Annotated in this window: 51 protein-coding genes and 1 tRNA gene (1 of these 52 cut by a window edge); 33 read left to right on the forward strand and 19 right to left on the reverse strand. The window is 63.9% G+C overall.

Annotation, left to right across the window (positions count from 1 at the left end; all coding sequences use genetic code 11):
• Window positions 1-15 precede the first annotated feature (15 nt).
• Together AB5Y81_RS20880 and AB5Y81_RS20885 are read left to right on the forward strand one after the other, a co-directional pair.
• Window positions 16-92, forward strand: a tRNA-Asp gene (locus tag AB5Y81_RS20880).
• Between the two features lie 344 nt (window positions 93-436).
• The gene (locus tag AB5Y81_RS20885; RefSeq protein WP_279484851.1) at window positions 437-937 is read left to right on the forward strand and encodes an NUDIX domain-containing protein; all 501 of its coding nucleotides are present in this window, start codon (window positions 437-439) and stop codon (window positions 935-937) included.
• Between the two features lie 29 nt (window positions 938-966).
• On the opposite strand, the gene AB5Y81_RS20890 is transcribed toward AB5Y81_RS20885, so the two are convergent.
• Complete coding sequence (locus tag AB5Y81_RS20890) at window positions 967-2,250, reverse strand: ATP-binding protein (RefSeq protein WP_279484850.1); 1,284 nt, start codon at window positions 2,248-2,250, stop codon at window positions 967-969.
• On the reverse strand, window positions 2,247-2,927 hold the full coding sequence (locus AB5Y81_RS20895; protein WP_017782370.1) for a response regulator transcription factor: 681 nt from the start codon (window positions 2,925-2,927) through the stop codon (window positions 2,247-2,249). Before AB5Y81_RS20895 ends, AB5Y81_RS20890 begins: the two co-directional genes overlap by 4 nt.
• Window positions 2,928-3,088: 161 nt before the next feature.
• On the opposite strand from AB5Y81_RS20895, the gene AB5Y81_RS20900 reads away from it, so the two are divergent.
• Together AB5Y81_RS20900 and AB5Y81_RS20905 are read left to right on the forward strand one after the other, a co-directional pair.
• Window positions 3,089-4,249, forward strand: a complete 1,161-nt coding sequence (locus tag AB5Y81_RS20900; RefSeq protein WP_201881440.1) for an efflux RND transporter periplasmic adaptor subunit — start codon at window positions 3,089-3,091, stop codon at window positions 4,247-4,249.
• Between the two features lie 2 nt (window positions 4,250-4,251).
• A complete protein-coding gene (locus AB5Y81_RS20905; RefSeq protein WP_368146811.1) occupies window positions 4,252-6,198 on the forward strand; it encodes a MacB family efflux pump subunit in 1,947 nt (648 codons plus the stop codon).
• A gap of 307 nt (window positions 6,199-6,505) precedes the next feature.
• Here AB5Y81_RS20905 and AB5Y81_RS20910 read toward each other — a convergent pair whose 3' ends face one another.
• From AB5Y81_RS20910 to AB5Y81_RS20930, 5 genes are all read right to left on the reverse strand, one after another.
• Window positions 6,506-7,342 (reverse strand): transporter substrate-binding domain-containing protein, encoded by an 837-nt coding sequence (locus tag AB5Y81_RS20910; RefSeq protein WP_279484848.1) that lies wholly within the window; start codon window positions 7,340-7,342, stop codon window positions 6,506-6,508.
• The gene (locus AB5Y81_RS20915; RefSeq protein WP_279484847.1) at window positions 7,339-8,100 is read right to left on the reverse strand and encodes an amino acid ABC transporter ATP-binding protein; all 762 of its coding nucleotides are present in this window, start codon (window positions 8,098-8,100) and stop codon (window positions 7,339-7,341) included. The genes AB5Y81_RS20910 and AB5Y81_RS20915 overlap by 4 nt, the downstream gene beginning before the upstream one ends.
• Window positions 8,097-8,759, reverse strand: coding sequence for an amino acid ABC transporter permease (locus tag AB5Y81_RS20920; RefSeq protein WP_244366403.1), 663 nt, complete (start codon window positions 8,757-8,759; stop codon window positions 8,097-8,099). The genes AB5Y81_RS20915 and AB5Y81_RS20920 overlap by 4 nt, the downstream gene beginning before the upstream one ends.
• A gap of 186 nt (window positions 8,760-8,945) precedes the next feature.
• Window positions 8,946-9,611, reverse strand: coding sequence for an amino acid ABC transporter permease (locus AB5Y81_RS20925; protein ID WP_368146813.1), 666 nt, complete (start codon window positions 9,609-9,611; stop codon window positions 8,946-8,948).
• Window positions 9,608-10,819: a threonine synthase gene (locus AB5Y81_RS20930; protein ID WP_279484846.1), complete on the reverse strand. Its 1,212-nt coding sequence runs from the start codon at window positions 10,817-10,819 to the stop codon at window positions 9,608-9,610. The genes AB5Y81_RS20925 and AB5Y81_RS20930 overlap by 4 nt, the downstream gene beginning before the upstream one ends.
• Window positions 10,820-11,053: 234 nt before the next feature.
• Here AB5Y81_RS20930 and AB5Y81_RS20935 point away from each other — a divergent pair, with 234 nt between their 5' ends.
• The 4 genes from AB5Y81_RS20935 (at window position 11,054) to AB5Y81_RS20950 (ending at window position 17,026) form a co-directional block, all read left to right on the forward strand.
• On the forward strand, window positions 11,054-13,201 hold the full coding sequence (locus tag AB5Y81_RS20935; protein WP_279484845.1) for a prolyl oligopeptidase family protein: 2,148 nt from the start codon (window positions 11,054-11,056) through the stop codon (window positions 13,199-13,201).
• 189 nt (window positions 13,202-13,390) lie between these two features.
• Entirely contained in the window at window positions 13,391-15,547 is a 2,157-nt protein-coding gene (locus AB5Y81_RS20940; RefSeq protein WP_279484844.1) for an AsmA family protein, read from the forward strand.
• 152 nt (window positions 15,548-15,699) lie between these two features.
• Window positions 15,700-16,236: a GNAT family N-acetyltransferase gene (locus tag AB5Y81_RS20945; RefSeq protein ID WP_279484843.1), complete on the forward strand. Its 537-nt coding sequence runs from the start codon at window positions 15,700-15,702 to the stop codon at window positions 16,234-16,236.
• Window positions 16,237-16,291: 55 nt separating this feature from the next.
• Window positions 16,292-17,026: an SDR family oxidoreductase gene (locus tag AB5Y81_RS20950; RefSeq protein WP_279484842.1), complete on the forward strand. Its 735-nt coding sequence runs from the start codon at window positions 16,292-16,294 to the stop codon at window positions 17,024-17,026.
• A 50-nt stretch (window positions 17,027-17,076) separates the two neighbouring features.
• Here the strand turns inward: AB5Y81_RS20950 and glnE are convergent, their stop codons facing one another.
• The 3 genes from glnE to AB5Y81_RS20965 form a co-directional block, all read right to left on the reverse strand.
• Window positions 17,077-19,950, reverse strand: coding sequence for a bifunctional [glutamate--ammonia ligase]-adenylyl-L-tyrosine phosphorylase/[glutamate--ammonia-ligase] adenylyltransferase (gene glnE / locus AB5Y81_RS20955; protein WP_279484841.1), 2,874 nt, complete (start codon window positions 19,948-19,950; stop codon window positions 17,077-17,079).
• 130 nt (window positions 19,951-20,080) lie between these two features.
• The gene (locus AB5Y81_RS20960; RefSeq protein ID WP_017779337.1) at window positions 20,081-20,521 is read right to left on the reverse strand and encodes a GNAT family N-acetyltransferase; all 441 of its coding nucleotides are present in this window, start codon (window positions 20,519-20,521) and stop codon (window positions 20,081-20,083) included.
• Window positions 20,522-20,598: 77 nt separating this feature from the next.
• Window positions 20,599-21,849: a methyl-accepting chemotaxis protein gene (locus AB5Y81_RS20965; RefSeq protein ID WP_279484840.1), complete on the reverse strand. Its 1,251-nt coding sequence runs from the start codon at window positions 21,847-21,849 to the stop codon at window positions 20,599-20,601.
• 31 nt (window positions 21,850-21,880) lie between these two features.
• Between AB5Y81_RS20965 and AB5Y81_RS20970 the strand changes: the two genes are divergently transcribed.
• From AB5Y81_RS20970 to AB5Y81_RS21020, 11 genes are all read left to right on the forward strand, one after another.
• On the forward strand, window positions 21,881-22,702 hold the full coding sequence (locus AB5Y81_RS20970; protein WP_017764773.1) for a potassium channel family protein: 822 nt from the start codon (window positions 21,881-21,883) through the stop codon (window positions 22,700-22,702).
• Between the two features lie 152 nt (window positions 22,703-22,854).
• Window positions 22,855-23,460, forward strand: coding sequence for a TIGR04211 family SH3 domain-containing protein (locus AB5Y81_RS20975; RefSeq protein WP_005309324.1), 606 nt, complete (start codon window positions 22,855-22,857; stop codon window positions 23,458-23,460).
• Window positions 23,461-23,729: 269 nt separating this feature from the next.
• Window positions 23,730-26,894, forward strand: a complete 3,165-nt coding sequence (gene putA, locus AB5Y81_RS20980; RefSeq protein ID WP_201885367.1) for a bifunctional proline dehydrogenase/L-glutamate gamma-semialdehyde dehydrogenase PutA — start codon at window positions 23,730-23,732, stop codon at window positions 26,892-26,894.
• A gap of 200 nt (window positions 26,895-27,094) precedes the next feature.
• Complete coding sequence (nudC, locus tag AB5Y81_RS20985) at window positions 27,095-27,874, forward strand: NAD(+) diphosphatase (protein ID WP_017764771.1); 780 nt, start codon at window positions 27,095-27,097, stop codon at window positions 27,872-27,874.
• A 156-nt stretch (window positions 27,875-28,030) separates the two neighbouring features.
• Window positions 28,031-29,098, forward strand: coding sequence for a uroporphyrinogen decarboxylase (gene hemE / locus AB5Y81_RS20990; RefSeq protein WP_010635049.1), 1,068 nt, complete (start codon window positions 28,031-28,033; stop codon window positions 29,096-29,098).
• A gap of 181 nt (window positions 29,099-29,279) precedes the next feature.
• The gene (locus AB5Y81_RS20995; protein ID WP_279484839.1) at window positions 29,280-30,209 is read left to right on the forward strand and encodes an ROK family protein; all 930 of its coding nucleotides are present in this window, start codon (window positions 29,280-29,282) and stop codon (window positions 30,207-30,209) included.
• A 49-nt stretch (window positions 30,210-30,258) separates the two neighbouring features.
• On the forward strand, window positions 30,259-31,269 hold the full coding sequence (gene epd / locus AB5Y81_RS21000) for an erythrose-4-phosphate dehydrogenase (RefSeq protein ID WP_279484838.1): 1,011 nt from the start codon (window positions 30,259-30,261) through the stop codon (window positions 31,267-31,269).
• A 62-nt stretch (window positions 31,270-31,331) separates the two neighbouring features.
• Complete coding sequence (locus AB5Y81_RS21005) at window positions 31,332-32,495, forward strand: phosphoglycerate kinase (RefSeq protein WP_005309339.1); 1,164 nt, start codon at window positions 31,332-31,334, stop codon at window positions 32,493-32,495.
• A gap of 115 nt (window positions 32,496-32,610) precedes the next feature.
• Window positions 32,611-33,690 (forward strand): class II fructose-bisphosphate aldolase, encoded by a 1,080-nt coding sequence (gene fbaA, locus AB5Y81_RS21010; protein WP_005309342.1) that lies wholly within the window; start codon window positions 32,611-32,613, stop codon window positions 33,688-33,690.
• A gap of 159 nt (window positions 33,691-33,849) precedes the next feature.
• Window positions 33,850-35,151 carry an FAD-binding oxidoreductase gene (locus AB5Y81_RS21015; protein ID WP_213344383.1) on the forward strand — a complete coding sequence of 434 codons (1,302 nt, stop codon included), beginning with the start codon at window positions 33,850-33,852 and terminating at the stop codon, window positions 35,149-35,151.
• Between the two features lie 230 nt (window positions 35,152-35,381).
• A complete protein-coding gene (locus tag AB5Y81_RS21020; RefSeq protein ID WP_241032855.1) occupies window positions 35,382-35,921 on the forward strand; it encodes a hypothetical protein in 540 nt (179 codons plus the stop codon).
• 30 nt (window positions 35,922-35,951) lie between these two features.
• Here the strand turns inward: AB5Y81_RS21020 and AB5Y81_RS21025 are convergent, their stop codons facing one another.
• The 4 genes from AB5Y81_RS21025 to cutA all read right to left on the reverse strand — a co-directional run bounded on the left by AB5Y81_RS21025 (window position 35,952) and on the right by cutA (window position 39,071).
• Window positions 35,952-36,365, reverse strand: a complete 414-nt coding sequence (locus AB5Y81_RS21025) for a hypothetical protein (protein ID WP_005309347.1) — start codon at window positions 36,363-36,365, stop codon at window positions 35,952-35,954.
• Between the two features lie 78 nt (window positions 36,366-36,443).
• Window positions 36,444-36,977 carry an N-acetyltransferase gene (locus AB5Y81_RS21030; protein ID WP_216973876.1) on the reverse strand — a complete coding sequence of 178 codons (534 nt, stop codon included), beginning with the start codon at window positions 36,975-36,977 and terminating at the stop codon, window positions 36,444-36,446.
• Entirely contained in the window at window positions 36,967-38,757 is a 1,791-nt protein-coding gene (locus AB5Y81_RS21035; RefSeq protein ID WP_216973877.1) for a protein-disulfide reductase DsbD, read from the reverse strand. Before AB5Y81_RS21035 ends, AB5Y81_RS21030 begins: the two co-directional genes overlap by 11 nt.
• Window positions 38,754-39,071 carry a divalent-cation tolerance protein CutA gene (gene cutA / locus AB5Y81_RS21040; protein WP_043147305.1) on the reverse strand — a complete coding sequence of 106 codons (318 nt, stop codon included), beginning with the start codon at window positions 39,069-39,071 and terminating at the stop codon, window positions 38,754-38,756. The genes AB5Y81_RS21035 and cutA overlap by 4 nt, the downstream gene beginning before the upstream one ends.
• Window positions 39,072-39,264: 193 nt before the next feature.
• Between cutA and AB5Y81_RS21045 the strand changes: the two genes are divergently transcribed.
• Window positions 39,265-39,603: a hypothetical protein gene (locus AB5Y81_RS21045; protein WP_019839856.1), complete on the forward strand. Its 339-nt coding sequence runs from the start codon at window positions 39,265-39,267 to the stop codon at window positions 39,601-39,603.
• Between the two features lie 95 nt (window positions 39,604-39,698).
• Here the strand turns inward: AB5Y81_RS21045 and AB5Y81_RS21050 are convergent, their stop codons facing one another.
• The gene (locus tag AB5Y81_RS21050; protein ID WP_216973878.1) at window positions 39,699-40,136 is read right to left on the reverse strand and encodes a PACE efflux transporter; all 438 of its coding nucleotides are present in this window, start codon (window positions 40,134-40,136) and stop codon (window positions 39,699-39,701) included.
• A 124-nt stretch (window positions 40,137-40,260) separates the two neighbouring features.
• On the opposite strand from AB5Y81_RS21050, the gene AB5Y81_RS21055 reads away from it, so the two are divergent.
• Window positions 40,261-41,139: a LysR family transcriptional regulator gene (locus tag AB5Y81_RS21055; RefSeq protein ID WP_279484837.1), complete on the forward strand. Its 879-nt coding sequence runs from the start codon at window positions 40,261-40,263 to the stop codon at window positions 41,137-41,139.
• 18 nt (window positions 41,140-41,157) lie between these two features.
• Here AB5Y81_RS21055 and ygfZ read toward each other — a convergent pair whose 3' ends face one another.
• Window positions 41,158-42,063 (reverse strand): tRNA-modifying protein YgfZ, encoded by a 906-nt coding sequence (gene ygfZ / locus AB5Y81_RS21060; RefSeq protein WP_216973879.1) that lies wholly within the window; start codon window positions 42,061-42,063, stop codon window positions 41,158-41,160.
• Between the two features lie 113 nt (window positions 42,064-42,176).
• Here ygfZ and AB5Y81_RS21065 point away from each other — a divergent pair, with 113 nt between their 5' ends.
• Together AB5Y81_RS21065 and AB5Y81_RS21070 are read left to right on the forward strand one after the other, a co-directional pair.
• Window positions 42,177-42,446, forward strand: coding sequence for a succinate dehydrogenase assembly factor 2 (locus tag AB5Y81_RS21065; protein ID WP_005309363.1), 270 nt, complete (start codon window positions 42,177-42,179; stop codon window positions 42,444-42,446).
• Window positions 42,447-42,465: 19 nt separating this feature from the next.
• Window positions 42,466-42,843 (forward strand): protein YgfX, encoded by a 378-nt coding sequence (locus tag AB5Y81_RS21070; protein WP_279484836.1) that lies wholly within the window; start codon window positions 42,466-42,468, stop codon window positions 42,841-42,843.
• A gap of 423 nt (window positions 42,844-43,266) precedes the next feature.
• On the opposite strand, the gene nadB is transcribed toward AB5Y81_RS21070, so the two are convergent.
• Window positions 43,267-44,874 (reverse strand): L-aspartate oxidase, encoded by a 1,608-nt coding sequence (nadB, locus tag AB5Y81_RS21075; protein ID WP_017786464.1) that lies wholly within the window; start codon window positions 44,872-44,874, stop codon window positions 43,267-43,269.
• Between the two features lie 182 nt (window positions 44,875-45,056).
• Here nadB and rpoE point away from each other — a divergent pair, with 182 nt between their 5' ends.
• From rpoE to pdxJ, 10 genes are all read left to right on the forward strand, one after another.
• Window positions 45,057-45,638: an RNA polymerase sigma factor RpoE gene (gene rpoE / locus AB5Y81_RS21080; RefSeq protein ID WP_005309371.1), complete on the forward strand. Its 582-nt coding sequence runs from the start codon at window positions 45,057-45,059 to the stop codon at window positions 45,636-45,638.
• 22 nt (window positions 45,639-45,660) lie between these two features.
• Window positions 45,661-46,260 (forward strand): RseA family anti-sigma factor, encoded by a 600-nt coding sequence (locus tag AB5Y81_RS21085; RefSeq protein ID WP_041203163.1) that lies wholly within the window; start codon window positions 45,661-45,663, stop codon window positions 46,258-46,260.
• Window positions 46,261-46,278: 18 nt separating this feature from the next.
• Complete coding sequence (locus tag AB5Y81_RS21090; RefSeq protein WP_010635033.1) at window positions 46,279-47,259, forward strand: MucB/RseB C-terminal domain-containing protein; 981 nt, start codon at window positions 46,279-46,281, stop codon at window positions 47,257-47,259.
• A gap of 93 nt (window positions 47,260-47,352) precedes the next feature.
• Window positions 47,353-47,814 carry a SoxR reducing system RseC family protein gene (locus tag AB5Y81_RS21095; RefSeq protein ID WP_005309378.1) on the forward strand — a complete coding sequence of 154 codons (462 nt, stop codon included), beginning with the start codon at window positions 47,353-47,355 and terminating at the stop codon, window positions 47,812-47,814.
• 118 nt (window positions 47,815-47,932) lie between these two features.
• Window positions 47,933-49,726, forward strand: coding sequence for a translation elongation factor 4 (gene lepA, locus AB5Y81_RS21100; RefSeq protein ID WP_005309379.1), 1,794 nt, complete (start codon window positions 47,933-47,935; stop codon window positions 49,724-49,726).
• Window positions 49,727-49,729: 3 nt separating this feature from the next.
• Entirely contained in the window at window positions 49,730-50,653 is a 924-nt protein-coding gene (lepB, locus tag AB5Y81_RS21105; RefSeq protein ID WP_005309381.1) for a signal peptidase I, read from the forward strand.
• The gene (gene rnc, locus AB5Y81_RS21110) at window positions 50,654-51,325 is read left to right on the forward strand and encodes a ribonuclease III (protein WP_005309383.1); all 672 of its coding nucleotides are present in this window, start codon (window positions 50,654-50,656) and stop codon (window positions 51,323-51,325) included. It begins immediately after the preceding gene.
• Complete coding sequence (gene era / locus AB5Y81_RS21115) at window positions 51,322-52,221, forward strand: GTPase Era (protein WP_005309385.1); 900 nt, start codon at window positions 51,322-51,324, stop codon at window positions 52,219-52,221. Before rnc ends, era begins: the two co-directional genes overlap by 4 nt.
• The gene (gene recO, locus AB5Y81_RS21120) at window positions 52,222-52,929 is read left to right on the forward strand and encodes a DNA repair protein RecO (protein ID WP_010635031.1); all 708 of its coding nucleotides are present in this window, start codon (window positions 52,222-52,224) and stop codon (window positions 52,927-52,929) included.
• Window positions 52,930-53,091: 162 nt separating this feature from the next.
• On the forward strand, window positions 53,092-53,829 hold the full coding sequence (gene pdxJ, locus AB5Y81_RS21125; RefSeq protein ID WP_017779321.1) for a pyridoxine 5'-phosphate synthase: 738 nt from the start codon (window positions 53,092-53,094) through the stop codon (window positions 53,827-53,829).
• Window positions 53,830-53,948: 119 nt separating this feature from the next.
• Here the strand turns inward: pdxJ and AB5Y81_RS21130 are convergent, their stop codons facing one another.
• Window positions 53,949-54,803 carry a tagatose bisphosphate family class II aldolase gene (locus AB5Y81_RS21130; RefSeq protein WP_279484835.1) on the reverse strand — a complete coding sequence of 285 codons (855 nt, stop codon included), beginning with the start codon at window positions 54,801-54,803 and terminating at the stop codon, window positions 53,949-53,951.
• A protein-coding gene (gene nagA / locus AB5Y81_RS21135) for an N-acetylglucosamine-6-phosphate deacetylase (protein WP_279484834.1) crosses the window boundary here: on the reverse strand, window positions 54,794-55,828 show its 3' portion. The gene runs 165 nt beyond the window's last position; the window shows 1,035 of its 1,200 coding nt (coding positions 166-1,200); its start codon lies beyond the right edge, outside the window — the gene reads right to left on this strand; it ends in the stop codon at window positions 54,794-54,796. The genes AB5Y81_RS21130 and nagA overlap by 10 nt, the downstream gene beginning before the upstream one ends.

Consider the following 55,828-nt stretch of genomic DNA (forward strand, 5'->3'; position numbering starts at 1 on the left):
AAGCTAACCGAATGCGGAGCGGTAGTTCAGTCGGTTAGAATACCGGCCTGTCACGCCGGGGGTCGCGGGTTCGAGTCCCGTCCGCTCCGCCACTAAATTGAAAGGCCTTCCCTGACGGGAAGGCCTTTTTGCTATCTGGCTTTTGCAAACGGGATGAGGAAACAAGAGACAACCGCCAGGGCTGCGACTTGCCACTGGCAACTCGGTCCCTGTCTGTTGTCCCTTGTGCTTGAGCCGGACTCTGTCCGTTCCGCCACTACTTAAGAAGCCCAGTCGACAGACTGGGCTTCTTTTCGTTTGCTTCCCGCTGTATTACCTCTTCTCCCTCTTTTATATCCCGCTGATTTATCACGTTATGGGGGTTGTGCCTCAAGGCTTTCCATCATGGATGGGGTTCGGCATACAATGCGCCTTTGGTGTCAGATGAGAGTCTCCTATGTTTTGTCCCCGTTGTGGTTCCGGAACGCTGCAACAGCGCAGCGAGAAAGAGTTTGCCTGTGGCTGTGGTTTTCACTATTTCCAGAATGTGGCGTCGGCCATGATGGTGGCACTGTGTTGGCAGGACGAGCTGCTGGTCGCGGTACGGGCTCGGGATCCAGGCCGGGGCTTGCTGGATCTGCCGGGCGGCTTCGTCGATCCCGGCGAATCGCTGGAGGAAGCCTTGGTGAGGGAGCTCAAGGAGGAGCTGGGGCTGGATCTGGCGGGAGAGACGCCGCGCTACCTGGGCTCCTATGCCAACGTCTATCCCTATGACGATGTGGTTTATCATACCTGCGATACCGTGTTCTTGCTGGAGTTGGCGCACAAGCCTTTGGTGGTGGCGGCCGATGATGTGGCAGCCTGCGAGTGGCGCAAGCTGGCCGGCCTTGCCCCTGCCGAGTTTGCCTTTCGCTCTACCGGCGCCGCCATCAGTCAATTGCAGCGGCTGCGGGGCTAACCAGCAGCAGTGATGACTGGGCGGAGCAGCTAGCCCGGCAGGTGGAGGGTGACGATCAGGCCGCCCTCTTCGCCGTTTCTGGCCTCGACCTGCCCGCCCTGTGCCTGGATGGCCTTGCGGGTGATGGCAAGGCCCAGCCCATAGCCCTTGCCTGCGGCGGGGGAGCCGATCCGCACGAAGGGATCGAAGATGCTGGAGAGCTTGCTCTCATCCACCCCCATCCCCTGATCCGCCACCTCGATGACGAACTCGCTGCCCTGGTGCATCAGGGTCAGGTGGATGCACTGGCCCGCCTGCGAGAAGCGCAGGGCATTGCGCAGCACATTGTCGAGAGCCCGGCGGATCAACTCAGCCTGTCCGCAGACCGTGTACTCCCGGGTCTCATCTACCCAGGTTTTGATCTCGACGCCCATGTGCTGCGCCTCGTAGCGGGCATCGCTCACCACGGCGTCGACCAGCCCCTGCAGATCGTAATACTCCTCGCCGTCCCGCTCGCCATGGCCGGCACGGGTGAGGGTCAGCAGTTCGCCGATCATCTTGTCCATGCGCTGGGTCTCGAGCTGGATCCGCTCGAGGGAACCCTCGATCCTGGCCGGATCCTGCTGGGCAAGACCGATGGCCAGTTGCAACCTGGCAAGGGGGGAGCGAAGCTCATGGGAGACGTCGTGCAGCAGCTGATCGCGGCTCTCCACCAGCAGTTGCAGCCGTTCGGCCATGGCATCGAAGTCGCGGGCCGCATCGCTGATCTCGTCGTGGCGCCGCCGCATGGCGGGGTAGAGGCGCACTGCCAGATCTCCCTGGGCGAGGCGTGCGAACCCCTGTCGGAAGCGGTTCATGGGACGGGTCAGGTGCCAGGCGAGCAGGGCACTGAAGAAGAGGCCGCCAAGCCCGCCGATCCACCACATGGGGGGCGGCATGTTGAGCCAGTTGCGATGGGGCTGGGGCGGGGCCAGCAACTGCTGCAGGCCGGCGCCGTCATAGTCAAGCCGATAGCGCTGGCCATCGGCCCCCAGCAGGATGCGGCCGCCCAGCGTCGTGGCTGGCTCTGTTGTGATCGGTTCAAGCTGCAGCAGCCTTCGCTCCTGAGCCGGCCAGCTGGCCTGCAGGGCTGCGACTGCAGCCGGTCCCTGTCGCTGCAGCAGGCTGGCGGCCGCCTCCAGCTGGCGTTCGGCCAGCTGGTTGGCCATGCGCTGCTCCGGCGGCCCTTCGTGGCGATAGAGGCTGAACGCCACCCACAGCAGCTGGCTCATCATGATGATGGTGAACCAGAAGCCGAACAGGATCTTCCAGAACAGGCGCCCCTTGAGGATCATGCCAGCCGGTATCCTATGCTGCGCACCGTCTCGATGCCGATGGCGTCCCCCGCCAGGGCCTGCAGCTTCTGGCGGATATTGCAGATGTGCACGTCGACGCTGCGATCATAGGGCTCGCGTGGGCGGCCGAGCCCGTGCAGGGAGAGCTCATCCTTGCTGACCACCCGCTCCGGCGATCGCAGCAGCAGCTCCAGCAGGTTGAACTCGGTGGCGGTCAGCTCCAGCGGCTGCGTTTGCCAGTGGCACTGACGGGTGGCGGGGGAGAGCACCAGCTCGCCAAGGCGCAGGCCCTGCTCTTTGCCCGGATGGGCGGGGGCTGGCTCGACCCGGCGCAGCACGGCCCTCAGCCTGGCCACCAGCTCCCTCGGGTAGCAGGGTTTGGGCACATAGTCATCGGCCCCCATCTCGAGCCCGATCACCCGATCGATATTGTCCCCCTTGGCGGTGAGCATGATGACGGGGATCCGGCTGTCGCGACGGATCTGGCGCAGCACCTCGCTGCCGTTCAGGTCAGGCAGCATGATGTCGAGCACCACGGCGGCATAGTTGCCGGAGAGGGCGTGCTGCACGCCGCTCTTGCCGGTCAGCACATGGGTGGTGGCAAAGCCTTCGCCGCCCAGGTATTCGCTCAGCATGGTGCCAAGCTCCAGATCATCGTCCACCAGCAGGATCTTCATCGCTCTTCTCCGTCTCGGGTTGGCGCCATTTTCCCGTGTCCGTCTCCGCCTGGCAGCTGCTTTTACGCAATCCTTACACTGCCCTGCAAGAGGCTTAACCGGACATTGGAGTAGATTGCCCGGGTCTGTTTCATCCTCTGTTTTAGCCAAGGATATCCGCGATGACCCCTGTCCGTCTTCTCGTTGTTCGCCTGCTGCTGCCCGCCCTGCTGCTGTTCGGCGCCGGCTGGCTGTGGCTGCCTTCCACGGCGGCGCCGGCAGCCGCCTATATCACGGCTTCGGTCGAGCGGCGGGATCTGGAGCAGAGCGTGCTGGCCGACGGCACCCTGCAGGCCCAGAAGCTGGTGAGTGTGGGGGCCCAGGTATCGGGGCAGATCAAGGCGCTGCATGTGGCACTGGGGGACGAGGTGAAGCAGGGCGATCTGCTGGTCGAGATCGACGATCTCACCCAGCAGAACGCCCTCAAAGATGCCGAAGCCGCCCTCGACAACGTGCAGGCCCAGCTGGCCTCGCGCCGGGCAACTCTGCGCAACAACCAGCTGGTCTTCGAGCGTCAGCGCAAGGTGCTGGCTCGGGGATTGGGCAGTCAGGCCGACTACGACAGCGCGGAGGCGACCCTGACGGCCACCCGTGCCGACATCCGGGCGTTGACGGCGCAGGCGGTGCAGGCCCGCATCGCGGTCGATACCGCCAAAGTGAATCTGGGCTACACCCGCATCGTCTCCCCCATGGCGGGCACCATAGTGGCGATCCCGGTGGAGCAGGGGCAGACGGTCAACGCGGTGCAGAGTACCCCGACCATGGTCAAGGTGGCGCGGCTCGACACCATGACGGTGGAGGCGCAGATCTCGGAGGCGGACGTGATCAGGGTGAAGACAGGACTGCCCAGCTATTTCACCGTGCTGGGAGCGCCCGAGCGGCGCTACCAGGCCAGCCTGCGCGCCATCGAGCCCGCCCCCGACACCATCAACGACGACACGACCAGCAGCAGTTCGACCAGCACGGCCGTCTACTACAACGGCCTGTTCGAGGTGGAAAATCCGCAGCGGGCCCTGCGCATCGGCATGACGGCCCAGGTGCACATTGTGCTGGCGACCGAACGCAACGCCCTGGTGATCCCGGCCATCGCCCTGAGCGAGGGGCGGGTACAGGTGGTGGATGAGGGCGGTCGCCCGCAATGGCGGCAGGTGAAGGTCGGCCTCAACAACAAGGTGGATGCCCAGATCCTGGACGGGCTGGCGGAGGGGGAGGCCGTGGTGGTGAGCCAGTTGACGGCCCAGCACCAGCAGAGCGGGCGGATGGGTCCGCCCATGGGGATGTGATGATGAGAGAACCACTGCTGCAACTGAGCGGTATCCGCCGCCATTTTGGCGACGGGGAGCGGCGCGTCGAGGTGCTCAAGGGCATCGACCTGACCATAGCGCGGGGCGAGATGGTGGCCATCGTCGGCGCCTCCGGCTCCGGCAAGTCAACCCTGCTCAATATTCTGGGCTGCCTCGATCAGCCGAGCGAGGGTGACTACCGGGTGGCCGGACGGGAGACGAGCCGGCTGGCGGCCGATGCGCTGGCGACCCTGCGCCGCGAGCACTTCGGCTTCATCTTTCAGCGCTACCACCTGCTGGGGGATCTCAGTGCCCGCGACAACGTGGCGCTGCCCGCCCTTTATGCCGGGTTGGCCGGCGATGCGCGCAAGGCGCGGGCCGAGAGCCTGCTGCAGCGGCTCGGGCTCGGCAGCCGGCTCGACTACAAGCCGAGCCAGCTCTCCGGCGGCCAGCAGCAGCGGGTCAGCATTGCCCGCGCCCTCATCAACGGCGGTCAGGTGATCCTGGCGGACGAGCCGACCGGCGCCCTCGACAGCCAGAGCGGGGCCGAGGTGCTCGGCATATTGAATGGGCTGCACCGCGAGGGGCATACGCTGGTGATCGTGACCCACGACATGGCGATCGCCGAGCAGGCCGAGCGGATCATCGAGCTGAAAGATGGCGAGGTGGTGGCCGATCGTCGTCATGAGCCGGCACAGCCGCTTCCCGCGCACATTGGGTCCCGGGTCGGCGAAGGGGCGCGTGGCGGTCTGGCCGGGCGGCTCGGCGCCGCCTTCAAGATGGCGCTGCTGGCCATGCAGGCCCAGCGCATGCGCACCTTCCTCACCATGCTCGGCATCATCATCGGCATCGCCGCCGTGGTGTCTGTGGTGGCGCTCGGGCGCGGATCCCAGCAGCAGGTGCTGGCCAACATCAATGCCATGGGCACCAGCACCCTGGAGATCTTCCCCGGCAGCGGCTTTGGCGATCGGCGGGCCGAGGCGGTCCAGACCCTCAGGGTGGAGGATGCCGAGGCCCTCGCCGGGCTTGGTTATGTGCACAGCGTGACCCCCAGCCTGGCCACCAGCGTCACCCTGCGCCGGGGCAGTCAGGCGGTACTGGGTTCGGTGAACGGGGTGGGGGAGCAGTTCTTCCAGGTGCGCGGCTATCGACTGTTGCAAGGCATGCTGTTCGATGCCACCAGCGTGGCCGACATGGCGCAGGAGGTAGTGATCGACGAGAACAGCCTGGCGCGCCTGTTTGCCGCGGGGGAGTCGCCGCTCGGTCAGGTGATCCTGCTGGGTAGCCTGCCGTGCCGGGTGATCGGGGTGGTGGCCCGCAACCAGAGCGGCTTTGGCAGCGACGAGAACCTCAACGTCTGGATCCCCCACACCACGGCCATGACGCGGATGCTGGGCCAGAGCTACCTGCGCAGCATCAGCGTGCGGGTGCAGGATGAGGTGGCGCTGGCCGCCGCCGAGGATGGCATCAGCCGCCTGCTGCGTGAACGGCACGGCGCTCAGGATTTCTTCGTGCTCAACACCGACAGCATCCGTCAGGCGATCACCAGCACCAATGCCACCCTGACTCTCTTGATCGCCATGATTGCGCTCATCTCCCTGGTGGTGGGCGGCATCGGGGTGATGAACATCATGCTGGTGTCGGTGAGCGAGCGCACCCGCGAGATCGGCGTGCGGATGGCGGTGGGGGCCAGAACCGGCGACATACTACAGCAGTTCTTGATCGAGGCGGTGCTGGTCTGCCTGCTGGGCGGGGCGGCGGGGGTGCTGCTCTCCCTGCTGGTCGGCGTCTTGTTCGAGCACTTCAGCAGCCAGTTTACCCTGAGCTACTCCCTGGACGCCGTGCTGATGGCCTTCTTCTGCTCGAGCCTCATCGGCGTGCTGTTCGGCTTCTTCCCAGCGCGGCGGGCGGCGCGGATGGACCCCATCCACGCCCTGGAGCGGGAGTAGGCACTCTCTTCGGCGCCCGCTGCGCCACCCCATTCGCCGGCGTTGCCGAGGGCTCATCCCGCCTAGGCGGCGCGGCGAATTGGCCGGACGGCATCCCGTGCCAGTCCGGCAGCCTGAACCGTGTCATCGACGTGACACAGCCTGCTCTGCGCGGGTTTTCAACCGGGCCCCTGGCCCGGTTCTTTTTCCCATGCGAAAAAAAGGCGCCACCCGAGGGGGACGCCTGAAAGGTCAAACCTTGCGGTTTGCGGACCAACGGAACCAAGATTTCACACACATCACACTCTCAGCACTTCTCTCGGCAGGCTCAACCCTGCCACTTGCCTCCTTCCACTATCACGTCGTTCGGGTCGGTATCGGCGCTTAAGTGATCGCGCACATACTGGTCGTAGAGCTTCAGCAGGAACTTCTCTTCCCCCAGCTTGGCGAGACGGTCGTTGACCCAGTCACGCAGCTCGATATTGCCCTTCTTCACCGCCGGCGCTATGGGGGCTTCCGAGCCCAGCTTCTCGGGCAGCACCCGATAGCCCGGGTTCTCCTTGGCCCAGCTGAAGAGCACCAGGTTGTCCTGGGCATAGGCGTCGCCACGGCCCTGGGCCAGCGCCTGCAGGGATTCGGTGTTCTTCTCGAACTTGAGTACCTTCCAGTCCGGGTGGTTGCGGGTCAGCCAGATGTCGGCCGTGGTGCCGGTGGTGACGATCAGGGTCTTGCTGGCCAGATCATCCAGTTGCTTGGCCGGGCTCCCTTGTGGCACCAGCACCTGTACCGCCACTCGCAGGTTCGGGTTGGTGAAGTCCACCACCTGCCGCCGCTCCGGGGTCACCGTCATGTTGGCGAGGATGAGATCCACCTTGTCGCTCTGCAGGAAGGGGATGCGGCTGGCGGGCTCCACCGCCACGAACTCGACCTTGTTCTCGTCCCCCAGCAGATCCTTGGCGAAACGGCGACCGAGGTCGGTGTCAAAGCCGACGTAGTTGCCCTTCTCGTCCACGTAGCCAAAGGGGGGCTTGTCGGTGAAGACACCGACGATGAGCTTGTCACGCGCCTTGATCTTGTCGAGGGAACCGTCCGCCGCCTGGGCGGCGCCGCTGGCGAGACCCAGTCCCAACAGGGCACTGAACAGAACCGAGGTGATTTTTTTCATGCTGACTCCTTTCGTTTGATGACATTTGTATAAGAAAACTTGGCGAGGAACTGGTGGGCACGCTGGCTGCGCGGGTTCTCGAAAAATTGATGGGGGGCTGCCTGCTCCAGGATGTGGCCGCCGTCCATGAAGACGATGCGATCCGCCACCGCCTGGGCGAAGGCCAGCTCGTGGGTGACGATGAGCAGGGTCATGCCACTGCCGGCGAGATCGCGGATCACCTCCAGCACCTCCTGCACCATCTCGGGATCCAGCGCAGCGGTCACCTCGTCAAACAGCATCACCTGGGGGTTCATACACAGAGCCCGCACGATGGCGATGCGCTGCTGCTGGCCGCCGGAGAGCTGGCGCGGATAGTCGTGGCGCCGCTCCCACAGGCCGATGCGGGTCAGCAGCTGTTCCGCCTGCAGCAGGGCCTCCTGCCGCTCCCGCTTCTGCACCTGCAGGGGGCCGAGCAGCACGTTCTCCAGCACCGTCAGGTTGGGGAAGAGGTGATAGCTCTGGAACACCATGCCGATGCGCTGGCGCAGTCGCTGCCAGTCAGTGCTGGCATCCAGCCGCTCTCCATCGAAGCGAATGTCGCCCCCCTGAATGGGTTCGAGCCCGTTCAGGGTGCGCAGCAAGGTGCTCTTGCCGCAGCCGCTCGGCCCCAGGATGACGATCACTTCTCCGGCGTTCACCGTGAGGCTGACCTCGTCCAGTACCCGGTGTTGGCCGAATTGTTTGCTGACAGCATTGAGCTCAAGCAGAGGTGTCATACCGCATTACCCCATTGTTGCTCCAGCCGGCGCGAGGCGAGCGAGAGCGGATAGCAGACCAGAAAAAAGAACAGGAACAGCAGACCGTAGATAAGCAGCGAGCCATAGGTGCGCTCGATGATCTGCTGGCCCACCTTGATCACCTCCACCACCCCGATCAGCACCGCCAGCGAGCTGGTCTTGATGATGCGGGTGTAGATGTTGATGGTCGGCGGCGTCAGCCGTTGCAGCGCCTGGGGCAGCAGCACGTGGCGATAGAGCTGCCAGCGGGAGAGCCCGAGCGCCAGGCCGGCCTCCTGCTGGCCGCGGGCGAGGGAGTTGAGGCCACCGCGCACCACTTCGCCCACCTCGCTGGCGCCCCAGAGGGCGAGCACCAGCACGGCGCACCAGAAGGCCGGAATATCGAGGCCAAAGAAGATCGGCAGCCCGAAGAAGAAGAGGTAGAGCCAGACCAGCACGGGCACCACCCGAAACAGCTCCAGATAGACTCGCAACACTACCCGCGTCAGCCTTCCCCCCTGCTGGGCCAGCACGCCGTAACCGACCCCGCCCAGGGTGGCGAACAGGATGGCGAGCAGCGAGATGGCGAGGGTCTGACCCGCGCCCACCGCCAGCAGCGGCAGCGCCTGTGTCAGCTGCTCAGTGACCGGACTGGCCATATTGATCCCTCCTTTCCTGTGCCTTGGTGACGAGTGACGGTGGCAGCAGGAAGGTAAGTGCCCACATCGGGATCCTCGCCTGCATCAGCGATTCAGTGACCGAACTGACCATATTGATCCCTCCTTTCCTGCGCTTCGGTGACGAGTGATAGCGGTAGCAGAACGATCGATACCTGCATCAGTTGCTCAATGACCGAACTGACCATGTTGCAGCCTCCTTTCAACGATGCGCAGAGCGAGGGAGAGCGGCAGAAAGATCAGCACGCACATCAAGGTCAGCACCGCCAGCATCTCGTAGGTCTTGTAGTAGAGGGCGATGTAGTTCCTGGTGGTGTAGAGCAGCTCGGGCACCGCCACCGCCGAGGCCACCGTGGTCTCTTTCAAGAGGAAGATGAAGTTGGCAAACAGCGCCGGCAGGCTGGCGAGCCAGGCCTGGGGCAGCTGCACGTGGCGCAGCAGCTGCCAGCGGGAGAGGCCGATGGCTCGCCCCGCCTCCAGCTGGCTGGGGGGGGTTGCCTGAACGCCTGCCCGCAACGCCTCGGTCAGGTAGCCGCCGCCGAGGAAGGTCATGGCGATCACCGCCGTGGCAAAGCCCGACAGCGACAGGCCGAGCGCCGGCAGCCCGAAGTAGAGAAAGAACAGCTGGATCAGCAGCGGCGTATTGCGGGCCAGCTCCACATAGGCGCGGATCACCCCGTTCAGCCAGGGCTTGTGCAGGCTTTGCAGCGTCACATTGAGCAGCGCCACGGCGAGCGAGGTGAGGATCACGATGGCGCCGAGCTGCAGGGTGACCCAGACCGATTGGCCGAACGCCGGCAGGGTGGTGAGAACAAAAGACCAGTCGAAGCTCATGCCGGGATCCTCCCGTCGCGGCGCAGCCGCTGGGGCACGACTGTGATGGCGTCCGGGTACTTGATGCCGGCACCGGTGTTGAGCACCACCACCCGCTCGCCCCCCTGGATCCAGCCCGCTTCCCGCAGCTGGCGGGCGGCGGCGAAGGCGGCCGCCCCTTCCGGGCAGACGAAGCAGCCCTCCTGGGAGGCGAGCTGACGCAGCTCGCGCTGGATGGCGCCATCTTCCACCGCGACGGCGCAGCCCTCGGTGCGATAGAGGGCGTCCAGCACCAGAAAATCCCCCAGCGCCTTGGGCACGTTGATGCCGAACGCCAGGGTCTGGGAGTCGGGCCAGAAGCGCGATTCGCGCTCCCCCTGCTGCCAGGCCTGGACGATGGGGGCGCAGCCGCTCGCCTGCACCGCCACCAGGCGCGGCAGCGGTCCCTGCACCCAGCCCAGCTCCTGCAACTCCCGCAGCGCCTTGTAGATGCCGATGAGGCCGACTCCGCCACCGGTGGGGTAGAGGATCACGTCCGGCAGGGTCCAGCCGAGCTGCTCGGCGATTTCAAACCCCATGGTCTTCTTGCCCTCGATGCGATAGGGCTCCTTGAGGGTGGAGGCATCGAACAGCCCCTGCTCGGCCACCGCCTCGGCCACTTGGCGACCGGCGTCGCTGATGAGGCCGTCCACCAGATAGAGGCGGGCACCGGCCAGGGCGCTCTCCAGTCTTGTGATGGCGGGGGCCGCCTGCGGCTGGACTATGGTGCTGCGCAAGCCGGCGCGGGCGCCGTAGAGTGCCCAGGCCGCACCGGCGTTGCCGTTGGTGGGCATGGCGAAGTGGGTGACGCCAAGTTCGCGGGCGCGGGAGACGCCGACCGCGGCGCCGCGGGCCTTGAAGGAGCCGGTGGGGGTGAGGCTCTCATCCTTCATCCAGAGATCCGGAATGCCGACCTGCTTGCCGAGACGCGGCAGCGGCAACAGCGGGGTGAAGCCTTCCCCCAGGGTGACCACCTGGGCAGGGTCGCGTACCGGCAGCAGCTCGTGGTAACGCCACAGGCTGGCGGGGCGCCCCAGCAGGGCGGCCGGATGCCAGGCCTGCTTCAGGGCCTCGAGGTCGTAGCTGGCCAGCAAGGGGGCGCCGACCGGGCTCAGCTGCTGGGGCTGATCGGCATCCACAATCTCGCCGGTCTTGCTGCAACGCAGATGTGATAGGTAGCTGTACGGCATGCTTTATCCTGAATGAGTCGAGATGGTCAGTCGCTTATTCCATCCTGTGACCCAAGTGCCGGATAACAAACAAAATAAACTGGCAAACCTAAGCAAAAAAATTCATATGACTCCGATTTCTCCGGGTTGTGGCGGTTTCCCGCTCATGTCGCCTGGTCACCCGCTGGGGGGTTGGGCCGTCCGGCACTCTTTGCTAACCTGCCCGCTTCACTGAAACCGCAGGGAGCCGCATCGATGCGAGCCATTGTCAGCCTGCTGGCCCTGTCACTGCTCTGTGCGTGCAGCGGCCAGCCAACCCAAGAGGATGCCATGTCAGGGAAAACGCGCCTTCACTACCCCGTCACCCGCCAGGGTGAGCAGGTGGATCACTACTTCGGTCAGGCCGTGGCCGACCCCTATCGCTGGCTGGAGGATGATCGCAGCCCCGAGACCGAGGCCTGGGTCAAGGCCCAGAACGCCGTGACCCAGGGTTATCTGGCACAGATCCCGTATCGCGCCGCCATCAAGGAGAAGCTGGCCGCCTTCTGGAACTACGCCAAGGAGGGGGCGCCGTTTCGCGAGGGGCGCTACCACTACTTCTTCAAGAACGACGGCCTGCAGAACCAGAACGTGCTGTGGCGCCAGCAGGAGGGCAAGCCGGCGGAGGTGTTCCTCGATCCCAATACCCTCAGCCCCGACGGCACCACGGCGCTGGATCAGCTGAGCTTCTCCCGCGATGGCCGCATCCTGGCCTACTCCTTGTCGCTGGCCGGCAGCGACTGGCGCGAGATCCACCTGATGGACGTGGAGAGCAAGCAGCCGCTGGAGACCCCCCTCAAGGACGTGAAATTCAGCGGCATCAGCTGGCTCGGCAACGAGGGCTTCTTCTACTCGAGCTACGACAAGCCCGATGGCAGCGAGCTGTCGGCCAGGACCGATCAGCACAAGGTCTATTTCCACCGGCTCGGCACGGCGCAGGAGGATGACCGGCTGGTGTTTGGCGCCATCCCGGCCCAGCACCACCGCTACGTGGGGGCGACCGTCACCGAGGATGACCGCTTCCTGCTCATCTCGGCGGCGAACTCCACCTCCGGCAACCGCCTCTATGTGAAGGATCTGAGCCAGGAGAACGCGCCGCTGCTGACAGTGCAGGGAGAGCTGGACGCGGACGTGAGCCTGGTGGACAACAAGGGCAGCACGCTTTATCTGCTGACCAACCGGGACGCCCCCAACCGCCGGCTGGTGACGGTGGATGCCGCCAACCCGGGCCCGAGCCACTGGCGGGATCTCATCCCCGAGCGTCAGCAGGTGCTGACGGTGCACAGCGGCAGCGGCTATCTGTTTGCCGAGTACATGGTGGATGCCACCGCCCGGGTCGAGCAGTTCGACTACGAGGGCAAGCGAGTGCGCGAGGTGACGCTGCCCGGCCTTGGCAGCGTCAGCGGCTTCAACGGCAAGCACGATGATCCCGCCCTCTACTTCGGCTTCGAGAACTATGCCCAGCCGCCCACTCTCTACCGGTTCGAGCCCAAGAGCGGCGCCATCAGCCTCTATCGCGCCTCGGCGGCGCCGTTCAAGCCAGAGGATTACGTCTCCGAGCAGCGCTTCTACCAGAGCAAGGACGGCACCCGGGTGCCGCTCATCATCAGCTACCGCAAGGGGCTGAAACTCGATGGCAGCAACCCGACCATCCTCTACGGCTACGGCGGTTTCGACGTGAGCCTGACCCCGAGCTTCAGCGTGTCGGTGGCCAACTGGCTGGATCTGGGGGGCGTCTATGCGGTGGCCAACCTGCGCGGGGGGGGCGAGTACGGCCAGGCCTGGCACCTGGCGGGCACCAGGATGAACAAGCAGAACGTGTTCGACGACTTCATCGCGGCGGCGGAGTATCTCAAGGCCGAGGGCTACACCCGCACCGATCGGCTGGCGATCCGCGGTGGCTCCAACGGCGGTCTGCTGGTGGGGGCGGTAATGACCCAGCGGCCGGATCTGATGCGGGTTGCCCTGCCGGCGGTGGGGGTGCTCGACATGCTGCGCTACCACACCTTCACCGCCGGGGCGGGCTGGGCCTATGACTACGGCACCAGTGCCGACAGCGAGGCGATGTTCGACTACCTGAAGGGCTACTCGCCGCTGCACAACGTCCGACCCGGGGTCAGCTACCCCTCGACTATGGTGACCACGGCGGATCACGACGATCGGGTGGTGCCGGCCCACTCCTTCAAGTTTGCCGCCACCCTGCAGGCCGACAATGCCGGCCCCCATCCCCAGCTCATCCGCATCGAGACCAATGCCGGGCACGGGGCGGGTACGCCGGTGGCCAAGCTGATTGAGCAGAGTGCGGACATCTATGCCTTCACCCTGTACGAGATGGGCTACCGGGAGCTGCCGCGTCAACCTTGATCCGGGCGAGAGGGGCACCAGCCATCCACTATCATCAGGGCCCTGCGGGGCCCTTTTTATTGCCGCGCGTTTGAACGCCGACCTGCGACCATCCCTGTCTCGCCGGTGGCCCGTTTTGGCAGACGGGCCCCATCTGTTATCCCCCCGGTGGTATAGTCAGTCACAAGATCCGCATTCAAGGAGTCCATCGTGAAGAAGATCATCTACATCCTGCTGGGGTTGGCGCTGGCGGCCGTGGTGGCCATCACCGCCCTGGTGTCCCTCATCGACCCCAATCAGTTCAAGCCTCAGCTGGTGGAGCAGGTGCGCAAGAGCACCGGCCGCGAGCTGGTGATGGAGGGGGCGATCGGCTGGCGCTTCTGGCCAAGCCTCGGCCTCTCTCTCGAGAAGGTGGCGCTGCGCAACCCCGCAGGCTTTGCCGAGCCCGACCTGGTGCGCTTCGAGCGCGGGGAGGCCTCGGTGGGCCTGCTGCCGCTGCTCTCCCACCGGCTTGAGATAGGCAAGGTAACCCTGAGTGGTGCCCACCTGTTTATCCAGACCAAGGCTGACGGCAGCTCCAACCTGAGCGATCTCATCAAGACGGCCAAACAGGGGGCGGATGCCTCGCCGACGGGCGAGAGTCAGCCGGCTGCCCCGGCCGCCAGTGACAAGCAGCCCTGGCAGATCAGCCTGCAAGGGGTGGAGCTGCAACAGGCCAGCGCCCTGCTGCAGGATGATCGCAACGGCACAGTATCTCGCCTCGAACAGCTGGACCTGAACCTGGGCCAGCTGGTGGTGGATCAGTGGGTGCCGGTGACCCTGGCCGCCAAGGGGGCCCAGGGGGAGCTGGCATTTGATCTCAAGGGGCAGGCCCAGCTCAAGCTGGCTCAGGATGAGAGCCGCAGCGAACTCAAGGATCTCAGCCTGGAGGGGAGCCTGAAGGATCCTGTGCAGCGGCTCGACGCCTTCTCCCTCAAGGCCGACCGGCTGGCGCTGGGGGAGTGGAGCAGCCTCACGCTCAACTTGCAGGGTGCCCAGGGAGCGGCGGACAAGCCGACCCTGGCCGGCACCCTGGAGGGAACTCTCAAGGCGCGGCTTGATGATAACCGGCAACTGCTGGAGGTGTCGGATGCCGTGCTGGCCGCCAAACTCACTGGTGATGCCCTGCCACGCCCGCAACTGCAGGTGAAGCTGGCGGGCTTTGCCCGCGCCGAGCTCGACAAGCAGAGCGTGACCCTGACCAACCTGGTGATGGGGGTGGATGACGCCCTGCTGAGCGGCAACGGCAGCGTGCAGCTGGGCGCCGTGCCCAGGGGGGAATTCGACCTCAAGGGGGAGAAGCTGGATCTTGACGGCTGGCTCGGTCAGCCGGCCAAGACCGCACCCGCCGCGGCCAGTTCGGGCGCTGCAGCCCCGGCCGGGACGACGGCGCAGGCCGCCGCACCCGCCGCCAAGGCGCTCTCCACGGCCGAACCGGATCTGACCGCCCTCAAGTCGGTGGATCTGGCCGGCCGGTTGCAGCTGGGCAGTGTGCGGTTGAAGGGACTGGATCTGAGCGCCGTCGACCTGCAGCTCGCCCTGACCGGTGGCCAGCTCACCCTCAAGCAGTTCAGCGCCGGCGTGGCCGGTGGCAAGGTGACCGCCAGCGGCGTGCTCGATGCGCGGCAAAAGCCGGCTCGCTATCAGGCCCACAAGCAGGTACAGGGGGTCGATGTGCGGCCGCTGCTGCAGACCCTGGCCCAGACCGATCTGCTGGAGGGCAAGGGGGATCTCGAGGTCGAGGTGCAGGGGGCCGGCCTCTCCGAACTGGCGCTGCGCAGCCGGATGCAGGGCAAGGTGAACCTCAAGCTGAGCGATGGCGCCCTGCACGGCATCAACCTGGCGGAGATGATCCGCGAGGCGCGGGCCACCCTGACCGGCAAGGGGGCGGATCAGATGAAGGAGGCGCGCAAGACTGACTTCAGCGCCCTCACCGCCAGCTTCCGGATTGCTGACGGGGTTGCCCAGAGCGACGACATCCAGCTGTTCGCCCCCGCCCTGCGGGTGAAGGGGCAGGGCCAGACCGCTCTGGTGCCGGAGACCCTCGACTTCCTGTTCCTCACCTCAGTGGTGGAGAGCAGCAAGGGGCAGGGGGGCAAGGATGTGGACGAGCTCAAGGACATCACCATACCTGTGCGTATCGGCGGCCACTGGCAGGCGCCGAGTTACCGGCTCGATGTGAAAGCACTGCTCAGCAACAACAAGCTGCTGGAGGAGAAGGCCCGCAAGGAGGCCGAGCGCGGTCTCAAGAAGCTGCTGGGTGACAAGGCCGACAACGAAGGGGTGAAGGGGGTGGCCGATCAGCTGCTCAAGGGCCTGTTCAAATAGCCTAGCCCTGTTGTTTTATCGCCATGCAGAGCCCGCCCCGTGCGGGCTCTGTGCGTTTTGGCCGGGAGGCGGGGACGCGCCGGTAGTGAAAGAGAGGGGTGTTTGGGCCGGACAAAGATGGTATCACTGTGGTTTTACCAAGGAGCAGATGAATGAGTCGAAGTGAAATCGCAGGAGAGATATCCCATCCGGACTGGCCACTGGTCTGGCAGATCTACGGCAGCAGCTTTCCCCGCTACGAACAGCGCCTGCCGCAGCATCAGCAACGCAAGATGGGAGACTCCCGCTTTCACTGTCAGCTCTTTTATCAGGGCGAGCAGCTGCTCGGCTTTATTTTCTGGTGGGACTGCGGTGAGCAGATCTACATCGAGCATCTGGCCATCAACCCGGCCCTGCGCGGCCAGAACCACGGCTCACGCCTGCTTGCCGCCTTCTGCGAGACGGCGGGATGCCCGGTCATCCTGGAGATAGATCCGCCAGAGGACGAGATTTCCCTTCGCCGGCTGCGCTTCTACCAGTCGCTGGGCTTTTGCCTGAGCGATCATGACCACGTGCACCCGCCCTATCAGCCAGATTGCGAGGGACATGCGCTGCGGGTGCTGAGCTATCCGGCCCCGCTCGACAAGGAGGATTATCTGCGTTTCAACAAGGTGCTGGTGGAGACTGTGATGGATCACGGCCCGGCCTGACACGGCTGCCATCCATCTCGCAGTGCCACCGTGCGCGACATGACCAGGAGGGTCCATGAACAAACGAGTGCTGATCACCGGCGGCGGCAGAGGCATTGGCGCCGCCACCGCCCGCCATCTGGCGGGGCAGGGCTATCATCTGTGCCTCAACTATCGTCATGACAAGGCCAGTGCCGAGGCGCTGGTGGCCGAGATCCTGGCCCACCATCCGGTCAGCTGCATCGCGGTGCAGGCGGATGTCGGGGTGGAGGCCGAGGTGGTGCGTCTGTTCGAGGAGATGGACGCGCGGCTTGGCCCCATCACCCATCTGGTCAACAACGCCGGCAGGTTGCAGCCGCAGATGCGGGTGCTGGAGATGAGCGCCGAGCGCATCAACCATACCCTGACCACCAATGTCACCAGCTGCTTTCTCTGCTGCCGCGAGGCGGTGCGCCGGATGACGGCGGGGGGCGCCATCGTCAATGTCTCCTCGGCCGCCGCCCGGTTGGGGTCGGCGGGGGAGTACGTGGACTATGCCGCCGCCAAGGGGGCCGTCGACGTGCTGACCAGGGGGTTGTCGCTGGAGGTGGCGGCCCAGGGGATCCGGGTCAACGGGGTGCGTCCGGGTTTCATCTACACCGACATGCACGCCGACGGCGGCGAACCTGGTCGGGTTGATCGGGTGAAGGGGCAGATCCCGCTGCAACGGGGCGGTCAGCCGGCCGAAGTGGCCGCCGCCATCGCCTGGCTGCTCTCTGACGAGGCTTCCTACGTCACCGGCACCTTTATCGACGTGGCCGGCGGGCGCTGACCCTGACCCGAGAGTGAATGCAACAAGGGGCGCCTCGGCGCCCCTTTTGTTTACTCCCCCAGCAGCTGTTGCCAGACCGCCAGCACATGGCCTCGTTCGGTTAGCAACTGGTCGTCTCCCACCTTGCGGGAGACCTCCGAGAGGTTGAGGCGATGGCCGAGGTTGCGGATCTCCAGATAGGCGTGCTTGAGCCCCTCCGCCTGCTCCAAGGTGAGCACTCCCGCCAGCACGCACTCGTCGAAGATGCGCACGTTATCGGACCAGCGAGTGAGGGCATCGGGTTCGCCGCAGGCGTGGGCCAGCACCAGATACTGGGCGATAAACTCGATGTCCACCATGCCGCCGGGGGACTGCTTGAGGTCGAACTCGTCGGCGCCCGCTTTCAGCAGGTGGTCCCGCATCTTGTGGCGCATCTCGCGCACCTCGCGGGCCAGGGTCGACAGCTCCCGCTCCTTGGCCAGCACGGCGCGGCGAATGCGGGCAAACTCGGCGATCACCGCCTCATCGCCATAGATGGGACGGGCCCGCACCAGCGCCTGATGCTCCCAGGTCCAGGCCTCGTTTTGTTGATACAGCTCGTAGGCTGACAGCGACGAGACCAGCAGGCCCGAATCGCCGGAGGGGCGCAGCCGCATGTCGATCTCGTAGAGGATGCCGGACGGGGTGCGGGTGCTGAACAGGTGCAGGATCCGCTGGGCCAGGCGCAGGTAGAACTGGCGGCTGTCGATGGGCTTGCGACCATCTGTGTAGCTGTTGGGGTCGCCACCGTGCAGGAACACCAGGTCGAGATCCGAGCCGTAGCCCAGCTCGATGCCACCCAGCTTGCCGTAGGCCACCACCGCAAAGCCGCGCTGGCCGCTCACCGCCACCTCGGGCGGCACCCCGTAGCGTTCGCTCATCTGGGCCCAGGCCTGATTGACCACCTCTTCGGTGATCGCCTCCGCCAGCCAGGTGAGGTGGTCGCTCACCTTCATCAGCGGCAGGGCGCCGGCGATGTCGGCCGCCACGATACGCAGTAGCTGCACCTGCTTGAACTGGCGCAGCGCCTCCATCTGCTGCTCCACGTCCTCTTCGGAGATGCGCAGCAGGAACTGGCGCAGCTGGGGCTTGTACTGATCGAGCGGGGTGGGGTGGTAGAGGTGCTGGGGATCGAGCAGCTCGTCCAGCAAAATCGGGTAGCGGGCCAGCTGCTCGCTCACCAGGTGGCTGGCGTCACACAGTCGCACCAGCTGGCGCAGGGCGCCCGGGTTTTCCGCCAGCAGCTGCAGATAGGCGCTGCGGGTGAAGATGCGGGTCAGCAGTTCGCACACCCGCTCGAACAGACGGGCGGGTTGCTCGCTGGCGACCACCAGCCGCAGCAGCTCCGGCATCAGCCAGTCCAGCGCGATGCGCCCCTGCGGGCCGACCTGACGGCGCTTGTACTCCTCCTTGAAGCGGAGCAGGGCGGCGCAGAGCGAGGCGGGCTCGGCCACCCCTTGGGCGGCCAGCAGTTGCTCCAGCTCGGCGGCGTCGAGCTCGGTGCGCCACAGATCGAGCCAGAGCTGCTCCAGATGGGCGGGTGCTTCCTTTTCTTCCCCCACCACGGCGGCGAACTCCTGATGGACGGCCGCCATCTCCTCATCCAGATGGGCCATGAAGGCACCCCAGTCCGTAAAGCCGAGGGCGGTGACGAGCCGCTGGCGATCCCGCTCCTCGGTGGGCAGGGTCTGGGTCTGCTGATCGCCGATCTCCTGCAAGATGTTCTCGACCCGGCGCAGGAAGCGATAGGCCGTCAGCAGGCGGTCGCAGTGGTCGGCTTCGAGGGCGCCGCACTGGGCGATGGCGGCCAGCGCCTCGGGCAGGTGACGTACCCGCAGCGCAGGTTCACGACCGCCGCGAATAAGCTGCAGCGCCTGGGCGATAAACTCCACCTCGCGAATGCCGCCAGCCCCCAGCTTGATGTTGCCCTCCAGCCCCTTGCGGCGCACCTCGGCGGCGATCATCGCCTTCATCTGGCGCAGGCCGTCGATGACGCCGAAGTCGATATAGCGGCGAAACACGAAGGGGCGCAGCATCTCGGCCAGCTCGACCGCGTGTTCGCTCTGGGGCCCCAGTACCCGCGCCTTGACCATGGCGTAGCGCTCCCAGTTGCGGCCGTGGTGCTGGTAGTAATCCTCCATGGCGGCAAAGGAGATGGCGAGCGGACCCGCGTCGCCAAAGGGGCGTAAGCGCATATCAACCCGAAACACCTGGCCGTCGACCGTGCTCTGGTGCAGGGCGTTGATGATGCGTTGGCCCAGCTTGATGAAGAATTGCTGGTTGGCGAGCTCGCGCCGCCCACCGACCGTGTAGCCGTTCTCGGGGAAGGTGAAGATAAGGTCGATGTCGGAGGAGAAGTTGAGCTCGCCGCCCCCCAGCTTGCCCATGCCGAGAATGAGCAGCGGCTGCGGGTTGCCGTTGCCATCCATCGGGGTGCCCAGCTCGTTGCACTGCTTGGCGTAGAGCCAGTCGCGGGCGGAGCAGATGAGCGCATCCGCCAGCCTGGTGAGGTGGATAAAGCTCTCTTCCACCTCGGCATGACCCAGCAGTTCGCGCCAGGCGATCACCAGCATGCGGCTGCGGCGGAACTGGCGCAGGATGCGCTTGAGCGCCTCCTCGTCGTCCACCTCGGCCAGCAGGGCGGCCAGATCGCGTTGGTAGGCAGGCCAGCGCTCGGCCTGATCCAGATCTCCTGAGGCGAGCAGTTCGGTCAGCAACTCCGGCTGTTTGAAGAGGGAATCGGCGACGAAATCGGAGAGGCCGAGCAGGGTCAGCAGAGTCTGGCGCACCGGCTCGGGTTGCGTGCCGTAGTTGGGGGCCAGTTCAGTCAGCCGTTGCCAGTGGCGCTGGGCCAGCTCCTGCAGCAGGGGGGAGAAGGCGGAGAAAGAGGGAGAGTGCTGGGCCACGGTTGCCGTCCTTGTGATTAACGAAACTGCCGGATAAAAAGCTGGCTGCCAATCTAGCACTGTCGGGCCCCCGCGTCACAGCGCAGGGGCGAGAAGCATGATCCGGCGGGAATTATCGGCAGCCGACCATTCAGGTGCGCTGGTAGATATCGGGGTGGTAGATCTCCATCAGGCTGCCGGGGCTGGCGGGCGGCACGAAGCCGAAACCGGCGTAGAGGCCGTGGGCATCGGAGGTGGCGAGGGAGAGGCGACGCAATCCCTGCAGTTCGGGATGGTCGAGTATGGCTGCCACCAGTGCCTTGCTGTAGCCGCGGCCGCGATACTCGGGCAGCACGAACACATCGGCCAGATAGCCGAAGGTGGCGCGGTCTGTGATGACCCGGGCGAAGGCGACCTGCTGGCCGCCGAGGTAGCCGCCAAAGCAGAGCGAATGGTTGATGGCCCGCTGCAGGGTGGCAAGGGGAATGCCACGGCACCAGTAGGCCTCTTCAGACAAGAAGCGGTGGATCAGCGGCAGGTCGAGCCGCCCCTGGTCGGCGCTGATTTCAAGCGCAAGTTCTGTGGTCTGCATCCTGGCTCCTTGCCGCGATGGAAAAAGAAAGGCCCCTCGTGGGGGCCTTCCAGTCTAACCAGATTGTTGCGTGAAAGTCAGGCCAGCTTGAAGGCCTGAATATGAGTATCCAGGGTCTGGCTGTGGCGCTCCACCAGTTCGGAAGCCTCCTGCAGCTCGCGCAGCACCACGACGGAGCCCTCCACCACCTGCTTGACCTGCTCCAGGTTGCCGCTCATCTCCTCGGCCACCGAGCTCTGCTGCTCGGAGGCGGTGGCGATCTGGCGGTTCATGTCGGCTACCCCCTGTACCCGTTGCACTATGGTGGCGAGCTGGTCGCCGGCCTGGGTCACCTGCTCCACCCCCTTGTCGGCCTGCTGCACGCTCTGGGCCATCAGCTCGGCCGCCTGGCGGGCGTTGCCCTGCAACTGTTCGATCATCTTCTGGATCTCGACGGTGGCGGCCTGAGCCCGGTTGGCCAGCTCCCGCACCTCGGAGGCGACCACCGCAAAACCACGGCCCGCCTCACCGGCGCGGGCGGCTTCGATGGCGGCGTTGAGCGCCAGCAGGTTGGTCTGCTCCGAGATGCCGCGAATGGTGTCGACCACTGAGCCTATCTGATCGACCCCCTGTTCCACCTGGTTGACCACGGTGGAGGATCGTTGAATGTTGCCGGAGAGGGTGTCGATGGTGTTGACGGTGGCGGCCACGCAGCGGCTCCCCTCTTCCGCCAGCTGGCTGGTTTCGGCGGTGGCGTGGGAGGCCTGCTCCGCATGGGCGGCCACCTCGCGGATGGCGCCCACCATCTGGCTCATGGCGCTGGCCAGCTGCTCAATCTGGGTGAACTCCTCGCTGATGGCCTCGTTGGCCTCCTCCATGCAGAGGGTTACCTGGGAGGCGATGTCGTTGAGCTCCTTGCAGGCGACGCGCTGGGTGCCGAACACCTCCTTGAGGTTCTCCTGGGAGTGGGCCACCGCCTTGGCGATGTCGCCGAATTCGTCACGGGACTTGAGCAGCACCCGGTGGCTCAGATCCTTGCGGGCGAAGCGTTCCAGCAGGCCCACCAGATAGTGCACCTGCTTGACCATCAGGCGCGAGCCGGTCAGCAGCAGTACCACGAAGACCAGCCCCATGATGGCGGTCTCCATCAGCCCGGTCCAGAGCAGGCTGTTGGCGATGGTGTCTGCCTTGTCGGGGGCGATCCCTTCGCTGAGCAAGGTGGTTTCCAGATTGCTGGCGTCGAACCAGAGCTTGATCAGCAGCAGCACAGTACTGAACACCATGAGCAGTACCACTTTGGGTACCAGCCGGATATTGCTCATTCGCTTCTCCAGCGGGTTTAACTGCATAATATTTCTCCTTTTAATGACCGGTTTTCCTTTGTCCTCAGGACTATCGGCATTATCTTCCTTTTTATTAATTCGCACCGTGCCTAAAGTGGGAAAATGTATGCGCCATCACTTAACTCATCTACGCGCCATGGATCTGTTGATGGCGTTTCTGTCGGTGATCTCGGTTGTGCTGGTCACGGCCCGCTGGTGGGGTCATCAAACCCTGGCCCCCCAGACCCTGCAGCTCTTCTATGACGTCGACAGCCTGATCTGCTACTTCTTCCTCGGTCACTTCGCCTATGGCTGGATCCGAGCCCCCGACCGGATGGCCTTCTTCAAGGCCAACTGGTTCTATCTGCCGGGCAGTCTGCCCATGGTGGAGCAGTTGCGCTGGGCCCGGCTCATCCAGTTGTGGCGGATCTACCAGCTGCTGCGGGATCAGCCGGATCTGCTGGCCATGTTTCGCCGCGAGCGCAACGAGACCACCCTCTCCGGCATCCTGTTTCTGTTCTTCCTGCTGCTGGGGGTGGGCTCAGGGGTGATGTACTGGGTCGAGTCGGGCCAGCCCGGCAGCCAGATCCAGACTCCCTACGATGCCTTCTGGTGGACGCTGGTGACCCTCTCCACCGTGGGGTACGGCGATCTGGTGCCCAAGACGGAGGAGGGGCGCTTCGTCGCCAGCCTGCTGATCCTGTTCGGGGTCGGTCTGTTCGGTGCCATCAGCGGTTTCATGGCCAGCCTGTTCCTGCAGCCGGGACGGGGGGATGTGGAGCTGGAGAAGTGGCGCCATCACCAGAGCGCACAACAGGATCTGCTGCTGCAGGAGCTGCGTGCCCTGCGGGCCGAAGTGAAGGCACTGAAACAGAAATAGGCAGCGGCGTCCGGAATGGTCGCGTCGCGATAGAGACAAGTTGCGAGCCACCTCTCAGCTCGGGGGGGAGCCCTTTTCTTTGCTTGTCCTTTGACCCGCCGGCGGCTTAACATTCGCCAGTCACCTAACCAAACGAAGAGAACCGATCGACCATGCGCGCCCTTCTCGGGATCCTGATCTGCTTGTGTGCCCAACAGGCACTGGCCGATACCCGCTATGTTTCAGACAACATCTTTACCTTTATTCACAATGGTCCGGGCACCCAGTACCGGATCCTTGGCAGCGTCAAGGCGGGTGAGCCGCTGGACGTCAAGGCAGTGAACAACGAGGCCGGTTTTACCCAGGTGGTGGACGGTCGCGGCCGTGAGGGCTGGATCAAGAGCAGCGAGTTGCAGGGCGAGATCAGCCTGCGCGAGCGGCTGCCCCAGGTACAGAAAGAACTGGAGGAGGCCAAGGCCCGCCTGCTGAACCTCAACGGTGACAACGAGAAACGCTTCGCCGAGAAGGATGGCAAGATCGCCGAGCAGAGCAAGGAGATCGCCACCCTCAAGGCCCAGCTCGCCAGCCAGGGCGAAGAGATGGGCAACCTCAAGGAACAGAACGACGCCCTGACCCAGAGCTACGACAACCAGGAGCACGACATGCAGATGGACTGGTTCATCCGCGGTGGTGCCATGGTGGGTGGCGGCATCCTGCTCGGCATCCTGCTGCCCATGCTGCCCCGTCGCCGCAGCCGCGGTGATCGCTGGATGAACTGACAACCGCTGTCGGCAGCAGCGTGAAGGGTCGCCATGGCGACCCTTCTTTTTTGCCTGGCGAAAAATTGTATACAAAATAAGGCGATGAATTTTGCCTGGTAGGCATATGGCGCCGATATAGTGCGCCATATGAGCCAATCAGCGATCTTTGTTAATAACAGGCAACAATTTCATTTCATCTATGGGTTGATATTGTATACATTATCGGCGTTTCGGCGGCACGACCGCCTTCGTCGATATCAGCCCTAGGGCGTACAGGAAGACCCCATATGTTCAAAGCTACCCAAGTGCTTGCCGCTGACTACATTCCCTCCGATCTGGCCGCCCTGCGCGAAGCCATCACCCAGAACTACGTGGTGGATGAAAATGCCTATCTGGCCGAACTGTCGGCCATGCTGCCGGGGGATGGCGCCTCGCTGGAACGGGTGACCCAGCGTGCCCGCACCCTGGTGACCAAGGTGCGCAAGGAGAGCGGCTCCGGCGACGGCATCGACGCCTTCCTGCAGGAGTACAGCCTGGATACCCAGGAGGGGATCATCCTGATGTGCCTGGCGGAGGCGCTGCTGCGCATTCCCGATGCCGAGACCGCCGATGCCCTGATCAAGGACAAGCTCTCCGGCGCCAACTGGTCGTCCCATTTTCGCAAGAGCGACTCCACCCTGGTGAACGCCTCCACCTGGGGGCTGATGCTGACCGGCAAGATCATCAAGCTGGACAAGAAGCTGGACGGCAACCCGGCCAACCTGCTGGGCCGCATGGTCAACAAGCTGGGGGAGCCGGTGGTGCGATCCGCCATGTACGCCGCCATGAAGATCATGGGCAAGCAGTTCGTGCTGGGGCGCGACATGAAGGAAGCCCTCAAGGCGAGCCGCAAGTCCCGCGAGAAGGGCTACACCCACACCTACGACATGCTGGGGGAGTCCGCCCTGACCCTGGCCGATGCCGACAAGTATTTCGGTGACTACCAGCGCGCCATCGAGGCGGTGGGCGGCGAGCGCATCAGCGATGGCGGCCCGGCTCCTTCCATCTCCATCAAGCTGTCGGCGCTGCATCCACGCTATGACGTGGCCAACCGCGAGCGGGTGCTCGGCGAGATGTGCGAGCGGCTGGTGGGACTGGTGCGTCTGGCCCGCGACAAAGACGTGGCCATCAGTATCGACGCCGAAGAGATGGACCGCCTCGAGCTCTCCCTGGACTTGTTCGAGCAGCTCTATCGCTCCGACGCCAACCGTGGCTGGGGCAAGCTCGGCATGGTGGTGCAGGCCTATTCCAAGCGCGCCTTGCCGGTACTCTGCTGGCTCACCGCGCTGGCCCGCGAGCAGGGAGATATCATTCCGGTGCGGCTGGTGAAGGGGGCCTACTGGGACAGCGAGCTGAAATATGCCCAGCAGGCCGGTCTGCCCGGCTACCCGCTGTTTACCCGCAAGGCGGGCACCGACATCTCCTACCTCGCCTGCGCCCGCTACCTGCTGAGCGAGCCGACCCGCGGCTTCATCTCGCCCCAGTTCGCCACCCACAACGCCAACACCGTGGTCAGCATTCTGGAGATGGCCGGCGATCGCCAGTTCGAATTCCAGCGCCTGCACGGCATGGGGGAGGAGCTGCACAACGCGGTGCTGAACGAGCATCCCGGCCTGCACTGCCGCATCTATGCGCCGGTGGGGGCTCACAAGGATCTTCTGCCCTATCTGGTGCGCCGCCTGCTGGAGAACGGGGCCAACACCTCCTTCGTCCACAAGCTGGTGGACCCCAACACCCCGGTCGACTCCCTGGCCGAGCACCCGCTGCGCACCCTCAAGCGCTACTCCAGCCTGGCCAACGATCGCATTCCGCAGCCGGTGAACCTGTTCAGCGACCGCAAGAACTCCAGCGGCGTCAACATGAACATCGTCTCCATCCAGCGCCCCTTCTTCGCCAAGTTGAAGGAGCTGGAGAACAAGCAGTGGCTGGCGGGCCCCATCGTCGATGGCGAGACCCTCAAGCGCAACGAGGCCCGCGTGGTGCTGAGCCCGCAGGATGTGAGCCTCACCGTCGGCAAGATCCACTGGGCCGACGAGCAGGCGGTGGAGCAGGCGCTGGCCTCGGCCCATGCGGCCTTCCCGCGCTGGCGCGAGACCCCGGTGAGCGAGCGTGCCGCCGCCCTTGAGAAACTGGCGGATCTGCTGGAAGCGAACCGCGAGCAGTTCATCTCCCTCTGTACCCGCGAGGCGGGCAAGCTGCTGCAGGATGGCATCGACGAGGTGCGCGAGGCGGTGGACTTCTGCCGCTACTACGCGGTGCAGGCCCGTGGCCTGATGGGGCAGGCCACCCTGTTGCCGGGCTACACCGGCGAGATGAACGAGCTGTTCCTGCAGGGGCGCGGCGTGTTCGTCTGCATCAGCCCGTGGAACTTCCCGCTGGCGATTTTCCTGGGCCAGGTCGCCGCGGCGCTGGCCACCGGCAACACAGTCATCGCCAAGCCGGCCGAGCAGACCGGTATCATCGCCCACCTGGCGGTGACCCTGGCCCATCAGGCCGGCATTCCGGGCGACGTGCTGCAACTGCTGCCGGGTGACGGCGCCACCGTGGGTGCCAAGCTGACGGCGGATGCCCGCATCGGCGGCGTCTGCTTCACCGGCTCTACCGAGACCGCCAAGCTCATCAACATGACCCTGGCCCAGCGCGATGGCGCCATCCTGCCGCTCATCGCCGAGACCGGCGGCCAGAACGCCATGATCGTCGACTCCACCGCCCTGCCGGAGCAGGTGGTGCGCGACGTGGTGAGCGCCGCCTTCCAGAGCGCCGGCCAGCGCTGCTCCGCCCTGCGGGTGCTCTACCTGCAGGAAGAGATCGCGCCGCGGGTGCTGGAGATCCTCACCGGTGCCTTGCAGGAGCTCAAAGTGGGCAACCCGGCCGAGCACAACACCGACGTCGGCCCGGTCATCGACGCCGAGGCCAAGGCGGGGCTGGATGCGCACCTGGTGCACATGATCCCGCGTGCCCGCCTGATCGCCCAGGCGCCGATGCCGGCCGTGACCCTGGGGGGGCACTTCGTGCAGCCGACCGCGCTGGAGATCGGCTCCATCCGCGAGCTGACCCGCGAGCAGTTCGGCCCCATCCTGCACGTGGTGCGCTACGCCGCCCGGGATCTGGACAAGGTGATCGCGGATATCAACGGTACCGGCTACGGCCTGACGCTGGGGATCCACAGCCGCAACGAATCCCATGCCGAGGAGCTGGCGAGCCGCATCAACGTGGGCAACGTCTACATCAACCGCAACCAGATCGGCGCCATGGTCGGGGTACAGCCGTTCGGCGGGCAGGGGCTCTCCGGCACCGGTCCCAAGGCGGGCGGCCCTCACTATCTGAGCCGTTTCATTACCGAGAAGACCCGCACCATCAACACCACGGCGGTGGGCGGCAACGCCTCACTGCTGGCGATGGGCGATGCCTGATCGACCGTGACCGACATCAGGCCGCCTGCGGGCGGCCTTTTTCATGGGCATTCTCATGGGTATTGAAAAGCCGCCATCTTGGGGTCGCCACCCGGCTTGCCGCGTCTTAAGATGGTGGCCGGTTGTCGCTTTCATCCGTCACCGCCGCCCAGTCCCGGGCGCGCATCCCGACCGACGTCACAACAAAGAGTGCTGCATCTATGCCATTAACCGAACAGGCCCGCTGGTTCGTGCTGGGGGGCGATCACCTCGTCCTGCTGGATGACCAGGGGCGCATTCCACAAGGCCCCCGCGCCTGTCTGCCCAGCCACTTGCAGCATGCTGCCTTTGAGCGCTTTGACGAGTGGGACGGGCTGCCCTGCCTGCTGCTGGATCTGGGGGAAGAGGCAGATCTCGAGGCCCTTACCCCCCTGCGCCAGCTGATGGTGGCCGGGGATGAAGAGGGCTTTCGCCTGGCCGGCCGCGCCTGGCAGCTCGCCACCTTTCGCCGTACCCACCGCTTCTGCGGCGAGTGCGGCGCCCCCATGAGCCCGAAGGCGGGGGAGTGGGCGCAAGGGTGCCGCCATGGCCACGTCGTCTATCCGCGCATCTCCCCCTGCATCATCGTGGCGGTGCGCAAGGGGCCCGCCATCTTGCTGGCGGCCCACCGCCGTCACTATCAGGCCGAGGATCCCATGTATACCGTGCTGGCGGGTTTTGTGGAGGCGGGGGAGAACCTCGAGCAGTGCGTGGCGCGGGAGGTGTTCGAGGAGAGCGGCATCCGGGTGAGCAACGTGCGTTACGTGGCGAGCCAGCCCTGGCCATTCCCCCACAGCCTGATGATGGGCTTCACCGCCGATTATGAGAGCGGCGAGATCCGGGTGCAGGACGAAGAGCTGGTGGCGGCGGATTTCTTCGAGGCTAGTGCGCTGCCAAGGCTGCCGCCCCACGGCACCATAGCGCGGCGGCTTATCGAGCAGTGTCTCGCCGACGTGGGCTGACGGCCCCCGGCCCTGCAGGAAAAGCGGGGCGCTTGTTTGCGCCCCTTCACATCTTTGCACTCCAACGGCAGTGGCTGGCGTTTGAGCCGCCCCCCGCCGCGCACAAAGTGGTATCATATCCGCCATTTTATGCTGGATATGAACTCAGGAACTGGGATGAAAGAGCTGAAGAACGATCGTTACCTGCGTGCCCTGCTGCGCCAGGAAGTGGACATGACCCCGGTATGGATGATGCGCCAGGCTGGCCGCTATCTGCCGGAATACAAGGCCACCCGCGCCCAGGCGGGGGATTTCATGTCCCTGTGCCGCAACGCCGAGCTGGCTTGTGAGGTCACCTTGCAGCCGCTGCGCCGCTATCCGCTCGATGCCGCCATCCTCTTCTCCGACATCCTCACCGTGCCCGATGCCATGGGGCTGGGTCTCTACTTCGAGCAGGGTGAAGGCCCGCGCTTCGAGCGTCCGATCACCTCCATGGCCGACGTGCAGGCACTGCCGGTGCCGGATCCGGAAGACGAACTCGGCTACGTGATGAATGCGGTGCGCACCATCCGCCGCGAGCTGAAAGGCGAAGTGCCGCTCATCGGTTTCTCCGGCAGCCCCTGGACCCTGGCCACCTACATGGTGGAGGGGGGCAGCTCCAAGGCGTTCACCAAGATCAAGCAGATGATGTATGCAGAGCCGCAGACCCTGCACCTGCTGCTCGACAAGCTGGCCGACAGCGTGATTGCTTACCTCAACGCCCAGATCAAGGCGGGTGCCCAGGCGGTCATGGTGTTTGACACCTGGGGCGGCGTGCTCACCCCGCGCGATTACCGCGACTTCTCCCTGCAGTACATGCACAAGATCGTCGATGGCCTCATTCGCGAGCACGACGGTCGCCGCGTGCCGGTCACCCTGTTCACCAAGAACGGCGGTCAGTGGCTGGAGCAGATCGCCGCCACCGGTTGCGATGCGCTGGGTCTGGACTGGACCACCGACATCGCCGACGCCAAGCGCCGGGTCGGCGACAAGGTGGCGCTGCAGGGCAACATGGATCCCTCCATGCTCTACGCCAGCCCGGCCCGCATCCGTGAAGAGGTCGCCTCCATCCTGGCCGGTTTCGGTCACGGCAACGGCCACGTCTTCAACCTGGGTCACGGCATCCATCAGGATGTGAACCCGGAGCATGCCGGCGTGTTCGTCAACGCGGTACATGAGCTGTCAGCCCAGTACCACGGCCGCTGAGCGCCGCCGACAACACAATGAACAACGGGGCCTGCGGGCCCCGTTGTGCTGCCTGCGGCGGGGGCTGCATCCTGACCGCCGCTCGGGTTACACTGCAACCCGGTAGAGGGCGGTCGACTTCAGGCGGGCACGGCAGCGTGCACTCCGGAGCTGGCACCCTGCGGTCATGGCTGGAGGCAGGATGAGCAACAGGTTGTTGGATTGGGGTATCGACCTTGGCGGTACCAAGTGCGAGTGCGTGGTACTGGACGGGGACGAGGTGCTGCTGCGCCATCGCATTCCCACCGAGCGTGCCGGCGGTTATGACCACATGATCGGCCAGATCGCCAAGCTGGTGGCAGAGTGCGCCGACAAGCTCGGCCAGCGGCCGACCCTCATCGGCATGGGGACGCCGGGGGCGCGGGATCCGCAAACCGGCCTGATGAAGAACTGCAACACCACCGAGCTCAACGGCAAGCCGTTCAAGGAAGATCTGGAGCGCCGGCTCGGCGTGCCCGTGCTGATCGCCAACGACGCCAACTGCTTCGCGCTGGCGGAAACCCATCTGGGAGCCGTGCGCCAGCACCACCCTGATGCCAAGGTAGTGTTCGGCATCATCATGGGCACCGGAGTGGGCTCCGGCATCGTCATCAACGGCCGCATCCTCAACGGCCACCACGGCATCGCCGGCGAGTGGGGCCACAATGTGCTCTCACCCGACGGCCCCGAGTGCTACTGCGGCAAGCGCGGCTGCGTCGAGACCTTCATCAGCGGCCCGGCGCTGGAGGCCTGGTACGAGGCCAAGGCCAAGCGTCACCTGCCGCTGGCCAAGATCGCGGCGGCGACGGCTCACGACCACGTGGCCAAGCTCACCATCGACCGGCTGCATCTGCTGTTTGGCCAGGCGCTCGCCAACGTGGTCAACATCCTGGATCCGGACGTGATCGTCATCGGCGGCGGGGTGGGCAACGTGCAGAGTCTGTACCGCGCGGGACGGGAGACTATTTTGCCCTTCCTCTTTAATCCCCGCTTCGCCACCCCCATTATTGCTCCAGCCCTGGGGGACAGCGCCGGGGTATTCGGGGCGGCACTGCTGGCCCGCGGTGAATTTCAGGATGCCCTGCTGTCGTGAGTCAGCCATCCGCTTGTCCCTTTGTCCATGCTGAGGACTCGGAATTTTCATGATCAAGATTGCCATCAACGGGTACGGGCGGATTGGCCGCAACGTGCTGCGGGCCCTCTACGAGAGCGGCCGCGACAAGAACATCAAGATAGTGGCCATCAACGAGCTGGCCGCCCCCGAAGCCATGGTGCACCTGACCCGCTTCGACACCAGCCACGGTCGCTTCCACCATCCGGTGCAGCTGGCCGGCAACAGCATGCTGGTGGGGGAGGATCTCATCTCCCTGTTCGCCGAGCGGGATCCGTCGCGCTTGCCGTGGCGGGCGCTGGGGGTGGATGTGGTGCTGGATTGCACCGGGGTGTTCGGCTCGCGGGCCGATGCCGAGCTGCATCTGGCGGCGGGGGCGGGCAAGGTGTTGTTCTCCCATCCGGCCGAGGCGGATGTGGACGCCACCATCGTCTACGGGGTCAACCATCAGGTGCTGACGGGGCGCGAGCGGATCGTCTCGAACGCCTCCTGCACCACCAACTGCGTGGTCCCCATCATCGAAACATTGCATCGAGAATTCGAGATAAATTGTGGTACTATTACGACAATTCATTCGGCCATGCATGATCAGCAAGTCATCGATGCCTACCACAGCGACTTGCGCCGAACCCGCGCCGCCAGCCAGTCCATCATCCCGGTGGATACCAAGCTGGCCAAGGGGTTGGAGCGGATCCTCCCCCACTTCGCCGGCAAGTTCGAGGCGATCGCGGTACGGGTGCCGACCATCAATGTAACGGCAATGGATCTCAGTATTACTGTTCGTAAAAAAGTGACGGTTACTGACGTAAATCAAGCCCTGCAACGGGCATCCAGAGGTACATTAAGCGGTATTCTGGATTACACGGAAGAGCCACTGGTCTCCGTAGACTTTAATCATGATGCTCACTCCTGCATCATTGATGGTACCCAGACCCGGGTCAGCGATGCCAACCTCGTCAAGATGTTGATGTGGTGTGATAACGAATGGGGCTTCGCCAACCGCATGCTGGATACCACCCGGGCCATGATGGCCGCAGGCTGAGAGCCTGCACCGGGCGCAAGGTTACTGTTTTTAACATTACCTGAAAATATAGAGGACTGAATATGTCTGTTATCAAGATGACTGACCTGGATCTGGCGGGCAAACGCGTTCTGATCCGTGCTGACCTGAACGTGCCGGTAAAAGACGGCAAGGTCACCTCCGATGCACGTATCGTTGCGACTCTGCCGACCATCAAGCTGGCTCTGGAAAAGGGCGCCAAGCTGATGATCACCTCCCACCTGGGTCGTCCGACCGAGGGTGAATACAACGAAGAATTCTCCCTGGCTCCGGTTGTCAACTATCTGAAAGACGCACTGTCCTGCCCGGTTCGTCTGGCCAAAGACTACCTGGATGGCGTAGAAGTCGCCGCCGGTGAGCTGGTTGTGCTGGAAAACTGCCGCTTCAACAAAGGCGAGAAGAAGAACACCGAAGAGCTGGCCAAAAAATACGCCGCCCTGTGTGACGTCTTTGTAATGGATGCGTTCGGTACTGCTCACCGCGCCGAAGGCTCCACCTACGGTGTGGCCCAGTTTGCACCGGTCGCCTGTGCCGGCCCGCTGCTGGCTGGTGAACTGGAAGCCTTGGGCAAAGCCATGCTGAAGCCCGAGCGCCCGATGGTTGCCATCGTTGGCGGCTCCAAGGTCTCCACCAAGCTGACCGTACTGGAATCCCTTTCCAAGATCGCTGACCAGCTGGTGGTTGGTGGTGGCATCGCCAACACCTTCATCGCTGCTGCCGGTCACAACGTCGGCAAGTCCCTGTGCGAGCACGACCTGATCGACACCGCCAAGAAACTGGCTGCCGAAACCAACATCCCGGTGACCACCGACGTGGTTGTGGGTGCCGAGTTCTCCGAGTCCACCCCGGCCACCATCAAGTCCGTCGCTGACGTGACCGACGGCGACATGATCTTCGACATCGGCCCTGACTCTGCCAAGGCCCTGGCCGACATCATCATGAACGCCAAGACCATCCTGTGGAACGGCCCGGTCGGCGTGTTCGAGTTCGACCAGTTCGCCAAGGGTACCGAAGTGATCGCTCGCGCCATCGCTGAATCCCCGGCCTTCTCCATCGCTGGCGGTGGTGACACCCTGGCCGCCATCGACAAGTTCGGCATCGCCGACAAGGTCTCCTACATCTCCACCGGCGGCGGCGCCTTCCTGGAGTTCGTGGAAGGCAAGGTACTGCCGGCTGTTGCGATTCTGGAACAGCGCGCCAAAGCCTAATTGACCCGAGACGGGGGGCAAAAGCCTCCCGTTTCGTTTATCATGTGGCCGCTGTGCCGGTTCATGATGAACCCCCCATTTTTTATTAACGGCATACGAGACAGGACGATTAAACATGTCTAAGAAAATTTTCGACTTCGTAAAACCGGGCGTGATCACTGGTGATGACGTTCAGAAAGTGTTCGCCATCGCGAAAGAGAACGGCTTCGCTCTGCCGGCAGTCAACTGCGTCGGTACCGACTCCGTGAACGCCGTGCTGGAAGCTGCCGCCAAGGTGAAAGCGCCGGTTATCGTTCAGTTCTCCAACGGTGGTGCTGCATTCACCGCTGGTAAGGGTCTGAAGCTGGAAGGTCAGCAGGCTGCAATCATCGGTGCCATCTCCGGTGCCAAGCACGTGCACGCCGTTGCCGAAGCTTACGGTGTACCGGTCATCCTGCACACCGACCACGCTGCCAAGAAGCTGCTGCCGTGGATCGACGGTCTGCTGGAAGCGGGCGAGAAGCACTTCGCTGAAACCGGCAAGCCGCTGTTCTCCTCCCACATGCTGGATCTGTCCGAAGAGTCTCTGGAAGAGAACATCGACATCTGCTGCGAGTACCTGACCCGCATGGCCAAGATGAACATGACTCTGGAACTGGAACTGGGTTGCACCGGCGGCGAAGAAGACGGCGTCGACAACAGCCACATGGATCAGTCCGCTCTGTACACCCAGCCGGAAGACGTGGCCTACGCCTACGAGCGTCTGTCCAAGATCAGCCCGCGCTTCACCATCGCTGCCTCCTTCGGCAACGTGCACGGTGTCTACAAGCCGGGTAACGTCAAGCTGACCCCGTCCATCCTGGACGCTTCCCAGAAGTACGTGTCCGAGAAGTTCGGCATCCCGGCCAAGTCTCTGGACTTCGTATTCCACGGTGGCTCAGGTTCCACTCTGGAAGAGATCCGCGAGTCCATCTCCTACGGCGTAGTGAAGATGAACATCGACACCGACACCCAGTGGGCGACCTGGGAAGGCATCCTGGACTTCTACAAGACCAACGAAGCCTACCTGCAAGGTCAGCTGGGCAACCCGGAAGGCGCCGACAAGCCGAACAAGAAGTTCTACGATCCGCGCGTATGGCTGCGTGCCGGTCAGACTTCCATGATCAAGCGTCTGGAACAGGCTTTCTCCGACCTGAACGCCATCAACGTACTGTAATTCGTTACAGCACCTTGATTGCATGAAAAGGCGTCCTTCGGGACGCCTTTTGCATTTCTGTGATCCCGGCGGGCTGGATTGGCGGCGGGGGCCTGCGTATTATCGATGACAGGCCGTTTATTTTAGTAAACGCAACGGGACCAGGGCAGGATGCTGAACATGCAGGGAAAGCACAACACACATCAGGAACATGTGGCCTCCTATTACGCGGCCACCCGCAATGACAATCAGCAGTGGCCAGAGCTCAGCGGGGAGTGTAATGCCGAGGTCTGCATCATAGGCGGCGGCTTCACCGGTCTCAACACCGCCATCAATCTGGCCGAGGCTGGCTACAAGGTGGTGCTGCTGGAAGCCAACCGTATCGGCTGGGGCGCCTCCGGGCGCAACGGCGGTCAGCTCATTCGCGGTATCGGTCACGACACCAGCCAGTTCGCCCGCTGGATTGGTGAAGAGGGTGTGCGCGAGCTCGACCTGATGGGGCTGGCGGCGGTCGAGCTGGTGCGCGAGCGAGTCGAGCGCTTCAACATCGATTGTGACCTGCGCTGGGGTTACTGCGATCTGGCCACCCGCCAGCGCCATCTGGCCGGCTTCGAAGACGAGCTCGCGCACCTGGCGAGCCTCGGCTACCGGCACGAGCTGAAACTGGTGGCGCGCGAAGATATGCATAGCGTGGTGGGGTCGGATCGCTACATCGGCGGCATGATCGATATGGGCTCCGGCCACCTGCACCCTCTCAATCTGGCGCTGGGTGAGGCGCGAGCGGCGGCCAGCCTGGGAGTGGCGCTGTTTGAGCAATCCAGAGTGGTGCACATTGACTATGGCGAGCGGCTGCAGGTCACCACGGCCCATGGCCGGGTCAGCGCCGACTACCTGGTGATCGGCTGCAACGCTTATCTCAATGACCTCAACCCCGAGCTGGGGGGCAAGGTGCTGCCGGCGGGCTCCTACATCCTCGCCACCGAGGTGCTGGAGAAACGGCTGCGCCAGCGGTTGCTGCCGCAAAACATGGCGGTGTGCGATCAGAACGTGGCGCTCGACTACTACCGTCTCTCCGCCGACGGCCGCCTGCTGTTTGGCGGGGCCTGCAACTACTCGGGACGGGATCCTCGCGACATCAAGGCCTTCATGCTGCCCAAGCTGCTGCGGGTGTTTCCCGAGCTGGCGGAGACCGCCATCGAGTTCCAGTGGGGCGGCATGATAGGCATAGGGGCCAACCGGCTGCCCCAGATCGGCCGCCTGGCGGATCATCCCAACGTCTTCTATGCCCAGGCCTATTCCGGCCACGGCCTCAACGCTACCCATATGGCGGGCAAGCTGGTAGCGGAGGCGATCAGGGGGGAGAGCCGGGGGCTGGATCTGTTTGGCCGCGTGCCTCACATGACCTTCCCCGGCGGCCCGGCGCTGCGCTCGCCCTTGCTGGCGCTCGGCATGCTCTGGTACCGCTTCAAGGATCTGTTCTAAGCGAGTCAGGGCTTGCCACGGCTCGGCAAGCGGTTGCCGCCCCGTTTGCCGGCCAGCCGGATTTATCCTGCCGTTGCCTCGCTTTATAGCCGGAGTTGTCAAAAATCCATCGTGCGCCAATTTCTTGTGCTGATCAGAGGAACACACCGGATTGGCGCGGGGTTTGCCATCTGTGAACGGGGTTCGAGCCGCTGAGGATCAGCGGCGGCCCCGCTCAGGAGATAAGGACAATGACAACAAACGTAACAGCCGCGGGAAGCGTCGGCTCGCTGGCGCAACTGCTGGCAACGCGCAGCGGCGAACGGCAGGAGAGACCAGAGATGCCGCCCCCGCCGCCCCCCGGTGCGAGCAACAAGATGGAGCAGGATCTCAAGTCGGTGCTGGCCGAGCTGGGCCTGTCGGGCAAGAGCGAGGAAGAGAGCTGTGAGAGTGCCGAGAGTACCGCCGCCAGCGGTGGTTCACTCGATTCCTTCATGGCGAGCCTGATGGATGCCCTGCACGCTCAGCAGGAGGGGAGCAAGGCCATCGCCACTGGCAGCAATGACAATCCCATGAAGCTGGATCTGCAGAGCCTGCTGGGTCAGCTGGATGGGGAAGGGGAGCCTGGCAGCGAGGTGAGCGCCCTGCAGAGTCAATTCTCCAGCCTGCTGGAGAGCAGCGGCAACAGCGGTAGCGGGGTGACTCTGAAAGATCTTTTGTCGGCCTTTGCCAGCAAGATCCCGAGTGACGCGCCCGACCGGAAGGGTTATATGGTGGATACCCAGGCCTGAGTCGGCCCGGGTTGCCTGGCCGGGGCCGCGTCAGTGAGCGGGCTCGGCCAGACGCCAGCCCTGCTCGGTCTTCATCATCCACACCTCGGCCTGCTGCGGCAGCACCTGGCCCGCCTCGAACTCACCGTACTTGCGCTCCAGCTCCATCAGCCCCATCTCCTGCTGGAAGGGGCCAACCCTGTCATAGACCAGATCCTCGTCCTGCAGTACCTGCAACTGCTCCAGTCCCCGCTTGAAGTGGAGCTGGTAGCTCACCTTGACCAGATAGACCCCCTCCATGCGCTCTTCTTTATCGAGGATGGCGAAGTCGCTGATCTCGAACAGATTGGCGTCGGTGTCTGCCTGCAACTTGGCGGTGACCTGGGTCCGGATTGCCTCTTCACCTGGACCTGCGTAACAGCCATAGAGCCAGAGGGCCAGCAGGGGGATGAACCACTTTTTCATCAAAACTCCGGACGAACGAGACGGGAAAGGGCAAATTTTGCCATGCTGCCGACCATATACAAGGGATTGCCAGAAAAATCAGTCAGTAAGGGGTGAGAGGGAGGGGGTGTGCCCGGAAGGGGCAGGGTCGATGGCACACTCCAGCACGATAGCCTCGGCCCGGTAGCCGGCCAGCTCGCGGCGATAGCACTCGGTGAACCCTCGGCGCTGCCAGAAGGACAAGGCGACCTCATTGCTGGCAATGACCGACAGGCGCAGCCGGGTTGCGCCCCAAGCGCGAGCCAGCGTGCAGGCGTGAAGATAGAGTGCCTGCCCCCGGCCAGCCCCTTGCCAGAGTTCCCCTACCAGCAACAGCCCCAGATAGGCGGTGGTCGGTTCGGGATAGCCGCGCAGCAGATCGAGCACGGCGGTAAGCTCCCCCGCCTCCCAGCACCCGATCACCTGTTTGGCAGAGAAGGGCAGCGTTGGCGGACAGGCCGTGAGCGCCTCCTCTGCTGCCTGGGCGCAGAGCGGCGCGTGACTTATCGCTGCCTGATAGGCTGGAGCCAGTTCGAACAGCCGCTGCAGGGCGGGCGCATCGCTTGCCTGCAGCTGACGCAGCTCAGTTGGCATCGCCAATCCTGTCCAGCTGACCGAGGAACTCGGCGGGCCCCATAAAGCCGGTCACCCGCTGGCCGCTCACTTCATTGCCGGCGCGGTCGAAGAAGATCAGGGTCGGCAGGCCCAGCACGTTGAGGCCGTTGAGCAGTTCTACATCGGCATCGTCGTTGGCGGTGACGTCCGCCTGCAGCAGTACCATCTGGCCGAAGCGCTCGCGCACGGCGGGGTCGTTGAAGGTCTTGTGTTCGAACTCCTTGCAGGCCACGCACCAGTCGGCATAGAGATCGAGCAGCACCGGCTTGCCGCGGGCGGCGGCCAGCTGGGTCTTGAGATCGTCCAGGGTCTTGATGCGGATGAAGGCCGGGGTCTCGGCCTGGGCGGCGACGCTGGCGCCCGGGGAGGGCAGCAGCAGATCCTTGCCCACCACCACGGCACTGATCATCGCCAGCAGCAGCACGAAACCGCGCAGGCTGCGCCCCACCGAATGTTGCTGGTGCTGGTTGTGATGGTAGAGGTAGCCGCACAGCAGCAGCCCCCAGCCGAGCCAGGCCAGGGTGGCGACCTGATCGCTCCACAGCCTGGAGAGCAGCAGGATGGGCACCGCCAGCAGCGCAAACCCGAACAGCTGCTTGATTACGTCCATCCAGGCGCCCGCCTTGGGCAGCAGCTTGCCGCCCGAGGTGCCGAGCAGTAGCAGCGGCAGCCCCATGCCGAGCGATAGGGCGTAGAGGGCCGCGCCGCCGAGCCAGAGATCGCCGCTCTGGGCCACGTAGATGAGGGCGCCGGAGAGGGGGGCCGTGGTGCAGGGGGAGCAGACCAGGCCGGAGATCATCCCCATGATGCCGACCCCGAGCACGGAGCCGCCCTGCTGGCGGTTGGAGAGACCGGAGAGGCGGGTCTGCAGGCTGCTCGGCAGCTGCAGGGTATAGAGCCCGAACATGGAGAGGGCCAGCAGCACGAACATCACCGAGAGCCCGATCAGCACATAGGGGTGCTGCAGCGCGGCCTGGAATTTCAAGCCTGCCGACGCCACCACCAGCCCGAGCAGGGTGTAGGTGACCGCCATCCCCTGCACGTAGACGAAGGAGAGCAGGAAGGCGCGGCGGGTGGAGAGGCGATGGCCGGCCCCGGCGATGATCCCGGTCAGGATGGGATACATGGGGAAGACGCAGGGGGTGAAGGCGAGGCCGAGCCCCAGTGCGAAGAAGGCGGCGACGCTGAGCCAGAAACCCTGGTTGCCGAGGGCGGCCGCCAGCTGATCCTGCTGACTGCTGGCCGGGGCCGGCGTGGGCGCATCGACCTGGTCATGTGGCGGCTCGGCGACGAGGGGCTCGACGGCGATCCGCTTGTCGGTCGGGGGATAACAGAGGCCGTCGGTGCAGCCCTGATAGCTGATCTTGAGGCTGGCCTGCTGGCCCGCCTCGGTCAGGGTGACGGGGATCTGCACCTCCCGGTAATAGACCTGGGTCTTGCCGAAGAAGTCATCTTCATGATCGGTGCCGGCGGGCAGCACCGGCTCCTCGAAGGTGAGGTTCTCGCCCTGGAAGCTGAAGCGGTGGCGGTAGAGGTAGTAGTCGTCGGCGATGCGCAGGCGCAGCAGCAGCCGGTTGCCCTGCTGTTCGCTCTCGAGGACGAACGCCTCGTCCACTTTCAGAAATTTGGGCTGGGCGCTGGCCTCGATGCCGAGGGCACTCAGCAGATCCGTGCTGCTGGCCCGGGCCGGCAGTGAGCCGAGCCCGGTCAGCAGGGCGCAGAGCAACAGCAGGGGAGAGAGCAGGCGAAACGGCGTCATGAAGTTTCCTGTTTTATCCAGTCGAGATAGGGCTGGTGGCCCTGGCTTGTCGGCAGCGCCAGGATCTCCGGCACCTCATAGGGGTGATGAGCAAGGATGCACTGGCGCAGCGGCTCGAACAGGGCCGCTTGCGACTTGATGATGAGCTGGATCTCTGTGGCCCGCTCGATCCGGCCCTGCCAGCGATAGACGGAGGTGAGGCCGGGCAGCTGGTTGATGCAGGCCGCCAGCCGCCGGTCGAGCAGTTGTTCGCATATGAGGTCGGCACTGGCCTCATCCGGGCAGGTGCAAAGCACCAGAATGGCGTCAATCATGGTGAAATTTCTCGTCCGTACCGGGCGGCAAGGCGCCCGCAAACCAGTGGCTACTATACCTAGCGACGGGTCAAATAGCATCTGGCGCACTTTGCGGCTGCGACATGAAAATAAGTGGGGGGCATGAGATAGACGCTGTCAGAGCGACAAGGCAGAATGAGCGGGCTTGTTCCCATTCGACGTAAGGAAATGTATGACCCAACAGAATGAGCAGCAGAGAAACCGCATGTTGAGCCTGTTGCGCGAAGGTGAGCGCCGTATGTTGGTGCAACTGGCCGGTCTGCTGCGTACCAGTGCCGATGAAATCAATGCCGAGCTGGAAAAAGAGGAGTTGCTGGAGACCCTGGAGCAACCGGTCACGGTGGAGTATCTCAACGGCGTGGTGCAACACCATCTGTTCGAGCGCCTGCACAAGGGTGACATGGTGGCGGCCCAGCGTCTGCTGACCCAGTACCAGAGCGACCTTGAGGCCATGCTGACCCAGGAGGCCGAGGCAGAGGCCCAGACCGAAGAGCTGAAGGCACAAGCCTGAAGGCCGCGGCAGGCCCGCCGGGCTTGTCCTCCCCCAGCACCATCATGCCTCTTGCATGATGGTGCCTCGTTTTTCCCACCGTTTTTTGCCGTCGTTCAACCCAGTGCGTTCTGCTGCCACTGACCCGGGATCGGGTACACCTTGTCGTAGCTCCAGTTGTAGACGAAGGCGTAGACCAGATAGAAGGTCACGAAGCCGATGTTGAGCGCCAGCGCCGCCAGCAGGGCGAGATCCAGCCACCAGGCGATGACCGGCAGGGTGAGCGCCATGAAGCCCCCTTCAAAGCCGAACGCATGGACCACGCGCTGCCAAAAGGTCTTGTGCGGGTGACCCTGGTACTTGAGCAGCAGCTTGTCGAAGCCGATGTTGTAGACATAGTTCCAGACGGTGGCCAGTACCGAGAACAGGACGGCCAGCGGCCCCATGTGGCTGAGCTCGATGCCTGTGATCCAGCTGGCCAGGGGGGCTGCGATGAGCAGACCTATCACTTCAAAGCCGATGGCGTGGCGGATACGGTCATTGCGGGTACGCATAAATTCCTCTCTTTAAACAGCTATGTTGACTGACTGGTTGGCAATCTATCCCTATTTATTGATAGTTTCACGTTGGTATCCATCGCTAAAATAGATGGATGACCGCATTTGCAGGAGCAGGATGATGAACCCATCGCTGGAACAACTCAGGGTATTGTTGGCCGCCGCGCAGGCAGGCTCCTTCTCGGCGGCCGCACGCCAGCTGGGCAAGGCGCAGTCGGTAGTCAGCACCGCCATCGCCAATCTGGAGATAGATCTGGGGCTGGAGCTGTTCGATCGCAGCGGGCGCTATCCGGTGCTGACCGAAGCGGGCGTGCGCATCAGCCAGGAGGCCGGCATCTTGCTGGCCCAGAGCGCCCGCTTGCAGGCCATCGCCGGCGAGCTGGCCAGCGGCGTCGAGTCGCGCCTGACCCTGGCCATCGATGATGACTCCCACCTGCCCTGGCTCGGCGCCGTGCTGGAGGAGTTCGCCACCCACTACCCGACGGTTGAGCTGGAGCTGCTGTTTCCGCTGATGGAGGATCTCACCGAGATGCTGATTAGCGGCCGCGCCCAGCTTGGCATCAGCTATCAGAAGGAGCACCCGCAGCAGGAGATCGTGGCCCGCTCGCTGGGAGGCGTCGCCATGCCGCTGGTGGTCTCCCCCGAACATCCGCTGGCCCACAAGGCGCCGCTGCGGGAGAGCGATCTGCAGGGGGCTCGCCAGCTGCTGGTGACAGGGCGACGGGAGGGGACGGAGCGCCATCGCTTTCGCCTGTCGGCGCAGGTGTGGTGGGTAGAGGGGGATCTCGGGATCCTGGAGCTGGTGAAACTGGGGCTGGGGTGGGCGGCAGTGCCCGATTTTCTGCTGCACCGGCCGCTGGCTCGGGGCGAGGTGGTGGTGCTCAAGCCGGACTTCATCACCCAGCCCGAGCTGGCGCTGGAGCTGCAGTGGCATCACGCCCGCCCGCTCGGGCAGGCGGGGCGCTGGCTGAAGGAGGCCCTGCTGGCGCGGGTGCGCTAGCAGGGCGCTTGGCTTCGCTTACTCGGTCAGCTGATAGGGGAGGGGCTGCAGGGTCAGGCTTGAGCCTTCTTCCTGCTTGAGCCGGAAGCGGGCGTCGGCCTCGGTGTCTTTGGGCAGCACGGCGGTGAGCCACAGCTCGCCATCCTGCTGCCAGGCGTTGAGCACCATGCCGCTGCGGCGCCAGTTGTCACCGAGCTGGATCTCCAGGGTGTCGCCGCTGGTAACCGGGGTAGTGGCGGTGCCGCTCAGCACGAACAGGGCGCGGTTGTTGGCGCCGCGATACTTGGCGCGGGCCACCGTCTCCTGCCCCATGTAGCAACCCTTGGTGAAGCTGATGCCATCCAGCGCCTGCAGGTTGAGCATCTGGGGAATGTACTCACCCTGATGAACCGCTTCCAGATGGGGGATGCCGGCCTTGATCTCCAATCCCCACCAGAGCGACTCGGGGCCGTTGGGCAGGGCCAGTGCCAGCGGCTGTTCGCTGACCAGCAGCCAGCGATCGGCTTCGATCCGCACCGCCATGCCACCCTCGATGAGGCCGCTCTGCTGCAGGTCGTATTGCCCCGCGATCCAGCCATCGGTCCCCTGACCGGCTACGCCGACCGCCTGGCCGTGATTCTCGCTGATCTCGACCTTGGCAAAGATCGCGAACTTCTTGAGCTCGGGCAGCTGGCGGGCCAGCACCGACGGCTTGGTCAGCATCAGCAGGCGATCGCTCAGGCAGAGCAGGCGAAAATCGCTCCACAGCTTGCCCTTGGGATCGCAGTGGCCGCCCAGGGTGCTCTGGCCCGGCTGCAGGGCGTTGACGTCACAGGTAACCTGACCCTGCAGGTATTTGGCGCGATCCGGGCCGCTCAGGCTGGTGATGGCCAGGTCGGTCAGAGGGAACAGGGTTGGCTCGGCAGGAAGGGTTGGCAGGCTCACGATGGCATTCCAGAGACAGAAAGTATGTGACCTGCATGGTAAAGACGTAAGGAATGTTTGTCAGCCGGAAAATCCAGCTGGTACCATCGCCGGGTCTTTGTAAGGAGAGTTCCATGTTGAGCCCAATTGAAAAATCCCGCCTGAAGTGGGCCTGCCGCCGTGGCATGCTCGAGCTGGATGTGATCTTTATGCCCTTCTTCGAGCACGAGTTCGATGGCTTGAGCGAGGCCGATCAGCAGACCTTTATCCGTCTGCTGGAGTGCGAGGATCCGGAGCTGTTCCGCTGGAGCATGGGCCACGGCGTGCCGGAAGACCCCGCCTTCGCCGCCATGATCCCGCTGATCCTGGAACGCAATCAGGCCCGTCACGATCGCCAGCGTTGATCCATCCGTACGGGTGTCGATGCCCGTCACCGTCTCCAGGCAGCAGCGTCTGCTGCTGTTGTCGCTGTTTCTGCTGATCCTGTGGCCACTGGCCGCCCTGATCCACGGCTGGCAGTGGGCCCTGTTGCTGCCCTGCTGGGGTCTGGGGTTGTGGCGTGCCTGGCTCGACACAAACCGGATGACCGGTGTGCTGGAGTGGGACGGTCAGTGGCTCAGCTGGCAGGGCAACCGCTATCAGCTGGGGGCGGGCAGCCGCATCTGGCCCGGGGTACTCTGGCTGCAGCTGGTAGCGTTGAAGCGTCCCGCCAGCCGGCTCTGGCTGTTCAGTGATGCGCTGGCACCGGCCCACTACCGCACGCTGGCTCGCGCCATTCACTTCTCCCAGCCGACCCGCTAGCCGCTCTTCCCCATAAAACAGATGACCCCGCCGGAGCGAGGTCATCTGGATATTGCTTCTTATTGCTTGTAGCAGAGGCTAGTCCCGCTCCGGCGTCAGCACGGTCGGCCTGGAGTCCGGCTGCATGTCCGGATACTCCGGGTTGCAGCAGTGCAGGCCGTGGGACCTTCAGGCTCATTGCTGAGCGCAAAGATCAATCCCGCTCCGGCGTCAGCACGGTCGGCTTGGAGTCCGGCTGCATGTCCGGATAGTCCGGGTTGCAGCAGTGCAGGCCGCGGGACCTTCAGGCTCATTGCTGAGCGAAAAGATCAATCCCGCTCCGGTGTCAGCACGGTCGGCTTGGAGTCAGGTTGCATGTCCGGGTAGTCCGGGTTGCAGCAGTGCAGGCCGCGGGACCTTCAGGCTCATTACTGAGCAAGAAGATCAATCCCGCTCTGGTGTCAGCACGGTCGGCTTGGAGTCCGGCTGCATGTCCGGGTAGTCCAGGTTGTAGTGCAGGCCGCGCGACTCCTTGCGCTGCAGGGCGCAGTTGACGATGAGCTCGGCCACCTGCAGCAGGTTGCGCAGCTCCAGCAGGTTGTTGGAGACCCGGAAGTTGGCGTAGTACTCCTGCACCTCCTGCTTGAGCAGGTCGATGCGGCGCTTGGCGCGGGCCAGACGTTTGTTGGTACGCACTATCCCCACGTAGTCCCACATCATCAGCCGCAGCTCGTGCCAGTTGTGCTGGATCACCACCAGCTCATCCGAATCTTCCACCTTGCTCTCGTCCCACACCGGCAGACGGGGCGGCTCCACGCTCATCGGCAGCTTGGCCAGGATGTCGGCCCCCGCCTGATGGGCATAGACCACGCATTCGAGCAGGGAGTTGGAGGCCATCCGGTTGGCGCCGTGCAGCCCGGTGTAGGTCACCTCGCCGATGGCGTAGAGGCCAGGAATGTCGGTCTGGCCGTTGTTGTCGATCATCACGCCACCGCAGGTGTAGTGGGCGGCAGGGACGATGGGCATCGCCTCCTTGGTGATGTCGATGCCGACCGCGAGGCAGCGCTCATGGATGGTCGGGAAGTGCTTGATGATGAAATCGGCCGGCTTGTGGCTGATGTCCAGATACATGCAGTCGGCGCCGAGCCGCTTCATCTCGTGGTCGATAGCGCGGGCGACTATGTCTCGCGGTGCCAGCTCGGCCCGCTCGTCGAAGTCGGGCATGAAGCGGCTGCCGTCGGGGCGGCGCAGATAGGCCCCCTCGCCGCGCAGGGCTTCGGTCAGCAGGAAGTTGGGGTCATCGGGGTGGAACAGGCTGGTGGGGTGGAACTGGTTGAACTCCAGGTTCGCCACCCGGCAGCCGGCGCGCCACGCCATGGCGATGCCGTCACCGGAGCTGACGTCCGGGTTGGAGGTGTACTGGTACACCTTGGAGGCGCCACCGGTGGCCAGCGCCACGAAACGGGCGCGGATCACCTCGACCTGCTCGGCGTTGCGGTTCCAGACATAGGCGCCCAGTACCCGGTTGCCCGGCAGACCCAGCTTGCGGGTGGTGATGAGATCGACCGCGTTGAAGCGCTCCATCAGCTGGATGTTGGGGTGAGCCCGCACCTGGTCGATCAGGGTGAGCTGCACCGCCTTGCCGGTGGCATCGGCCGCGTGGAAGATGCGGCGATGGCTGTGGCCCCCTTCGCGGGTCAGGTGATAGTGGGACTCCCCTTCGGCGTCCTCCTCCTGATCGAAGGGGACTCCCTGCTGGATCAGCCACTGGATGGAGTCGCGGGCGTTGCGGGCGGTGAACTCCACCACGGCCGGGTCACACAACCCGGCCCCGGCGTTGAGCGTGTCGCTCACGTGGGATTCGATGCTGTCGGTCTCGTCGAACACGGCAGCGATGCCTCCTTGCGCATAGAAAGTGGCCCCTTCACTGATGGGCCCCTTGCTCAGAACCAGGACTTTGGCCTGGTCTGCCAATCGCAACGCGAGAGACAAACCGGCGGCACCGCTGCCAATGATCAGTACGTCGCAAAGGTATTCAACACTTGCTTTCATAAGTATCATTGGCCTGGATTAAGAACTGGCACCATGGTAGCCCAAGCGAGGGTGGTGATGCAGCCTGCGTCACATTTTTTTCAATGCAAGCGAACTTTCCCTGATTCCTCCTGTCTGAACTTGTGCGCTTAGGAAGGGCCGGAAAAGAAAAACGATAACCTGATGGGGGTTTTACGGCTCTGATGAGCGACCAGAATCTACTGGACGAACAGCTGGTTGAACGGGTCCAGCGTGGCGATAAAAATGCATTCAACCTGTTGGTAAAAAAATACCAGCACAAGGTGGTCAACCTGGTGGCCAGGTATGTCAACAATCCGGGCGATGTACCGGATGTGGCGCAGGAGGCTTTCATCAAGGCTTACCGCGCGCTGCCGACATTCCGTGGCGAGAGCGCCTTTTACACCTGGTTGTACCGGATTGCCGTGAACACGGCCAAGAATTATCTGACCTCTCAGGGGCGCAGGCCGCCCAGCAGTGACGTAGAGGCAGAAGAGGCAGAATACTATGGCGGTGGCGAAGCCTTGCAAGAGGTGGCCACCCCGGAAAACCTGACGCTGACCGACGAGATCAAGCGCACCGTGTTTTCTGCCATAGAAGCTTTGCCGGAAGACTTGAGGACAGCTATCACCCTTCGAGAACTGGAAGGGCTGAGCTACGAAGAGATTGCCGAAATCATGGATTGTCCGGTGGGTACGGTGAGATCCCGCATCTTCCGGGCGAGGGAAGCAATCGATAAAAAGCTGCAACCTCTGATCGAGAATTAACTGGGGAAAGACAGGTTAACTTATGGCAAATAAAGAGCAACTCTCGGCCCTGATGGACGGTGACTTGAGCGATGTTGAGGTTCTGAACGAGCTGGGAACGGATCCGGCTCTGCAAGAGACCTGGTCTCGTTACCACCTGATTGGTGATGCCATGCGGGGGGACCTGCCGGTCAATCTGCAACTGGATCTGAGCGACAGCATCATGGCTGCGCTGGAAGATGAGCCTACCATACTGGCGCCCAAGCCGGTGGAGAGCAAACCTGCCGCACCGCAGCCGGGTACCGCCAAGACCGCCACCATAGTGCCGTTCCTGCGCCGCGCCGGCCAGCAGGTAGGGCAATACGCCATCGCCGCCTCGGTCGCTGCCGCCGTCATCTTCGGGGTGCAGCAGTATCAGGGGCAGGACGGTGTGCCGACCAACCCGGTACTCAACACTATCCCCGTTGGTGGCAGTGCCTCGCCGGTGAGCGTGCACTATCCGCAGGACGGCAATCGTGCGACCCAGCGTCAGCAGGGGTTGAGCGAACAGCAGATGCAGGAGCAGCGCGAGCGCATCAACGCTTTCCTGCGCGACCACCAGTTGCAACAGCGTCTGCTGCAAGACAAGCAGATTCAGGAATAACGGATTAGGGATCAGAACGTGCGCCAGTCCAGCCGTATTTTGCTGGCCTCTCTCCTGTTGATCAGCGCCAAGGCCTCGGCCGACGACAAGTCGGCCGAGGCCTTGTTGCAGCAGATGCAGAGTGCCGTCTCGCAACAGAATTTCGAATTGTCCATGGTCAAGGCCCGGCAGGGGCGACTCGAGCCTATCCGCTTCAGCCACGGCGTGATCGATGGCAAGGAGGTGGCTCACCTCAGCTACCTCGATGGCAAGACCATCGAGTACCTGCAGCGCCAGGACGAGTACACCTTTTTTGAAAATACCCATGAACCCTACACCCTCAAGGGGGCACGTTTCCCCGGCGTGTGGGCCACCTTGGTGAGAATGCCGTTGCCGCGGGTGCTGGAGAGTTATGATCCTGTGCTGGCCGGCCGCAGCCGGGCGGCTGGGTTGGTGGCTCAGGTGGTGCGGCTGGTGCCCAAGGAGGCCGACAAGTACGGTTTCGTGCTCTGGATTGACGAGCAGAGCAGCTTGTTGCTGCGGGTGGACATGGTGGATCGGGAAGGCAACCTGGTCGAACAGGTGTTGGGGGTGGATCTGGACCGGCTCCCTGCGCCGGCCCCCTGGCTGGTGAAGCTGGCCAGCAGCAAGCTGCCCCAGGCACTGGCGCTGGAAGATGCCTATCCGGCGCCGCAGCAGCAGCTGAACTGGCACCTCACCTGGCTGCCTGAAGGCTTCAAGGTGCTCTCCCGGGATCGTCACCAGCTGGTGACTACCAGTCTGCCGGTGGATTACATGATGCTCTCCGACGGGCTGGTGGATCTCTCGGTCTACGTGGCCCGGGTCGATCCCAAGCAGGCGGTGCGCCAGCAACTGATCCGTCAGGGCGCCACCTCGCTGGTGAGCTTCGTCAATGACGTGGGGGTCGAGATCACTGTGGTCGGGGAAGTGCCAGCCGACACCGCCAAGCGGATTGCCGAATCGGTGCAGCCGCTGGCCCGCAACGAGGCCGTACAGTAAGCCGTCAGACGCGGCTGCTTGCCCAAGGCCGGCAGTCGTGTTCAGATTGGGTCAATCTATCTTTCGTTATTGTGGAACCGTCTTGTGAGTGGAATGAGCGAAGAGCTGGCGACCGTGGTGGCCATTGATGGAGAACATGCCTGGGTGGAGTGCGAACGACGCTCCGCCTGCAGCGGTTGTCATCAACAGTCCAACTGCGGCACCGGCACGGTGGCCAAGGCGTTTCCATTGAAAGCGCAGCGACTGCGGGTGGCGCTCACCGCCGAGGTGAGCGTCGGCCAGCAGGTGAGGCTCGGCATTCCCCAGGCGAGCATCCTGCAGGGGGCCGCACTGGTCTATGTGCTGCCACTGTTCTGTCTGCTGGCGGGTGCCCTGCTGGGGCAACTCTGGCTGGCACCCCTGCTCTCTGCGGGGGAGGGGGTCACCATCCTCTGCTGCCTGCTGGGGGGCCTCGTCGGTTTTTCACTGGTTCGTTACTTTTCCAACCGGCTCGATCAGGGGGCCTATGGTCCCCGCATGCTGGGTGTGGTCCTGCCCACCCGCCACCTCTCCTGACCGTGCAGGCCGCTATTTCTGGTGCTTCGTCGACTAAAGATTGGCCGTCGACCGGGTTATCCAGTAAAATCCTGCCTCCATATCCGGCCCTAACCTAATTTTGAGTGATTCTTGCTCGATGAAACACATTCGTAACTTTTCGATTATTGCGCACATCGACCACGGTAAATCGACCCTGTCGGACCGTCTGATCCAGACTTGTGGCGGCCTGTCCGACCGCGAGATGCAGGCTCAGGTGCTTGACTCCATGGAACTGGAGCGCGAGCGCGGCATTACCATCAAAGCACAGAGTGTGACCCTGAACTACCAGGCACAAGACGGTAACACCTACCAGCTGAACTTTATCGACACCCCGGGCCACGTGGACTTCTCCTACGAGGTCTCCCGCTCGTTGGCGGCCTGTGAAGGGGCTCTGCTGGTGGTGGATGCCGGCCAGGGGGTTGAGGCACAGACTCTGGCCAACTGCTATACCGCCATGGAAATGGACCTGGAAGTGGTGCCGGTGCTGAACAAGATCGACCTGCCGGCCGCCGAGCCAGAGCGGGTTGCCGAAGAGATCGAGGACATCGTCGGCATCGACGCGGTCGACGCGGTGCGCTGCTCCGCCAAGACCGGCCTCGGTGTCGATCTGGTGCTGGAAGAGATCGTGGCCAAGATCCCGTCTCCGGAAGGGGATCCGGATGCCCCGCTGCAGGCGCTGATCATCGACTCCTGGTTCGATTCCTATCTGGGCGTCGTCTCTCTGGTGCGGATCAAGAACGGTTCGCTCAAGAAGAACGACAAGATCAAGGTGATGAGCACCGGCCAGACCTGGGGCGTCGATCGCATCGGGATCTTCACGCCCAAGCAGGTGGATACCGACGGTCTGGGCTGCGGCGAGGTAGGTTGGGTCGTCTGCGGCATCAAGGACATCCACGGCGCACCGGTGGGCGATACCCTGACCCTGGCCAAACACGGTGCCGAGAAGGCGCTGGCCGGCTTCAAGAAGGTGAAGCCGCAGGTCTATGCTGGTCTGTTCCCCATCTCCAGCGATGACTACGAGTCCTTCCGCGATGCACTGGAGAAGCTGTCGCTCAACGACGCCTCCCTGTTCTACGAGCCGGAGAGTTCCACCGCACTGGGCTTTGGCTTCCGTTGCGGCTTCCTCGGCATGCTGCACATGGAGATCATCCAGGAGCGGCTGGAGCGTGAGTACGATCTGGATCTGATCACCACGGCGCCGACCGTGGTCTACCAGATCGAGCAGACCGACGGTACCACCATCCACATCGACAGCCCGGCCCAGATGCCCGCCATCACCAGCATCAAGGAGATGCGTGAGCCCATCGCCGAGTGTCACATCCTGCTGCCGCAGGAGTACATGGGTAACGTGATCACCCTCTGTATCGAGAAGCGTGGCGTGCAGACCAACATGGTCTACCACGGCAAGCAGGTGGCACTGACCTACGAGATCCCGATGGCGGAAGTGGTGCTCGATTTCTTCGACCGCCTCAAATCCACCAGCCGCGGTTACGCCTCGCTGGATTACGGCTTCAAGCGTTTCGAAACCTCCGACATGGTCCGTCTGGACATCATGATCAACGGCGAGCGGGTCGACGCCCTGGCCATCATCACCCACAAGGAGAACGCCCAGTACCGCGGTCGCCAGGTGGTGGAGAAGATGCGCGAGCTGATCCCGCGCCAGATGTTCGATATCGCCATCCAGGCTGCCATCGGCAACCAGATCATCGCTCGCAGCACCGTCAAGGCCCTGCGCAAGGACGTGACCGCCAAGTGTTACGGTGGTGACGTGAGTCGTAAGAAGAAGCTGCTGAACAAGCAGAAAGAAGGCAAGAAACGGATGAAGTCTCTGGGCCGTGTCGACGTGCCGCAGGAAGCCTTCCTCGCAATTCTCCACGTCGGAAAGGATTAATAGATGGCAAGCACGTTTTCCCTGATCCTGGTGGTGGTCTGCGCGATCACCGGTGTTATCTGGTGTCTGGACAAGATGATCTGGTCCAAGCAGCGGGCCGCCAAGATTGCCGTGGCCCGTGCCCACGGCGGCGCCCATCTGGACGAGAAAACCCTGGCCAAGGTGGCCCCCGTGCCGGTCTGGATCGAACAGACCGCCGGGGTCTTCCCGGTCATCACCCTCGTACTGATCCTGCGCTCCTTCATCTTCGAACCGTTCCAGATCCCGTCTGGTTCCATGATGCCCACCCTGCTGGTGGGCGATTTCATCCTGGTGGAGAAGTTTGCCTACGGCCTCAAGGATCCGGTGACCAACACCAAGTTCCTCGAGACCGGTGAACCCAAGCGCGGCGACGTGGTGGTGTTCAAGTATCCGCTGGATACCCGGGTGGACTACATCAAGCGCGTGGTCGGCATGCCGGGGGACCGGGTCATCTATCGCAACAAGGAGCTGATGATCCGGCCCAAGTGCGAGGAGCAGGAAGGGAAAACGTGCCCGGGCTTCCAGAAGCTCGACGTCAAGTTTGAACAAAGGGGTGAATTTACCCAGATGGGGATCCCGCTTGACCGCTATACCGAGCAGCTGGGCGAGGTGTCTCACGAGACCCTGCGCAACCCGCTGATGCCCGATATGGTCGGCCGTTACTACCGCCAGCCCGGCACCTACCCCGACGAGTGGGTCGTACCGGAAGGTCAGTACTTCGTCATGGGGGACAACCGTGACAACAGTACCGACAGCCGTTTCTGGGGCTTCGTGCCCGAGCAGAACCTGGTGGGCAAGGCGGTCGCTATCTGGATAAGTTTTGAATTCGAGCGCGAAGAAGGCTCCCTGCTGCCGAGCTGGGTACCGACAGGGGTGCGCTTCAACCGCATTGGCGGAATCAAGTAAATGAATATCAAGATGAACAGACTGCAGTCCCGTCTCGGGCATGTCTTTCAGGATCAAGAACTGCTGACCCGGGCGCTGACTCACCGCAGCGCCGGCTCCCGTCACAACGAGCGACTGGAATTTCTGGGTGACTCCATTTTGAGTCTGGTGATTGCCGACGATCTGTTCCACCGCTTCCCGCAGGCGGCGGAAGGGGATCTCAGCCGGATGCGCGCCACCCTGGTGCGCGAGAAGACCCTGGCCGAACTGGGCCGGGAGTTCGACCTCGGGGATCACCTGATCCTGGGGCCGGGCGAGCTGAAGAGCGGTGGTTTTCGCCGTGAATCCATTCTGGCCGACACGGTCGAGGCGGTGATCGGCGCCGTCTATCTGGATACCAATCTTGAGACGGTACGGACCCTGCTGCTGGGCTGGTATGCCAGTCGCCTGGACGAGATCAAGCCGGGCATAGAGCAGAAGGATCCCAAGACCCGTCTGCAAGAAATTCTGCAGGGAAGCCGCAAATCCCTGCCGACCTATACCGTGACCAACGTCAAGGGCGAAGCCCACAACCAGGAGTTCACCGTCCAGTGTGAGGTGGAAGGCCTGGATGGTCCGCTGGTCGGGGTCGGCACCAGCCGCCGCAAGGCCGAACAGGCCGCGGCGCAGCAAGCATTGGAAAAACTGTCATGACAGATAGCACTTATTGCGGCTTTGTCGCCATCGTGGGCCGCCCCAACGTGGGCAAGTCCACCCTGCTCAACAAGCTGCTTGGCCAGAAGGTCAGCATCACCTCGAAGAAGCCTCAGACCACCCGTCACCGGATCCTGGGGATCGACACCGAGGAGAACTATCAGACCATCTACGTGGATACCCCGGGTCTGCACATTGAAGAGAAACGGGCCATCAACCGCCTGATGAACCGCGCCGCCACCAGTTCGCTGGGGGACGTGGCCATGGTGGTGTTCGTGGTCGACGGCACCCACTGGACCAAGGACGACGAGATGGTGCTGGGCAAACTGCGCAACCTCAAGTGTCCCGTGGTGCTGGCGGTCAACAAGATCGACAACGTCAAAGAGAAAGAGGATCTGCTGCCCCACCTGGAGTGGCTGGGCCAGCAGATGAACTTCTCTCACATCCTGCCCATCAGCGCCGAGAAGGGCACCAACGTGGAGAAAATCCGCGAGTGGGCCAAGGATCTGCTGCCGGAAAACGTCCACTTCTTCCCGGAAGATTACGTGACCGACCGCTCCTCCCGCTTCATGGCCTCCGAAATCATCCGCGAGAAGCTGATGCGCTTCACCGGTGAGGAGCTGCCCTACTCGGTAACGGTGGAGATCGAGCGCTTCAAGGTGGAAGAGAACGGTCTCTACCACATCCACGGCCTGATCCTGGTGGAGCGCGAAGGCCAGAAGAAGATGGTCATCGGCAACAAGGGCGAGAAGATCAAGACCATCGGCACCGAGGCCCGCATCGACATGGAACGGCTGTTCCAAAACAAGGTGCACCTCGAGCTGTGGGTCAAGGTCAAGTCCGGCTGGGCTGACGACGAGCGCGCCCTGCGCAGTCTCGGCTATGGCGACGACTGATTGCTGACCCCGGCTTTCGTCATCCACAGTCGGCCCTATCGGGAGACCAGCCAGCTGGTCGAGGTTTTCACCCAGGATAGTGGCCGTTTTACCCTGGTGGCTCGCGGTTCTCGCGGGCCACGCTCGCCTCTGAAGGGGCTGTTGCAACCCTTTACCCTGCTCACCATCGCCTGGCGTGGCAAGGGGGATCTCAAGAATCTCACCCAGGTCGAGTGCCCGGATCACTCCCTGCGCCTCGGTGGCGATCGCCTCTTCTACGGCCTCTATCTCAACGAGCTGGTCTACTACCTGCTGGAAGCGCACACCCCCTTCCCCGAGGTGTTCGATGCCTATGCCCGCGCCATCATGGCGCTGGCCGACGGCGAGACGCCGGAGCTGCCGCTGCGCCGCTTCGAGTTCCTGCTGTTGCAGGCGCTGGGTTATGCGGTGGACTTCGAGTACACGGCGGATGACGAGTCGCCGATTGAGCCAACCCTGCTCTACGGCTTCGAGCGAGAGTTGGGCTTTGTCGCTTGCGAGCGGGCGCCGGATCCCCGTACCCTGTTTCTCGGCGCGCACCTGCTGGCCTTTGCCGAGGGGCGCTTCGATACTCCCCCCCTGTTGCAGGCGGCCAAGCGTTTCAGCCGGCTGGCGCTGCAACCCTATCTGGGACGGCGTCAGTTGAAGAGCCGGGAGCTGTTTTTAAAACGCCGTAATAGCTTGGGTTAACCGCCCTGCGGCGTTACCCAACACGGCAAGAATGTTACCTAGGTCCGATTACGCTGCGCTAATCGAACCTACGAGCTGCCACACACGTGACATATGGATATCGGTGCTGGCGCCTAGGCGGCAGCTGCACAGTTAACAGTGAAGAGCTTCAAGGAGTCGTCAATGAGCGAAATCTATCTGGGTGTGAACATCGATCACATCGCCACTCTGCGCAATGCCCGGGGCACCCAGTATCCGGATCCGGTACAGGCCGCCTTCGTGGCCGAGCAGGCCGGTGCCGATGGCATCACGGTGCACCTGCGGGAAGATCGCCGCCACATCACCGACCGTGACGTGGAGATCCTGCGCCAGACCATCCAGACCAGAATGAACCTGGAGATGGCGGTGACCGAGGAGATGGTCGGCATCGCCTGCCGTATCAAGCCTCACTTCGTCTGCCTGGTACCGGAGAAGCGCACCGAGGTGACCACGGAGGGGGGGCTGGACGTGGCCGGCCAGCTGGACAAGGTGACCGATGCGGTGACCCGTCTGGCCGCCGTCGGCGCCCAGGTGTCGCTCTTCATCGATGCCGACCCCATCCAGATCGATGCGGCCGCCGCGAGCGGTGCTCCCTTCATCGAGATCCACACCGGTCGCTACGCCGATGCCACCACGGATGCCGAGCGCAACGCCGAGTTCAAGCGCATCGCCGCCGGTGCCTCCTATGCCGCCGGCAAGGGCTTGAAGGTCAATGCCGGCCACGGCCTGCACTACCACAACGTCAAGGCCATCGCCGCCATCCCCGAGCTCTATGAGCTCAACATCGGCCACGCCATCATCGGCCGCGCCGCCTTCGACGGCCTGGCCAAGGCGGTCAGCGACATGCGCCTGCTGATGCAGGAAGCCCGTCAGGGGATCTGATCTGTTGGCAGGGGCTGGGCCCCGCGACACGAAGAAAAAGGGACGCCACGGCGTCCCTTTTTGTTGCGGCATGATGGAAAGGTCGGTGGCGGTCAGACTTGCACTGCCTTCTGCGATGTTCAGAGCTTGCCGTCGCTCATGCACATGCGGATCTTGGCGGCGACCACCTCCTCCATGGCGGCCATGGCGGGCACCAGATACTGGCGCGGGTCGCTGGCGTCGGGGTGAGAGGCCAGGAACGCCTTCATGGCGTCGGAGAAGGCGATCTTGAGCTCGGTGGCCACGTTGACCTTGCACACCCCGAGCTCGATGCAGCGGCGCACGTCACGGTCGGGAATGCCGGAGGCACCGTGCAGCACCAGCGGCACCGCTACCCTGGCCCGGATGGCGGCGAGGCGCTCGAAGTCGAGGCGCGGCTCCTCCTTGTAAAGGCCGTGGGCCGTGCCGATGGCGACGGCCAGGGAGTCGATGCCGGTGCGCGCCACGAACTCGGCCGCCTTGTCCGGGTCGGTCAGATGGGCGTTGGCGGCGTCCACGATGAGGTCATCCTCCTGGCCGCCGAGCTGGCCCAGTTCCGCCTCCACGCTCGCCCCCATGCGGTGACAGAAGGTGACGACCCGCTGCACCCTGGCGACGTTCTCCTCGAACGAGAGGTGAGAGGCGTCGATCATGGCGGAGTGGATGCCGGCCTCGACCTTGTAGTGGATATCCTGCTCATCCTCGTGGTGGTCCAGATGCAGTACCAGCGGGATGCGGTACTGATGGGCGGCCGAGGCGCAGATGGAGACCAGGTACTCGACCCCGGCGTGGCGGTAGGTACCCGGCGTGGCGGCCAGGATCACCGGGGAGTTCAGTTTGGCGGCAGTGCGGGCCACCACCTCGACGGTCTCCAGGTTGTGGATGTTGAAGGCGGGCACCGCATAGCCGCGGCGCTGGGCATCTTTAAGCATTTCGTGGGACGAGATCAGATACATGAGGACTCCTTGGCACCCTGGCGGGCACCAGCTTCAGGGAAAGAGAGCGGGGCAGGGGCGGGGAGGATCTCCCGGCCGGCCACCCAGATGTGTTGTTGATTGAGCTCCGCGGTCAGGGCGAGCAGGTTGGCCTGCTTGCCGACGGCCAGCGAGCCGAGGCGATGTTCCATCCCCAGCATCCGGGCCGGTGCCAGCGAAGCCATACGGATGGCCTCCTCCAGCGGCACGCCGGCCAGCTGCACCATGTTGCGCACGGCGCCGAGCAGGGTGAGGGTGCTGCCAGCCAGGCCGCCGGTGTCGGTGCGCACCACCCCGTCCTTCATCTCCACCCGGTAGTCGCCGAGCAGGTAGTGACCGTCCGGCATGCCGGCGGCGCGCATGGCATCCGTGATGAGCAGCAGGCGATCCCTGGCGCAGCAGTGACAGAGTCTGAGCACGCTCGGATGGACGTGGTGGCCGTCGGCGATGAGTTCCAGCCAGGCATCAGGATGCACCAGGCCTGCGCCGACCATGCCGGGTTCTCTGTGGTGCAGGCCGCGCATGCCGTTGAAGCAGTGCACCAGCCCGGAGGCCCCCGCCGCCAGCGCCGCCATGGTGGTGTCGTGGTCGGCGGCGGAGTGACCCAGCATCACCCGGATGCCGGCCTGCTTGAGATGACGGATGGCGGCCAGCGCCCCGCCCTTCTCGGGGGCGAGGGCGACCACCTTCAGGGTGCCTCGCGCCACCTGTTGCAGCTGGTCGAGCTCCGCCAGATCCAGCTCCCGGAACAGGGCCGGGTCATGGGCGCCCTTGTTGTCCGGGGTGAAGTAGGGGCCCTCCAGATAGCTGCCGAGCAGTTGCGCGCCCGGCTGGGGGCTCGCCATGGCATCGGCGATGCGACCGAGGGCGCTAAGGATGGCGGGCAGCGGGGCGGTGACCGTGGTGGCGAGGAAGGCACCCACCCCTTCTGCTGCCTTGGCAAGGGAGAGGCGGGCCAGGGCGTCGGCCGCCTCATCCATCACGTCGACGCCAGCCCCGCCGTGGAC

Origin of the sequence: Aeromonas sp. s2, from assembly GCF_040907935.1 — a bacterium.
Lineage (GTDB): Bacteria > Pseudomonadota > Gammaproteobacteria > Enterobacterales > Aeromonadaceae > Aeromonas > Aeromonas dhakensis.

What these genes read in the sequence shown, in the direction of transcription:
- AB5Y81_RS20885 (WP_279484851.1), top strand. Translation starts at nt 437, where the DNA reads ATGTTTTGTCCCCGTTGTGGTTCCGGAACGCTGCAACAGCGCAGCGAG.
- AB5Y81_RS20890 (WP_279484850.1), bottom strand. Translation starts at nt 2,250, where the DNA reads ATGATCCTCAAGGGGCGCCTGTTCTGGAAGATCCTGTTCGGCTTCTGG.
- AB5Y81_RS20895 (WP_017782370.1), bottom strand. Translation starts at nt 2,927, where the DNA reads ATGAAGATCCTGCTGGTGGACGATGATCTGGAGCTTGGCACCATGCTG.
- AB5Y81_RS20900 (WP_201881440.1), top strand. Translation starts at nt 3,089, where the DNA reads ATGACCCCTGTCCGTCTTCTCGTTGTTCGCCTGCTGCTGCCCGCCCTG.
- AB5Y81_RS20905 (WP_368146811.1), top strand. Translation starts at nt 4,252, where the DNA reads ATGAGAGAACCACTGCTGCAACTGAGCGGTATCCGCCGCCATTTTGGC.
- AB5Y81_RS20910 (WP_279484848.1), bottom strand. Translation starts at nt 7,342, where the DNA reads ATGAAAAAAATCACCTCGGTTCTGTTCAGTGCCCTGTTGGGACTGGGT.
- AB5Y81_RS20915 (WP_279484847.1), bottom strand. Translation starts at nt 8,100, where the DNA reads ATGACACCTCTGCTTGAGCTCAATGCTGTCAGCAAACAATTCGGCCAA.
- AB5Y81_RS20920 (WP_244366403.1), bottom strand. Translation starts at nt 8,759, where the DNA reads ATGGCCAGTCCGGTCACTGAGCAGCTGACACAGGCGCTGCCGCTGCTG.
- AB5Y81_RS20925 (WP_368146813.1), bottom strand. Translation starts at nt 9,611, where the DNA reads ATGAGCTTCGACTGGTCTTTTGTTCTCACCACCCTGCCGGCGTTCGGC.
- AB5Y81_RS20930 (WP_279484846.1), bottom strand. Translation starts at nt 10,819, where the DNA reads ATGCCGTACAGCTACCTATCACATCTGCGTTGCAGCAAGACCGGCGAG.
- AB5Y81_RS20935 (WP_279484845.1), top strand. Translation starts at nt 11,054, where the DNA reads ATGCGAGCCATTGTCAGCCTGCTGGCCCTGTCACTGCTCTGTGCGTGC.
- AB5Y81_RS20945 (WP_279484843.1), top strand. Translation starts at nt 15,700, where the DNA reads ATGAGTCGAAGTGAAATCGCAGGAGAGATATCCCATCCGGACTGGCCA.
- AB5Y81_RS20950 (WP_279484842.1), top strand. Translation starts at nt 16,292, where the DNA reads ATGAACAAACGAGTGCTGATCACCGGCGGCGGCAGAGGCATTGGCGCC.
- AB5Y81_RS20960 (WP_017779337.1), bottom strand. Translation starts at nt 20,521, where the DNA reads ATGCAGACCACAGAACTTGCGCTTGAAATCAGCGCCGACCAGGGGCGG.
- AB5Y81_RS20965 (WP_279484840.1), bottom strand. Translation starts at nt 21,849, where the DNA reads ATGCAGTTAAACCCGCTGGAGAAGCGAATGAGCAATATCCGGCTGGTA.
- AB5Y81_RS20975 (WP_005309324.1), top strand. Translation starts at nt 22,855, where the DNA reads ATGCGCGCCCTTCTCGGGATCCTGATCTGCTTGTGTGCCCAACAGGCA.
- putA (WP_201885367.1), top strand. Translation starts at nt 23,730, where the DNA reads ATGTTCAAAGCTACCCAAGTGCTTGCCGCTGACTACATTCCCTCCGAT.
- nudC (WP_017764771.1), top strand. Translation starts at nt 27,095, where the DNA reads ATGCCATTAACCGAACAGGCCCGCTGGTTCGTGCTGGGGGGCGATCAC.
- hemE (WP_010635049.1), top strand. Translation starts at nt 28,031, where the DNA reads ATGAAAGAGCTGAAGAACGATCGTTACCTGCGTGCCCTGCTGCGCCAG.
- AB5Y81_RS20995 (WP_279484839.1), top strand. Translation starts at nt 29,280, where the DNA reads ATGAGCAACAGGTTGTTGGATTGGGGTATCGACCTTGGCGGTACCAAG.
- epd (WP_279484838.1), top strand. Translation starts at nt 30,259, where the DNA reads ATGATCAAGATTGCCATCAACGGGTACGGGCGGATTGGCCGCAACGTG.
- AB5Y81_RS21005 (WP_005309339.1), top strand. Translation starts at nt 31,332, where the DNA reads ATGTCTGTTATCAAGATGACTGACCTGGATCTGGCGGGCAAACGCGTT.
- fbaA (WP_005309342.1), top strand. Translation starts at nt 32,611, where the DNA reads ATGTCTAAGAAAATTTTCGACTTCGTAAAACCGGGCGTGATCACTGGT.
- AB5Y81_RS21015 (WP_213344383.1), top strand. Translation starts at nt 33,850, where the DNA reads ATGCAGGGAAAGCACAACACACATCAGGAACATGTGGCCTCCTATTAC.
- AB5Y81_RS21020 (WP_241032855.1), top strand. Translation starts at nt 35,382, where the DNA reads ATGACAACAAACGTAACAGCCGCGGGAAGCGTCGGCTCGCTGGCGCAA.
- AB5Y81_RS21025 (WP_005309347.1), bottom strand. Translation starts at nt 36,365, where the DNA reads ATGAAAAAGTGGTTCATCCCCCTGCTGGCCCTCTGGCTCTATGGCTGT.
- AB5Y81_RS21030 (WP_216973876.1), bottom strand. Translation starts at nt 36,977, where the DNA reads ATGCCAACTGAGCTGCGTCAGCTGCAGGCAAGCGATGCGCCCGCCCTG.
- AB5Y81_RS21035 (WP_216973877.1), bottom strand. Translation starts at nt 38,757, where the DNA reads ATGACGCCGTTTCGCCTGCTCTCTCCCCTGCTGTTGCTCTGCGCCCTG.
- cutA (WP_043147305.1), bottom strand. Translation starts at nt 39,071, where the DNA reads ATGATTGACGCCATTCTGGTGCTTTGCACCTGCCCGGATGAGGCCAGT.
- AB5Y81_RS21045 (WP_019839856.1), top strand. Translation starts at nt 39,265, where the DNA reads ATGACCCAACAGAATGAGCAGCAGAGAAACCGCATGTTGAGCCTGTTG.
- AB5Y81_RS21050 (WP_216973878.1), bottom strand. Translation starts at nt 40,136, where the DNA reads ATGCGTACCCGCAATGACCGTATCCGCCACGCCATCGGCTTTGAAGTG.
- AB5Y81_RS21055 (WP_279484837.1), top strand. Translation starts at nt 40,261, where the DNA reads ATGAACCCATCGCTGGAACAACTCAGGGTATTGTTGGCCGCCGCGCAG.
- AB5Y81_RS21065 (WP_005309363.1), top strand. Translation starts at nt 42,177, where the DNA reads ATGTTGAGCCCAATTGAAAAATCCCGCCTGAAGTGGGCCTGCCGCCGT.
- AB5Y81_RS21070 (WP_279484836.1), top strand. Translation starts at nt 42,466, where the DNA reads ATGCCCGTCACCGTCTCCAGGCAGCAGCGTCTGCTGCTGTTGTCGCTG.
- nadB (WP_017786464.1), bottom strand. Translation starts at nt 44,874, where the DNA reads ATGAAAGCAAGTGTTGAATACCTTTGCGACGTACTGATCATTGGCAGC.
- rpoE (WP_005309371.1), top strand. Translation starts at nt 45,057, where the DNA reads ATGAGCGACCAGAATCTACTGGACGAACAGCTGGTTGAACGGGTCCAG.
- AB5Y81_RS21085 (WP_041203163.1), top strand. Translation starts at nt 45,661, where the DNA reads ATGGCAAATAAAGAGCAACTCTCGGCCCTGATGGACGGTGACTTGAGC.
- AB5Y81_RS21095 (WP_005309378.1), top strand. Translation starts at nt 47,353, where the DNA reads ATGAGCGAAGAGCTGGCGACCGTGGTGGCCATTGATGGAGAACATGCC.
- lepA (WP_005309379.1), top strand. Translation starts at nt 47,933, where the DNA reads ATGAAACACATTCGTAACTTTTCGATTATTGCGCACATCGACCACGGT.
- lepB (WP_005309381.1), top strand. Translation starts at nt 49,730, where the DNA reads ATGGCAAGCACGTTTTCCCTGATCCTGGTGGTGGTCTGCGCGATCACC.
- rnc (WP_005309383.1), top strand. Translation starts at nt 50,654, where the DNA reads ATGAATATCAAGATGAACAGACTGCAGTCCCGTCTCGGGCATGTCTTT.
- era (WP_005309385.1), top strand. Translation starts at nt 51,322, where the DNA reads ATGACAGATAGCACTTATTGCGGCTTTGTCGCCATCGTGGGCCGCCCC.
- pdxJ (WP_017779321.1), top strand. Translation starts at nt 53,092, where the DNA reads ATGAGCGAAATCTATCTGGGTGTGAACATCGATCACATCGCCACTCTG.
- AB5Y81_RS21130 (WP_279484835.1), bottom strand. Translation starts at nt 54,803, where the DNA reads ATGTATCTGATCTCGTCCCACGAAATGCTTAAAGATGCCCAGCGCCGC.